43 protein-coding genes and 2 tRNA genes are annotated in these 49,585 nt (G+C 44.1%); 10 read left to right on the top strand and 35 right to left on the bottom strand.

All coding sequences use genetic code 11. The features are described from left to right. Nucleotides 1–126: 126 nt before the first annotated feature. Together VP98_RS15985 and VP98_RS15980 are read left to right on the top strand one after the other, a co-directional pair. On the top strand, nt 127–717 hold the full coding sequence (locus VP98_RS15985; RefSeq protein ID WP_046176408.1) for a TetR/AcrR family transcriptional regulator: 591 nt from the start codon (nt 127–129) through the stop codon (nt 715–717). 24 nt (nt 718–741) lie between these two features. Continuing rightward, nucleotides 742–1,878: an FAD-dependent monooxygenase gene (locus VP98_RS15980; protein ID WP_046176407.1), complete on the top strand. Its 1,137-nt coding sequence runs from the start codon at nt 742–744 to the stop codon at nt 1,876–1,878. 326 nt (nt 1,879–2,204) lie between these two features. Here VP98_RS15980 and VP98_RS15975 read toward each other — a convergent pair whose 3' ends face one another. Next, nucleotides 2,205–3,041 carry an alpha/beta hydrolase gene (locus VP98_RS15975; protein WP_046176406.1) on the bottom strand — a complete coding sequence of 279 codons (837 nt, stop codon included), beginning with the start codon at nt 3,039–3,041 and terminating at the stop codon, nt 2,205–2,207. Between the two features lie 234 nt (nt 3,042–3,275). Then, a complete protein-coding gene (rlmH, locus tag VP98_RS15970) occupies nt 3,276–3,755 on the bottom strand; it encodes a 23S rRNA (pseudouridine(1915)-N(3))-methyltransferase RlmH (protein ID WP_046176405.1) in 480 nt (159 codons plus the stop codon). Between the two features lie 251 nt (nt 3,756–4,006). Between rlmH and VP98_RS15965 the strand changes: the two genes are divergently transcribed. Continuing rightward, nucleotides 4,007–6,289 (top strand): glycerophosphodiester phosphodiesterase family protein, encoded by a 2,283-nt coding sequence (locus tag VP98_RS15965; protein WP_046176404.1) that lies wholly within the window; start codon nt 4,007–4,009, stop codon nt 6,287–6,289. Between the two features lie 93 nt (nt 6,290–6,382). Here VP98_RS15965 and VP98_RS18655 read toward each other — a convergent pair whose 3' ends face one another. The 33 genes from VP98_RS18655 to rpmH form a co-directional block, all read right to left on the bottom strand. After that, complete coding sequence (locus tag VP98_RS18655) at nt 6,383–6,541, bottom strand: CxxH/CxxC protein (RefSeq protein ID WP_082087960.1); 159 nt, start codon at nt 6,539–6,541, stop codon at nt 6,383–6,385. Next, the gene (locus tag VP98_RS15960) at nt 6,541–7,740 is read right to left on the bottom strand and encodes a S1C family serine protease (RefSeq protein WP_046176403.1); all 1,200 of its coding nucleotides are present in this window, start codon (nt 7,738–7,740) and stop codon (nt 6,541–6,543) included. The genes VP98_RS18655 and VP98_RS15960 overlap by 1 nt, the downstream gene beginning before the upstream one ends. A 172-nt stretch (nt 7,741–7,912) precedes the next feature. Further along, nucleotides 7,913–8,707 carry an MBL fold metallo-hydrolase gene (locus VP98_RS15955; RefSeq protein ID WP_046176402.1) on the bottom strand — a complete coding sequence of 265 codons (795 nt, stop codon included), beginning with the start codon at nt 8,705–8,707 and terminating at the stop codon, nt 7,913–7,915. 22 nt (nt 8,708–8,729) lie between these two features. After that, nucleotides 8,730–9,536 (bottom strand): two-component system regulatory protein YycI, encoded by an 807-nt coding sequence (locus tag VP98_RS15950; RefSeq protein WP_046176401.1) that lies wholly within the window; start codon nt 9,534–9,536, stop codon nt 8,730–8,732. Then, complete coding sequence (locus VP98_RS15945) at nt 9,523–10,851, bottom strand: YycH family regulatory protein (RefSeq protein WP_046176400.1); 1,329 nt, start codon at nt 10,849–10,851, stop codon at nt 9,523–9,525. Before VP98_RS15945 ends, VP98_RS15950 begins: the two co-directional genes overlap by 14 nt. Beyond that, complete coding sequence (gene walK, locus VP98_RS15940; protein WP_046176399.1) at nt 10,848–12,677, bottom strand: cell wall metabolism sensor histidine kinase WalK; 1,830 nt, start codon at nt 12,675–12,677, stop codon at nt 10,848–10,850. The genes VP98_RS15945 and walK overlap by 4 nt, the downstream gene beginning before the upstream one ends. A 5-nt stretch (nt 12,678–12,682) precedes the next feature. Further along, entirely contained in the window at nt 12,683–13,393 is a 711-nt protein-coding gene (gene yycF / locus VP98_RS15935) for a response regulator YycF (RefSeq protein ID WP_046176413.1), read from the bottom strand. 186 nt (nt 13,394–13,579) lie between these two features. Further along, a tRNA-Phe gene (locus VP98_RS15930) sits at nt 13,580–13,652 on the bottom strand. A 242-nt stretch (nt 13,653–13,894) separates the two neighbouring features. Beyond that, a tRNA-Asp gene (locus VP98_RS15925) sits at nt 13,895–13,971 on the bottom strand. 281 nt (nt 13,972–14,252) lie between these two features. Further along, the gene (locus VP98_RS15920) at nt 14,253–15,539 is read right to left on the bottom strand and encodes an adenylosuccinate synthase (RefSeq protein WP_046176398.1); all 1,287 of its coding nucleotides are present in this window, start codon (nt 15,537–15,539) and stop codon (nt 14,253–14,255) included. A 359-nt stretch (nt 15,540–15,898) separates the two neighbouring features. Beyond that, on the bottom strand, nt 15,899–17,263 hold the full coding sequence (dnaB, locus tag VP98_RS15915) for a replicative DNA helicase (RefSeq protein ID WP_046176397.1): 1,365 nt from the start codon (nt 17,261–17,263) through the stop codon (nt 15,899–15,901). Between the two features lie 59 nt (nt 17,264–17,322). Next, nucleotides 17,323–17,772, bottom strand: coding sequence for a 50S ribosomal protein L9 (gene rplI / locus VP98_RS15910; RefSeq protein WP_046176396.1), 450 nt, complete (start codon nt 17,770–17,772; stop codon nt 17,323–17,325). Then, complete coding sequence (locus tag VP98_RS15905; RefSeq protein ID WP_046176395.1) at nt 17,769–19,742, bottom strand: DHH family phosphoesterase; 1,974 nt, start codon at nt 19,740–19,742, stop codon at nt 17,769–17,771. Before VP98_RS15905 ends, rplI begins: the two co-directional genes overlap by 4 nt. Before the next feature lie 68 nt (nt 19,743–19,810). Continuing rightward, nucleotides 19,811–20,740: a YybS family protein gene (locus VP98_RS15900; protein WP_197076612.1), complete on the bottom strand. Its 930-nt coding sequence runs from the start codon at nt 20,738–20,740 to the stop codon at nt 19,811–19,813. Between the two features lie 183 nt (nt 20,741–20,923). Further along, nucleotides 20,924–22,900: a methyl-accepting chemotaxis protein gene (locus VP98_RS15895; RefSeq protein ID WP_046176394.1), complete on the bottom strand. Its 1,977-nt coding sequence runs from the start codon at nt 22,898–22,900 to the stop codon at nt 20,924–20,926. Nucleotides 22,901–23,017: 117 nt separating this feature from the next. Continuing rightward, nucleotides 23,018–25,012 (bottom strand): methyl-accepting chemotaxis protein, encoded by a 1,995-nt coding sequence (locus VP98_RS15890; protein ID WP_231584203.1) that lies wholly within the window; start codon nt 25,010–25,012, stop codon nt 23,018–23,020. Between the two features lie 171 nt (nt 25,013–25,183). After that, nucleotides 25,184–25,420, bottom strand: coding sequence for a 30S ribosomal protein S18 (gene rpsR, locus VP98_RS15885; RefSeq protein ID WP_046176393.1), 237 nt, complete (start codon nt 25,418–25,420; stop codon nt 25,184–25,186). A gap of 20 nt (nt 25,421–25,440) precedes the next feature. Then, on the bottom strand, nt 25,441–25,971 hold the full coding sequence (ssb, locus tag VP98_RS15880) for a single-stranded DNA-binding protein (protein WP_046176392.1): 531 nt from the start codon (nt 25,969–25,971) through the stop codon (nt 25,441–25,443). Between the two features lie 76 nt (nt 25,972–26,047). Then, nucleotides 26,048–26,338, bottom strand: coding sequence for a 30S ribosomal protein S6 (rpsF, locus tag VP98_RS15875; protein ID WP_046176391.1), 291 nt, complete (start codon nt 26,336–26,338; stop codon nt 26,048–26,050). Between the two features lie 213 nt (nt 26,339–26,551). Next, entirely contained in the window at nt 26,552–27,298 is a 747-nt protein-coding gene (locus VP98_RS15870) for an ABC transporter permease (RefSeq protein ID WP_082087959.1), read from the bottom strand. 57 nt (nt 27,299–27,355) lie between these two features. Then, a complete protein-coding gene (ychF, locus tag VP98_RS15865) occupies nt 27,356–28,456 on the bottom strand; it encodes a redox-regulated ATPase YchF (RefSeq protein ID WP_046176390.1) in 1,101 nt (366 codons plus the stop codon). Between the two features lie 171 nt (nt 28,457–28,627). Continuing rightward, on the bottom strand, nt 28,628–28,825 hold the full coding sequence (locus VP98_RS15860) for a DUF951 domain-containing protein (RefSeq protein WP_046176409.1): 198 nt from the start codon (nt 28,823–28,825) through the stop codon (nt 28,628–28,630). Further along, nucleotides 28,825–29,754 (bottom strand): mechanosensitive ion channel family protein, encoded by a 930-nt coding sequence (locus tag VP98_RS15855; protein WP_046176389.1) that lies wholly within the window; start codon nt 29,752–29,754, stop codon nt 28,825–28,827. Before VP98_RS15855 ends, VP98_RS15860 begins: the two co-directional genes overlap by 1 nt. Before the next feature lie 142 nt (nt 29,755–29,896). Continuing rightward, the gene (locus VP98_RS15850; protein WP_046176388.1) at nt 29,897–30,592 is read right to left on the bottom strand and encodes a DUF554 domain-containing protein; all 696 of its coding nucleotides are present in this window, start codon (nt 30,590–30,592) and stop codon (nt 29,897–29,899) included. Between the two features lie 3 nt (nt 30,593–30,595). Beyond that, nucleotides 30,596–31,444: a ParB/RepB/Spo0J family partition protein gene (locus VP98_RS15845; RefSeq protein ID WP_046176387.1), complete on the bottom strand. Its 849-nt coding sequence runs from the start codon at nt 31,442–31,444 to the stop codon at nt 30,596–30,598. Further along, nucleotides 31,437–32,198, bottom strand: a complete 762-nt coding sequence (locus tag VP98_RS15840; RefSeq protein WP_046176386.1) for a ParA family protein — start codon at nt 32,196–32,198, stop codon at nt 31,437–31,439. The genes VP98_RS15845 and VP98_RS15840 overlap by 8 nt, the downstream gene beginning before the upstream one ends. Nucleotides 32,199–32,319: 121 nt before the next feature. Further along, nucleotides 32,320–33,153 carry a nucleoid occlusion protein gene (noc, locus tag VP98_RS15835; RefSeq protein WP_046176385.1) on the bottom strand — a complete coding sequence of 278 codons (834 nt, stop codon included), beginning with the start codon at nt 33,151–33,153 and terminating at the stop codon, nt 32,320–32,322. A 67-nt stretch (nt 33,154–33,220) separates the two neighbouring features. Continuing rightward, nucleotides 33,221–33,937 carry a 16S rRNA (guanine(527)-N(7))-methyltransferase RsmG gene (gene rsmG, locus VP98_RS15830; RefSeq protein ID WP_046176384.1) on the bottom strand — a complete coding sequence of 239 codons (717 nt, stop codon included), beginning with the start codon at nt 33,935–33,937 and terminating at the stop codon, nt 33,221–33,223. 15 nt (nt 33,938–33,952) lie between these two features. Further along, nucleotides 33,953–35,845 (bottom strand): tRNA uridine-5-carboxymethylaminomethyl(34) synthesis enzyme MnmG, encoded by a 1,893-nt coding sequence (gene mnmG / locus VP98_RS15825; RefSeq protein WP_046176383.1) that lies wholly within the window; start codon nt 35,843–35,845, stop codon nt 33,953–33,955. Nucleotides 35,846–35,869: 24 nt separating this feature from the next. After that, the gene (gene mnmE / locus VP98_RS15820; RefSeq protein ID WP_046176382.1) at nt 35,870–37,255 is read right to left on the bottom strand and encodes a tRNA uridine-5-carboxymethylaminomethyl(34) synthesis GTPase MnmE; all 1,386 of its coding nucleotides are present in this window, start codon (nt 37,253–37,255) and stop codon (nt 35,870–35,872) included. A 220-nt stretch (nt 37,256–37,475) separates the two neighbouring features. Beyond that, nucleotides 37,476–38,225 (bottom strand): YidC family membrane integrase SpoIIIJ, encoded by a 750-nt coding sequence (gene spoIIIJ, locus VP98_RS15815; protein ID WP_046176381.1) that lies wholly within the window; start codon nt 38,223–38,225, stop codon nt 37,476–37,478. A gap of 31 nt (nt 38,226–38,256) precedes the next feature. Beyond that, entirely contained in the window at nt 38,257–38,619 is a 363-nt protein-coding gene (gene rnpA, locus VP98_RS15810) for a ribonuclease P protein component (protein WP_046176380.1), read from the bottom strand. Between the two features lie 209 nt (nt 38,620–38,828). Next, a complete protein-coding gene (gene rpmH, locus VP98_RS18650; RefSeq protein WP_046180646.1) occupies nt 38,829–38,963 on the bottom strand; it encodes a 50S ribosomal protein L34 in 135 nt (44 codons plus the stop codon). A gap of 595 nt (nt 38,964–39,558) precedes the next feature. On the opposite strand from rpmH, the gene dnaA reads away from it, so the two are divergent. From dnaA to VP98_RS15770, 7 genes are all read left to right on the top strand, one after another. Beyond that, nucleotides 39,559–40,914: a chromosomal replication initiator protein DnaA gene (dnaA, locus tag VP98_RS15800; protein ID WP_046176378.1), complete on the top strand. Its 1,356-nt coding sequence runs from the start codon at nt 39,559–39,561 to the stop codon at nt 40,912–40,914. A gap of 192 nt (nt 40,915–41,106) precedes the next feature. Then, complete coding sequence (gene dnaN / locus VP98_RS15795) at nt 41,107–42,243, top strand: DNA polymerase III subunit beta (protein WP_046176377.1); 1,137 nt, start codon at nt 41,107–41,109, stop codon at nt 42,241–42,243. A 94-nt stretch (nt 42,244–42,337) separates the two neighbouring features. Next, nucleotides 42,338–42,574 carry a S4 domain-containing protein YaaA gene (gene yaaA / locus VP98_RS15790; RefSeq protein WP_046176376.1) on the top strand — a complete coding sequence of 79 codons (237 nt, stop codon included), beginning with the start codon at nt 42,338–42,340 and terminating at the stop codon, nt 42,572–42,574. Nucleotides 42,575–42,597: 23 nt separating this feature from the next. Further along, nucleotides 42,598–43,716, top strand: a complete 1,119-nt coding sequence (gene recF, locus VP98_RS15785; RefSeq protein ID WP_046176375.1) for a DNA replication/repair protein RecF — start codon at nt 42,598–42,600, stop codon at nt 43,714–43,716. 35 nt (nt 43,717–43,751) lie between these two features. Continuing rightward, nucleotides 43,752–45,671, top strand: coding sequence for a DNA topoisomerase (ATP-hydrolyzing) subunit B (gene gyrB / locus VP98_RS15780; protein WP_046176374.1), 1,920 nt, complete (start codon nt 43,752–43,754; stop codon nt 45,669–45,671). 58 nt (nt 45,672–45,729) lie between these two features. Then, the gene (gene gyrA, locus VP98_RS15775; RefSeq protein ID WP_046176373.1) at nt 45,730–48,201 is read left to right on the top strand and encodes a DNA gyrase subunit A; all 2,472 of its coding nucleotides are present in this window, start codon (nt 45,730–45,732) and stop codon (nt 48,199–48,201) included. 100 nt (nt 48,202–48,301) lie between these two features. Further along, the gene (locus VP98_RS15770) at nt 48,302–49,366 is read left to right on the top strand and encodes an HD-GYP domain-containing protein (protein ID WP_046176372.1); all 1,065 of its coding nucleotides are present in this window, start codon (nt 48,302–48,304) and stop codon (nt 49,364–49,366) included. Nucleotides 49,367–49,585 lie beyond the last annotated feature (219 nt).

Genomic DNA, 49,585 nt, shown 5'->3' with positions numbered 1-49,585 from the left:
TTATTTCCTGCCCGCATTCTATATACGCCAGCTCGCTTTGGTGCTCATTTGACAAGCAGAAAAAACAGTATTATTATGACTGTAGTCATTAAATGACTATGGTCATAATGAGAAGGGAGTAAGATCATGCTAAGAGAATCGCGTAAAAAGGAATTAAAGGAACGAATTTTTTTACAGGCACTCCAGCTTTTTCAGGAAAAGGGGTTTGAACAGGTTACGGTTCAGGAGATTACAGCCAGGTGCGGCATTGCGAAGGGAACCTTTTTTAATTATTTTGCTAAGAAAGAAGACATCTTGCTTTATCTTGGAGAATCCCAGATCGATTTATTGCAGCAGAGCATAGAAAAGCATCGGGATGTCGACCATCCTAAAGAACAAATTATGTGTGTGTTAGATGATCTGCTTATTCACTTTTCATCACATAGCGAACTCATGAAACTGGCTTCAATGGAAATTATTAAGTCGGTTTCCCTCGCCGGAAAAGAATCAAAAAGCGTTCAACAATTGCATCTGCAGCTGGCATCCATGATCGACAGTGCAAAACAAAACGGTAAACTGCATAGCCGCTGGGAAACGGATGTCATCGCCACAGCAATTGTCGGCGTCTATTTCCATACGGTTCTGTCATGGACACTGCTGGAAGCCCAATATACAACCATAAGCGAATCCTTTAGGAAACAATTTGATGTCGTATGGGAAGGTATTGATCGTAACTAGGAAACTAGGAGGTGGAGATAATTTATGTCACAGACAATCCTGATCGTAGGTGGCGGAATCGCAGGTCTATGCTCTGCGATTACCTTGCAGCAAATAGGGATGAAGGTAAAAGTATACGAAAGAAATACCGCGCCAGCTGCTGCTGGCGCGGGTATCATTATCGCTCCGAATGCTTTGCAGGCGCTGAAGCCATACGGCATTTCCAGCGAGATCATTCGCCAGGGTAATCCAAGCGATGGCTTCCATATACTATCGGATCGAGGCCGACCTATCAATCAACTTGCAGTTCCTTCCGGCTACGGCAGCTTACATTCCATCCATCGCAAGGACCTGCATCATATTCTTTTATCTGCTCTCCCTCCCGGCACGGTAGAATGGGGGAAACAATTTTTGCGACTTGAGCAAAAGGATAATCACGTGCGGGTTGCGTTCAGTGACGGCAGTCAAGCGGCGGGCAGCCTGGTCGTCGCGGCGGACGGCATCCACTCCAGCATTCGCAAACAGATTTTTCAAAAAGATACGTATCGCTATGCCGGCTATACCTGCTGGCGCGGTGTTGTTTCTGTTGACGGTCTTCCACGCTTATCTCATCGTTTTATCGAGACATGGGGAACAAAAGGCCGTTTCGGCATTGTCCCGCTGCCAAAAAACAAAGTGTATTGGTATGCACTTATCAATGCCCGCCAAAGTGATCCCCGTATTGCGAATTATTCTACAAAGGATCTGCACCGCCTGTTCCAGAACTATCATGACCCCATACCAGATCTTTTGTTGAAAACGACATCCCATGACATGATCCATCGCGATATCGTGGATATTGCACCTATGAAATGCTTCTACTCGGATCGAGTTGTTTTTATCGGCGATGCTGCTCATGCTATTACCCCCAATATGGGACAGGGAGCCTGCCAGGCGATTGAGGATGCGCGTATTTTGGCCGAATGCCTTCGCATACAGAGCAATTATCAGGAAGCATTCGCAGATTACGATGCCAGACGCAGAGAGAGAATCGGACAAATATCAAATCAATCCTGGAAGATTGGAAAAATGGCACAATCAGAAAGCTTCCTATTCACTAGTATCAGAAATCAACTAATGAAGCATGCCCCTGAAAGGATCTATCGCAGCCAGGCACAGCGCTTGTACAAGTTTCAGCTCTAAGGGTAAAGCCGTCAATACTATTTAGCCGCAAACCCTAGAAATAACTTTCTTCCAACAGTCCCGTCTGCCTCTTAGAGCAAAAGCAACACGAATAACTACTGCTTCGTGTTGCTCTCTTCATAACAATTCGGTTTACTTTTTCCGCAAAAAAATTTGCGACATTTATGGGACAGTTCTTCGTCGTGTATCTAAATGAATTTTTTTATTGATTACTTCTTTTAGCCTTTTGTTTCTATCCTTTGAATGAATTGTTTCTAAAATTCCATCTACTATTATACTGATTAAAATTTGCAATACATTTGAACCAAATAAAGTGAAGGACTATATCATGGCTGAATCAGCCAACGATGAGCCTCAGCAAATAGCGGTCCCCACGTGGATTCGTGATGCGTTCCGCCTGGAATGACGTCGAATCGAATTCTGCTATCCTTTACCCCTGCTGCGTTCAGCGTCTGGATGACCAGCGCGATATGCTCGTGGGCAGTCCGGTTGAACTCTGGATTATCGGTCTCCTGTTCTCCGATGCTCAGATAGAGGCGAAGTGTAGGAGAAATGACCGACTGCTGAATTAATCGGATGATTGCGCCGTTGTCCTGCCACATAACGAAAGAAATGCCGCCCACCCGGTTGAACTGAGCAGGATACCGAATGGCGGTGTAGAGCGATATATACGCACCGAACGAGCTTCCAACAATCATTGTATGCTTCGGTCCGGGAAGAGTCCGATAGTGGCTGTCGATATATGGCTTGAGCGTCTTCGCGAGGAACTCAGCATAAGCGTCGCCTTTGCCTCCGAAGCCATATTCCGCGTTAATTATGAAATTATACTCATCGTTGCGCTGATCGCCACCATTATCTACAGCGACCACGATAGCCTCGAGCGCAGGTTCATCAATTGTTATTTGCTCCAGCGTCTCATCGACACCCCACTCGCTTCCCCAAGATGTCGCTTGATTAAACACATTCTGCCCATCATGCATATATATAACGGGATAACTGCGAGCGCCTTCGTTATAACTTCTTGGCAAGTAAATCCATACTCTCCGCTCCGTCTTCAGTTGCGGAATTGGAAATGCTTCGATTACCTTGACGTTACCAGTAATGGTATGCTTCGTATCGTCGGTCAGAATTTCTCTCCACGACAAAGCAGTGCTTTTCATCATACATGACTCCCCAGGTAATATTTACTATTAACTTAAAATTCGGCTAGACAGCTATCAATATATATTACCTTATTATATAATTGCTTGTTGTATCATTAAACAAAAACTGACACAATTATTAGGAACATAAAATAGCAGTAAATTCCTCAGTTAATGTCGAATATAGTATTTTCACTGCAAAGTTCCAGCCTATATTAGGACTGGCACTTTTCTGTTCATTACGATAAACCTCATTTACTTATGATACGGTTCACCGCGGTTAATCCGGAAACTCCTGTACACCTGCTCTACTAAAATCAGCCGCATAAGCTGATGGGGAAATGTCATCGGCGAAAATGAAAGCTGTTCGTCCGCTCTCTTCAGTACGGTTTCACTCAAGCCGAGTGAACCGCCGATTACGAAGGCAACCTTGCTTTTCCCGTAGGTGGCAAGCTTGTCAAGACCGGCTGCTAGCTGCTCGGATGTCTTCATTTTCCCATTGATCGCAAGGGCAATCACATGAGCATCCTGGCCAATTTTAGACAAAATTCGTTCTCCTTCTTTTTCTTTTACCTGATTCATTTCTGCTTCGCTTAGAAGTTCAGGCGCTTTTTCATCAGGCACTTCGATAATATCAATTTTTGCATAAGCAGATAAGCGTTTCACATACTCGTCAATGCCCTGCTTTAAATATTTTTCTTTTAGTTTTCCTACTGTTATAATCGAGATATTCACAGTCAGCTCCACCTTACAAACAATTTACAAACATATTATCCACAGAAGTTATCCACATATCAACAACCATTTTATTTATATTTTACCATAGTATCCATTCATAAATATCGTTCTTTTGTTCGTGGCTTTTTTATTTTCAAGGTAAAAAGAACGAATTTTCGATATTTTTCGCCAACTTATTATTCTCTTTATATTCTATTAATAATTTCCTGCCAGAATAGACGGCGAAGTCTATTAAAGGAGGAATAGAAATGAAAATGAAAAAAGCAGTACCCTTATTTTTAGCGGCCGGCGTATTTTTTGCCCCGGCAGAAGGGGTTCCCCTTCACACTCTTGCAGCGGAGGCCGTTTTATCTGAAACATTTGATGCAGCCGTGCTGCCGGCCGGCTGGGAAGTTATCCAGGGCCAGGCAGCTGTTCAAAATGGTTCCCTCGTTTTATCCTCTCCTTCCACATCACAGCCAGCTCGTGTACTTGCGCCCGAATCTGTTTCAGGCGGCGATTATGTGATCGAAGCAGATATGACGTTTGTTTCTGCGGTTGAAGATACGCGCTGGGCCTCTGTTATGTACCGGGTTCAGGGCACTGACTATCCCTACTATCAAATGGCAGTCCGGCGCGGTGCCAGCGCATTAAATGGAGTGGAATTTGCGCTTCGCAATGCCAGCAACCAATGGTCCGTGCTCAATAAAGCGCCATACAGCGAGACATTTGCCTACAATAAAACCTATCAATTAAAAATCATCTCAAAAGGAAATCGCGTGCAGCAGTACATAAACGGCCAGCTTGTGATTGATACTGACCAGGCGTCCGCTCTTCAGAAAGGCCGTATCGGCTTTCAAGCAGCCGGTGCCACTGTTAAATTTGACAATATTGTTGTGTCAGATCAAACAGAAGATCTTCCTTCCTTATCCGACACAGGCGCTTTTTTAGGTGATCAGCCTGAAACAAATTTATTAAATGCGCCGACGATTATTTCGGAAATTCCCCGGCTTGAACAGCAGGAGGGCGCTTCTTCTATGATGCTCCAGCCTGCTGCTGACTTATCAGTAGAAGGAACGCCTTTACGCACGTATTTAACTGAAATGGCCGGTAAAACAATTCCTTTAATTAAGCTTGATGATAAAGAAACAGCCCGGAAAACCGCTCAGCTGCTTCGTGAGCTGTCTGTTCAGGATGTACACATTGTTTCTGCTCAGGCATCCATTTTAAAAACAGTAAAAGAAATGGTTCCTTCTGTGCGCGGTGCGCTTGTTTATAAGCAATCCTCACTTAACAAGCATGATATAAACCAATTTATTCAAGCGGTTCATGCGTCAGGCGCTAAAACCGCCGTACTTCCGCAAAAACTATTGACGGCGGAGATGGTCCACACTTTCCATACCCGGGCTGTTTCTGTCTGGGGTAGTATGGCCGGTGACTCGGAGCTTGATGCGCATCAATTGATTCACGCAGGGGTTGACGGTATTATTACGGAAAACACTGAATCAGCTGCCGCGGCGTTCAGCCGCTATCCAGAAGGGACGCTTGTTCAACGGCCTGTGGTCGCTGCTCACCGCGGTATTCCATCTCTTGCCCCTGAAAACACAATGGCCGGCTACCAGATGGCATATGAACTCGGAGCAGATTTAATTGAAACAGATGTCCAGAAAACAAAGGACGGCGAGATTGTTATTATGCATGACTACACTGTTGACCGAACCACCAATGGAACGGGCAGTGTAAAAGATTTAACACTGGATTATATTCAGTCTCTTGATGCCGGCTCTTATTTTGGAGAAGAATTTGCTGGTGAAAAAGTGCCGACATTCCGGGAGTTTTTGCAGAATTTTAAAGGCAAAGACGTTATTTTGCTGGTAGAATTAAAAGCCGATGGCATCGCAGAAGACACGATTCGTATTATTGAAGAAGAAGGAATGCTCGATCAGGTAGTCCTGCAAAGCTTTCATTTAAACAGCGTAGCCCAATCTGTCGCTTCTGCTCCGGGTATACCCTCCGGTTATTTATATTCAGCAGCTGTACCTGGCACGGAAACAGCAAGATTAACTGACGCGCGCGGTATGTTAAATTATGCCTCCCGCTTAAATGCAACGCTTAATTCCAGCTACAGCAGCTTGTCTCCTGAGTTTACATCGTATCTTCGCCAGCGTGGTATGATCAGCTTTCACTGGACATTCCGCAATGAAGAGGACTTTGGAAATCAGCTTCAAAACGGCTTAATCGGACCAATTACCGATTATACACAGTGGCTGACCGAGGCGCCAATCCGGATTGAAACTCCGATCAAAAAACGAAATTTAAAAATTGGCCAGTCTGCCTCCATTCAAGCAAAAGCATTTTTAAATTATCGAACTGAGAAAAAAGAAAATATTGAAACCACTCTTTTTTCATCCAGTGATATGATTAAAATTGACGGGAACACCATTAAAGCAGAAAAACCCGGCACCTCTTATGTATTTGCCCGGCATACCTTTGAGATGCTCGGCCAGGAGTGGAATCTTGTCTCTGAACCGATAGAAATAATTGTTAAATAATAAAAAATTCCCGTTATCAACATGTTGATAACGGGAATTTTCTGAATTTATCCACATACCCACAGATTCCATCCACATTTTCTAAACGAAATATTACTTTCCTATCGTATAAACAGCCAGATTTTCACAAAAATCACACGAGACTGTTTCCGCCGCTTTTTCCATTAAAGGAGCTGTTTCATATTCGTCAACAGCAATATCGAGTGCCAGCTCTACATGCTCAAGGCAGCAGGCCATTTGCTGCTTTTCCATTATAAATCACTCTCCGCTACTAGCTTCATATCGGTTTCCTGCTGTTTTCCATCGCGATAATACGTCACCTTCACGGTATCACCTGATTTTTTATTGCCGTACATATATTTGCGAAGAGCAATAACATCCTGAACAGCTTCACCGTCCAAAGCCGTAATAACATCATATTCCCGCAGGCCGGCTTTTGCGGCTGGCGAATTTGTGAGTACTTGCTCGATAATAACGCCTTCTTTAATATCTTTCGGCAGCTTTAATGTTTGCTGCTGATGATAGGATGGCAGCTCATTCAGGTTTTGAAGAGTAACACCCATTGCCGGCCGTTTCACTTCACCGAATTTTTCTAAATCCTGAATGATCGGCAGGGCTGTATCAATTGGAATAGACAAACCAATTCCTTCAACTGCATTCTGGGCAATTTTCATTGAATTGATGCCAACAACCTGGCCGGCGATATTTACAAGCGCTCCGCCGCTGTTTCCCGGGTTGATTGCTGCGTCCGTCTGCAGCACTTCCGCCTGCCAATCGTTAACCATATCTCCGTTTAAATCAACCGGAATGGCACGCTCCAGGCCGGATATAACCCCCTGGGTAACAGAGCCCGAGAATTCAAGCCCGAGCGGGTTCCCAATGGCGATGACCGGCTCACCGATTTTAAGGGCCTCAGAATCGCCGAATTCGGCTACCTTCCCCACATTGGCTCCGCTGATCGTCAATACAGCCAGATCCGTCCATACATCACCGCCTAAGAGTTCCGCCGGCTCTTTTGTGCCATCAGCAAGTGTCACCTCAAGCTGCTGGGCTCCTTCAATAACATGATAATTGGTTACGATAAAAGCTGTGTCTCCGTCTTTCTTATAAATAACGCCGCTCCCAGTGCCGGCTTCCTGCGTAGTTGATCCTGCTCCAAAAAAGTCCATCGTTTCTTGAATATTGGTAATCCCAACCACTGCTTCCTGTGCTTTATCAACCGCCTGGGTCACATCGGTTGTGACATCAAGCGACACCTGTTCTGAAGTGCCCTCTGATTTATTTTCAGAAACCGATACACCTTCATTTTCATTTTGATAGTCTACAATCGCTGGAAGAGTAGCGACAACAAGAGCCGCTCCAATCACAACGCCGGCAAGCCCTGACAAAAAGTAGCCGCTTTTTCCGCCGCGCTTGTTTCTTCCTGTACGCCCTTCATCATAATAGCCCAATACGATTCATCCTTTCTGCCAGCTTATTGTTTCACTGTTTTTAGCGTCTATTCTAAAAAAATTATACGCTTTTGCTGAAAAAAGAAGCAAATTATACGCCGCCTGCCAAACTTTTCATTAGATGCTTTTCTCTTTTCAGCAAAAAACGTTCCGGGAAGCCCGGAACGTTTTATCAAATTACCGCCAGCGGTGTTGGCACCTTTGGATCGGTATCGTATAAATGAAATTGATGGCCCACACCCGCGTCTTTTTGCTCGAGTGTTTGCGTTACGCTCATTTTTGCGAGTTCTTTCATGTTGTTATCCGCACTTAAATGCGCCAGGTAAATACGTTTAGTCCGCGATCCAATTACATCACTCATCGCAAGGGCTGCATCTTCATTTGATACGTGCCCCACGTCACTTAAAATGCGCTGCTTAATACTCCACGGATAGCGTCCCATCCGCAGCATGCCGATATCGTGATTGCTTTCAAATACATATGCATCTGCGTCAGAGATGAGCCCTTTCATGCGGTCACTTACATAGCCGGTATCCGTAATAAGCACAAGCTTTTTATCTCCCTGATGAAAAATATAAAACATCGGCTCTGCCGCATCATGCGATACACCAAACGACTGGATATCGACCGAACCAAATGTTTTCACCGTTTCTGTCTCAAACGTAAATTTCTGGCTGTCATCAATCGTGCCCGTTAAACGGTCCATCGCCCGCCACGTTTTTTCATTCGCATAAATCGGCAGCTTATATTTTCTCGCCAGTACGCCAATCCCTTTAATATGATCGCTGTGCTCGTGTGTTACAAAAATACCGGATAAATCGGCAATTTTCCGTCCAATGGATGCAAACAGCTCTTCCATTTTCTTGCCGGAAAGACCCGCATCCACAAGAAAGGAATGGCCATCTGACTCTACGAAAATCGCATTGCCGGTGCTTCCGCTGGCCAGTACACTAAATTGCATTGTCATACCGTTCACTCCAGTTATATTACTACGATTCTTTTTCATTTTGATAAATAGATCCATCGAATGCATTTACATATACTTCTTCAGTAATATCGCCACTTTCAAGCTGAAAATACCAGGTGGGCGATAAAACCTGCAGCGACTGGCTTTCTGTTAAATCTTCTACCGTATAATAGCCAAGCTCCGCATCATTGATCTTATCACCCGGCTGAATAAGCCCGTTTGTATAAAGCGCATCAATCGCGTTAAGCGCCGGCAGGATGGCTTCCTCGTTACGGTTGTCCTCTGTACTTTCAAGCACCTTTTGAGAATAGCCGATAATGTTTTCTTCTTCATCAAGTGTCAGGGTCAGCATGCCGTACGCATTTTTAAACAGCTTTTCCCCTTCAATTTTTTGGTAGTACGTAACAGTGGCCGTTTCATCATCGTTACGGCTTTTGCCCCAGTAAGAATAATTGCCGCCTTGAAAAACGTTATTTTTCACGAAAGAATTTAATTTTTCACGCTTTGCTCCTTCTGTATCATAAGGCTTGTCCAGCGTGCTAACGATTTTTTGGCCTTCCTCTCTAATATCCCATTGCTGTTTTGTTAAAAAAAGCAGGTCCTTTTCTGAAAAAATTTTCGGTTTTGCGACAATACGAGACATTTCCCCGGAATCAGCCGGCAGTTTTTCATAGGTTACGCCGTCTTCCTTCAATTTATCTTCAATGGATGCCGTTTTAATAACTTCAAAGCGGGAGGCACTGTATTTATTAAAAAACATGACCGCCAAAAAGATATCCAAAACGAGGAACACAGCAATAAAAATGGTTTTTGTTTTACTCCAATCCATCTGCCTGCCCCCCTTCGTCGACGGCCAGCTTCTGCCATATACCGTTATACTGATAATACCAGTACGGCTTCAGTGTTAAAATTTTACGGGACTTCGGCTCCAGTGTCATTTCGTAGCCGACTCTCATCTCAGTCAGCAGAACCGGGTCAATCGTTTCCATGCCAAGAACTTGATTTAACGCCTCCTGGCCGCTTTGCAGTTCAACAGTAGTTTCTTCAGGCAGCGGCTGATTCAGGTTTATGATAAAAGAAGAGCGGTCATAGGAATAAATGCGGTCCTTTGCCCAGGTTTGTGAAAGCTCCGTCATTCCTGTAGAACTAAAAACAGGAAAGCTGCCCAGAAATAAACGATAGCTAATACTCGCTGATCCTGGTTCTGCTTTAAACAGCCGGTAATTGTCTACCCAGCCATTATGTTCATTTACAAAATTAATGCTTTTTTCAATAAGCTGGTCAAGCGGCGTGGCCTGGGCAGTTTCCGCCAGATTTACATACTTAATCATGCCTGTATCACTTCTGACCCGCATAAAGCTTGAACCATCTGTATACTGGTCATTTCCTGCATTTGAGCCTCTTTTTACATAACTTGGATCCTTAAAGAGAGCCTGCTTAAACGTTTCTGCGCTTATTTTTTCGGGATAATAATAATTTCGAACCGGTAAAACAGGCGGTTCCTCCTCTACATATAAAAGAGTTCCGTTTGGAACCTGATAAGCAATGTATGGTTCCAGACTCTCAGACTTTTCCATATAGCGGCTTTTAAACTCGCCCAGAGACCTTGCCTCAATCTGGCTTTTAAAAACAAGCCTTTCCTGCACGGAAATAAAATAAACAAACGCTTTGTTTTCCTGATCTGCTTCTGTAATAACAATACGATTAAACACCGCATTTGGCACAACCGTGTCATTGAACGAAAACATCGTTTTTATTGTATTAAAGGGGACAAAAGAAGAAAAAAACAGTTCCACATGGGATTCTCCAGACAAAAGCCTGGAAAATTCCGTCTCGTCCAAAGAAGTGGATACATTTTGCGGCTCAAAAAATGTCCAATGGGACATTTCTTTCATCACCCAGTCCAGCTCCTGTTCAGAAACAGTCCCATAATGCTCGCTGACTTGATGTGAAATAATCTTCGACGGCTTTAACAGCTCAGAAATTTTGCGCTGCTCGCCAATCTTTGCTTCTGTTACAATTTCTTCTGCACCATCCGCAATTGTTTCATATGACGGCTGGTAATTCCAGATTCCCCACGTAAAAGCCAGACTGATCAGCACAAGAAGTGCAAGTGCTCCGGATTTAATTTTTTCGTAATTCATTCCCAATCATCCTCTTCGGAAAGATCCGCGGGCAGTGTAAAGAAAACCGTTGTTCCTTTTCCTTCAACACTCGTTGCCCAGATGTGGCCGCCGTGCGCGGTAATAAGTTCTTTGGCAATAGCAAGCCCAAGTCCTGTTCCGCCCATTTTTCTAGAACGTGCCCGATCGACCCGGTAAAAGCGTTCAAAAATTCGCTCCAGGCTTTTTTTAGGAATTCCCATGCCCTGGTCGCTGATGCTGATTTGAATTGTGTTTCCATGCTCTTCAACCTTAAAAGAAACAAGCCCGCCATCAGGTGAATATTTAAGGGCATTGGAAATGATATTATCGATAACCTGTGTAAGCTTGTCCTGATCAATTGTCACATAAATTGGATAACGGGGCAGCTTGCGGCGGAAAGTTATATCACGTGATTTTGTCATTTCAAACCGGTCAATGATTTTATTAAAAAACTCAATAAAATCGGTATCTTTTTTCGTTAAGTTGTATTCCTGGCTGTCAAATTTTGATAACTGAAGCAAGTCATTGACAAGCCGGATCATCCGCTCTGTTTCTGTTTGTGTTACATTCAGAAAGTTCGGCGCGATATCGGGATCCTGCCAGGCGCCGTCGGCAAGCGCTTCTAAATAGCTTCTCATCGTTGTTAATGGTGTCCGAAGTTCGTGAGACACATTCGTGACAAACTCGCGGCGTTCCATTTCAATTTTTTCCTGCTCGGTTATATCGTGAAGCACCGTAATCAAACCGTTTACAAAGCCCGTTTCTTTTTGAATAACAGAAAAATTGGCCCGCAGGACATACGGACGGTCATGTGTGCTGTAGTCTAAAATAACGGAATCCTGCTCATTTAGCAGGTCATCAAATGAATAATCCTCTTCTAAATTCAGCAGCGAGATAATAGGCTGGGAAATGACTGTTTCACGTGAAACGCTTAACATTTTAGAGGCCGGCTCGTTAATTAAAATAACGCGTCCGCGGCGGTCGGTTGCGATAACGCCGTCTGTCATATAAGAAAGAACCGAGGACAGCTTCCGACGCTCTCCTTCCGTGGTTGCCTGTGCCTCCTGAAGCCGCTTTGTTAAGTTGTTGAACGTGACCGCCAGCTCCCCGATCTCATCCTGGCCGTACACTTTTACCTTGCGGGAAAAATTCCCTTTCCCCAAAGCAACCGCCTGCCGGCGCATATCGGTAATAGGCCGGGTAATTGTCCTTGCGAGTGCAATACCGAGAACAGCCGTCAGGGCCAGTGCCAAAATAGCTGCTGAAAACAAAATTTCATTTATATCGTCCAGCTGGGTGAATACTGTTTCAATATCTCCTATCAAGTAAATAGCGCCTTTAACTTCACTGTTGGAGAAAATGGGTTTCGTTAAAACCCAGACGCGTTTTCCGGTCTTTTCATCCACGTACATTTCGTCTTTCGTTTGTCCGGCTGATAAAGCCCTCTTAACAGATATTTCTGTCATCCGCTGGCCGACCATACCGCGGTTATTCGGCTCTGAGGTTCCGATAATCCGATTTTGCTCGTTAATGACGCGCACTTCGATAATATCCTCTGCTGAAGCCGTAGATTCTTCTAAAATACGCTGGATATCCTGCTCAAGTGTTTTGGATTGTTCATCACGCTTTTTCTGCATTTCTTCGCTCAGGTTGTACTCAAGCAGGTTCATGCGCTGCTGTAAAGACGTTTGAAAGTTTGAGGTGAATTTTTCCTCAAGGGAATTAACAAAATATACGCTGATAATCTGCATTGCAAACAAAATCAGCAATACATAAATCAGTACAAATTTCATTTGAATGGAACGAAAAAAGCCTACTCGTTTCATTTATATTACTCCTGTTCAGGATTGCGCAGGTAGTAGCCGACACCTCTTCGCGTTACAATCCATGACGGATGACTCGGGTTGTCTTCAATTTTTTCACGGAGACGGCGCACCGTTACGTCAACTGTCCGGACATCTCCATAATAATCATAGCCCCAGACCGTCTGAAGCAAATGCTCACGTGTCATGACCTGGCCAATATGCTTTGCCAAATAATGAAGAAGTTCAAACTCACGGTGAGTCAGCTCGATTGTTTCACCGCGCTTCGATACGATGTATGCATCCGGGTGAATGGTCAGCGCACCGATTGTAATTTCGTTTGTTTCTGCGTCTTCTTCTTCTTGAACCGGTACTGCCTGATGGCGGCGCAAATTCGCTTTTACACGGGCAATCAGCTCCCGCGTGGAAAAAGGTTTTGTCACATAATCATCTGCCCCGAGTTCAAGCCCCAACACTTTATCAATTTCAGAGTCTTTTGCAGTCAGCATAATAATGGGCATTTCGTATTTTTTCCGCACTTCGCGGCATACTTCCATTCCATCACGGCCCGGAAGCATAATGTCCAGCAGCACAAGATCCGGCTGCATTTCTTCCACCATTTCAACCGCCTGGTCGCCATCATATGCACATTGCACATCATAGCCTTCTTTTTTTAAGTTGAACTGCAGAATATCTGCAATCGGCCTTTCATCATCCACAACCAATATTTTTTTTTGCATCATTTATGTCCCTCACTTTTAATTTCGCTGAGTAAAAGGCAGCTTCAAATATTATATTTTATCATACTTCTGTTTCTTTCGCTTTTCTTAACTTTACCACGATAAATGAATAGAAGCATCCTGCAATTCACAGGAAGAAATAACAAAAAGCACCACGGGAGCGAAATCACCGCGATGCTTTTTCGATGGCTCAGGACGGAATCGAACCGCCGACACAAGGATTTTCAGTCCTTTGCTCTACCAACTGAGCTACTGAGCCGGAATTATGTATAATTTTATTAAACTGAGAAACAGTTATTCTTATTCCGATCCACTTAGCTGCACCTAAAGAAGTCAGGAAAGAATAATTCAGCATACCGGCCAGCCAGGCTGCCGAAGCTTGCAAACTAGTATTCTTCAAAAAATACAACGGCCGTTATCCTTGAAGGACAGTTCATAGGTTCAAACGGCCGCCATAAAGACATAACATAACATAACATAACGATAAGGTTAAAGTAAAAATGGCGGTCCGGACGGGACTCGAACCCGCGACCTCCTGCGTGACAGGCAGGCATTCTAACCAGCTGAACTACCGGACCATTTATATTACATTGTTTCCTAGCAACGTTGTTAATAGTATCACATGCATTGAAAGGTGACAATACATTTTCACTACATTTGTCGAAAAAAAAAACGAACGACTTATTAAATATTTGACAATCAGGCGTCTATTCCCAAACATTTGAGAGAATTCCTACAATATTATACATATTTTTCACTTTATATGGATTTTAATCCAGGTTTTTATACATATCATTAATCGTTTCCTAAAAAGTCAAAAAGGCTGCCTTCCTCAAGGCAGCCTTTCTTAATACCCCTGTCAGCTCCACACACTGCGGACCACATTCGTCTGGTTACGATCTGGTCCAACAGAGAACACAGACAATGGAATGCCTGTAAGCTGGGATACACGCTCAATATAATGGCGGGCATTTGCCGGAAGCTCGCTTAAGTCTTTCACTCCCGTAATGTCCTCTGTCCAGCCTGGAAGCTCTTCATAAACAGGCTCGCATTCTGCCAGTGTACGAAGATTAGCCGGATATTCTGTAATCAACTCACCTTTGTACCGGTATGCTGTACAAATTTTCAATGTTTCAATTCCAGTCAGCACATCAATCGAGTTTAATGACAAGTCCGTCAGTCCGCTTACCCGGCGCGCATGGCGTACAACTACACTGTCAAACCAGCCGACACGGCGTGGACGGCCTGTAGTAGTGCCGTATTCACGGCCGACTTCACGGATTTGATCTCCGATTTCGTTCTTCAATTCTGTTGGGAAAGGTCCATCTCCTACGCGTGTTGTGTAGGCTTTGGATACACCGACAACATGGGTAATTTTCGATGGGCCGACACCGGATCCGATGGTAACGCCGCCTGCCACCGGATTTGATGAGGTAACAAATGGATAAGTTCCCTGGTCGATATCCAGCATTACACCCTGAGCTCCTTCAAACAAAACACGGCGTCCTTCATCAAGCGCGTCGTTCAAAACAACCGACGTATCGCAGACAAGATCTTTAATCTGCTGACCATACTCATAATATTCGTCTAGAATATCTTCTACTTTGAAGCCTTCCGTTTCATAAAAACGCTCCAGCAGACGATTTTTCTCGGCGATATTATGGGCTAGTTTTTCTTCAAATGTTTCACGGTCAAGCAAATCAGCCATCCGGATTCCCATCCGTGCCGCTTTGTCCATATAAGCAGGGCCAATTCCTTTTTTCGTTGTGCCGATTTTATTGGCGCCCTTGCGCTCTTCTTCCACTTCATCAATTTTCAAGTGATACGGCAAAATAACATGCGCACGGTTTGAAATTCGAAGATTGTCCGTTGACACCCCGTGTCCATGCAAATACTCCAGCTCTTTTACAAGCGCTTTCGGATCAACGACCATGCCATTTCCAATTACACAAATCTTATCCGGATAAAAAATACCGGATGGAATTAAATGAAGTTTGTATGTAACACCATTAAATTTAATTGTATGTCCCGCATTGTTACCACCCTGGTAACGTGCCACGACTTCCGCATTCTCAGAAAGAAAATCTGTTACTTTTCCTTTTCCTTCATCGCCCCACTGTGTTCCGACTACTACTACTGATGACATTTTTTGCACCTCCGAAGGTTCATGAAAAACGTTTTGTCAAACACGTTCATTTTACCAGTAAAAAACTTGGTTCGTCAAACAGAAAAGACGAACATTTTTAAATTTGTTATTTTTTTTATTCGTTTTTATGACAAAGATCAAGATAAACGCTGTCATTTAATAAAAAAAAGCCAGCGATTGGCTGGCTTGAGAGTATAGACAAAGTTAGAACTCAGGCTGATTGAAAGCGCCTGTCTTTCAAGAAACGCGGCCGGCCGGGAAGCGGAGTGACCTTTTGGGGTCATGAGCATTCACAGCCGGCAAGTGACGCCGAAAGCGTGCGTTTGTCAACAGCCTGAAGCCAGCGGATTGGCTGGCTTTTATGCTCCGGGCGGCGCGCCCATTTCATCCATGCGCCGCTCTACATTTACGAATTTATTGTATTCTTTAACGAAAGCAAGCTCGACTGTTCCGGTTGGGCCGTTCCGCTGCTTCGCAATAATAATCTCGATCATATTTTTGTTTTCTGATTCTTTGTCATAATAATCATCCCGGTACAGGAAAGCGACAATATCCGCATCCTGCTCAATAGAGCCTGATTCCCGAATATCGGACATCATCGGGCGTTTATCCTGGCGCTGCTCAACCCCACGGGAAAGCTGGGAAAGAGCGATTACGGGCACCTCAAGCTCCCGGGCGAGTGCTTTCAAAGAACGGGAAATTTCCGATACTTCCTGCTGCCGGTTTTCGCCTGAACGTCCATTTCCTTGAATGAGCTGCAAATAATCAATTAAAATCATGCCGAGACCCTGCTCCTGCTTAAGCCGGCGGCATTTCGAACGAATTTCTCCAATCCGGACTCCGGGCGTATCATCAATGTAAATCCCGGAGTTGGACAGGCTGCCCATTGCCATTGTGAGCTTCCGCCAATCTTCATCTGTTAACGCACCAGTCCGCAGGCTTTGCGCATTGATATTCCCTTCCGCACAAAGCATCCGCATAACAAGCTGCTCCGCTCCCATTTCAAGACTGAAAATAGCCACCGTTTCATCTGTATTAGTCGCCACGTTTTGTGCAATATTAAGCGCAAAGGCTGTTTTTCCGACAGAGGGACGCGCAGCTACAATAATCAAGTCGTTCCGCTGAAAACCGGCTGTCATGCGGTCGAGTTCAGCGAATCCGGTTGGAATACCTGTAACGTCTCCTTTTCGATTATGAAGAAGTTCAATATTGTCATATGTGCGCACGAGTACGTCTTTAATATTATGAAAAGCACCGGCGTTTTTCCGCTGTGCCACTTCCATAATGCTTTTTTCTGCTTCACTGAGAAGCCCTTCTACTTCATTTTCCCGTTCATATCCGTCTGTTGCAATTGTCGTTGCTGTTCGAATCAAACGGCGCAGAAGCGACTTTTCCTCAACGATACGGGCGTAATACTCAATGTTGGCAGCTGTTGGCACAGCTGCTGCCAGTTCACTTAAATAAGAGATGCCGCCCACATCTTCAATCAGTTTTTGCGCGGCCAGGTCTTCTGTAACCGTAACTACGTCGACCGCTTTTCCATGATCGCCTAATTTCAGCATGGTTGAGTAAATCTGCTGGTGGGCATTCCGGTAAAAGTCTTCCGGGATTAATATTTCAGAAGCGACTGTTAACGCGGACGGTTCTAAAAAGATCGCCCCCAGTACAGCCTGTTCAGCTTCAATATTTTGCGGCGGCACACGGTCCGTTAATACATCGCTCATCGTTACCCTCCTCGCGAAAAAAATGTGATCAGAAGAATCCGATCACATGATTTTCCCATTTATTTTTCTTCTGTTACATGTACCTTGAGTGTAGCCATTACTTCATTATGCAGCTTGACTGGTACGTTTGTATAGCCAAGACCGCGAATTCCATCCGGAAGATCCATTTTCCGCTTATCAAGCTTGATATTATGTGTTTTCTTTAACTCATCTGCCACCTGCTTGGCAGTCACTGAACCGAAAAGGCGGCCGCCTTCGCCTGTTTTGGCATGCAATTCAACTGTCAGCGCCTCAATTGTTTCCTTCAGTTTTTTTGCTTCTTCCAGCTCTTCTGCTGCAAGAGCCGCCTGCTTTTTCTTCTGGGCGTCCAGAGCGTTTTGATTACCGGAAGTTGCTTCAACCGCATAACCGTTTTTAATTAAAAAGTTGTGTGCATAACCATCTGCCACATTTTTTATTTCGCCCTTTTTCCCCTTGCCTTTTACATCTTTTAAAAAAATTACCTTCATTCCTCTGTTCCTCCTTCAGTCATTTCATCCAGAATCCGGCATAGTTCCATTTCTGCATCTTCTACCGATACATCACGAAGCTGTGTCGCCGCGTTTGTTAAATGGCCTCCGCCGTTCATTTGTTCCATGATAATTTGAACGTTTGCTTCGCCCAGCGAGCGGGCGCTGATGCCGACTGTATCCTCTGAACGACGGGCAATGACAAATGATGCCTTAACCCCGTTCATTGTTAAAATGGTATCCGCCGCCTGGGCAATCAAGACAGAATCATAAATATAATTGTCGTCACCTTTTGCAATGGCCAGGCCTTCTTTATAAAAGTACACCGTTTCAATAAGCTGGCCCCGCTGAATATAGGTGCCGATATCTTCTTTTAAAAACTTTTGAACAAGAATCGTGTCTGCTCCATGAGTACGCAGGTACGCAGCCGCGTCAAATGTCCGCGCACCTGTCCGAAGTGAAAAGCTTTTTGTATCTACGATAATACCAGCAAGCAGCGCTGTTGACTCAAGCATTGTTATTTTCTTTATTTTCGGCTGGTATTCTAAAAGCTCTGTCACAAGTTCAGCCGTAGAAGAGGCGTAGGGCTCCATATACACCAGCAATGGATTTTTAATAAATTCTTCTCCACGGCGGTGATGGTCAATCACTACAACCCGCTCTGCTTTAGATAAAAGCCTGTTTTCAATGACAAGAGATGGCTTATGGGTGTCCACAACAACAAGCAGGGTCCGGCTGGTTGCAATTTCAAGTGCTTCTTCAGGCGTAATAATCCTTGAATAAAGAGAAGGATTCTGCTCTTTCAGCTCATTAAGGAGACGCTTAACGGCGGTATCAATCTGTGAAAAGTCAATAACAATATATCCTTCACGGTCATTTAATTCGGCAACATGGCGAATTCCCATAGAAGCGCCGACCGCATCCATATCAGGATACTTGTGTCCCATCACAATGACTTTGTCGCTGTCGGTTACAATATCACGCAGCGCATGGGAAATAACACGCGCACGCACGCGGGTACGTTTTTCGGTGGGGTTCGTTTTCCCTCCATAAAACTTTACTTTCCCTTCTCCCTGCTTGATCGCCGCCTGATCACCGCCTCGGCCAAGAGCAAGATCCAGGCTGGACTGGGCCAGATCACCTAATTCCGGCAGTGACACTGTTCCCTGCCCGATACCAATACTCAGCGTAAGCGGCGCATAATGCTTCGCTGTTTGTTCACGGACTTCATCTAATATGGAAAATTTATTTTCCTCGAGCTTATGCAAAATCCGCTCATTCATTACCGCAAAAAAGCGTTCAGATGAAATGCGCTTTAAATACATGCCATTTTCCTTCGCCCAGTTATTGAGTATAGACGTAACCAGGCTGTTTAAGTTACTCCATGTCTGGTCGTCCATTCCCTGGGTTAAATCGTCATGGTTATCAAGAAAAATAATGCCAAGCGCTGTCTTTTCTTCCTCAAACTGCTGAGCTGTGCGCTCCTGCTCTGTAACGTCAAAAAAGTACAGAAGCCGTTCATCCGGCTTTGAAAGAACCCGGAACGTTTTGCTGTTTAATTCAATCACTGCTTTTTTTTCACTTTTAATTAAAGGCAGCAGCGGTTCCGCCACTTCATACAGTGATTCATTCACAAGCGTTTCTTCTTCAAAATAAGAGGTTAAAAAAGGATTCGCCCATTCGATCATATACTCTTTATTATAAAGCAAAATGCCGATCGGCAGTTCCTGAAGTGTTTCATCCCCAACTTTCTGCAGCCGGTAAGACAGCGTAGTAACATATTTTTGCACATCTTCATGCAGCTTTCTTTCTGCCAAATATAAAAAGAGGAGCAGAAAAATCGTCAATATCATTAACCCGGCGCCGGCAAGGCGATTGTAGACAAACAGCCAGGCTGACGAGGCAGCAAGCACAAGCGCAACGACGATTATTGGTATTTGAATTAACCGCCTGTTGTAATACGAAAGCATTCGCTCCAGCTCCTCACTCTGTAGCTCCATTCGTCAATTCCATCAATGAAGCTGATTTTAAAAGCGCTTTAAGGCTTTTTTTGCATCCGCTGTCTCAAGTCAAAGCCTAAATCAATTATACCTAATAATCGGATAAGATAAAGAAGCGGAACAAAGAGAATTGATAAAACAGCTAAAATAACCGGAACTGCTTTAGGCCATTTTTTACTGTAAGCAAAATCAAAAACGAAGGACAGTCCATGTATGTATAAGCAAGCCTGCAAAATAAACATAGCATTTACATAAACATCGTACCATGCTGTCCCCGTTTCCGGCCTTGCGAAAAGGGCACCGGCCATAAACAAAAGGTAATACCATAAAATAGACCGCGGCAGCCGGACAGTCCGGAATGGCTGAAGCGGCTTTACTTCTATTCTAAGGCGCTTTAAAATTGGATAATTGACCAGCATAAGCAACAGTACAGCCACGAAAGCTGCCAGCACAAAAACCGTCGGCAGCAGCGCACCGACATATTGGATGACTGAATCAATTTCATCTTCGGAATAAGGCAGTTCCTGTCCAAGCATCGAGCTTGTTTCCAGCATCGATTGCTTGAATGTCCGGCCAAACTCACTTAAAAACGAAATATCAAACAGCAGAACAGCACCGACATACTGTATGACAATATTCATTAAAAATACAAGGCTGCCAGCCATGTAAACGATCCAGCCTTCTGATTGCCTGCGGATCATATTCCCCATCACAACGCCTGTAGTCCCATACATAACAGCAATCGGGACAGATACTACTCCGCCAGCAATAAATGACACAGCGACCGCACCAGCAAGCAGACCAAGAGCTGGCCCCGCCGGATACTTTGCACTATAAATTAAAAAAGGGAGCAGCAAAAATAGGGCGCCAGCAATTGAAACAATTGGTACATACACAGATACCATGAGCAGTACCGTAAAAATGGCCAGCATCATGGCGCCTTCCGTTATGGCATTTGTTCTTCTCACTCCAACACTCCGTTCATTTGCCATTAAAACAGCAGTCTCTTTCTTTATTCTACATACCTTTAGTCCCTCCTTCAACTTTAAAACAAAAGAAGCCCGAACACAAGATCGGACTCCCTTGAAGCGCTTTTGAAAAAGCTCCGTTTTACATTCAGCGCTTTAGCACTATGGCTTTCTCCAGGCCTCTTAAATATGAAATTGACGAATTGCTTGAATTAATTCCTCATTTAAAGAAGCAAGCTGCTCTGAAGCTGCCGCTACCCCTTCAATAGATGAAAGCTGGATTTTCGTACGGGCATGCGCTTCTTCGCAGGAAGCCGCGGAAATCCTTGCTTCTTCGGCGATAAAATCCGCTGTTTGGACAACAGCATTTTTTTCCTGATTCGCTGTGTGAATACTGTCCACCATTTGAGAAATTGCTTTTCCCATTTTCATCATAACGTTCTCTTGATTTGCAAATACTTTTTCTGTTTCTCGAACTGCTTCTGCCTGTATTGTAATATGCTTCCCTGCTTCACCGGCTGTTTCTATTGCATGATTGGAACCGAGCTGAATAGCAGCAATTTTTTTATGTATTTCCCCGGCTGCTTTATTCGACTGTTCGGCAAGCTTTCTTACTTCCTGTGCAACAACCGCAAATCCTTTGCCATGAGCGCCGGCGCGTGCCGCTTCAATCGACGCATTCAAAGCCAGCAGGTTTGTCTGCGCTGAGATATCTTCAATTACATGAACAATGCTTTCGATACGGGCCATTTCCTCAGCAAGGACGCTAATAGCTTTCATAGCTGCTTTCATTTGGCCTGCTGAGGCATTCATTGAGTCGGCTACGCTGGAAACATGCTTTGTTCCCTGATCTGCTGCCAGGGAAGCCTCGTGGGCTAAATGGGCCATTGAGTCTGCTTCGTCTGAGATCGCACTAATTAATGTGCCCAGCTCTTTTGACCTTTCCGCTGCCGTTTTTGAACTGAACGCCGAGCGTTCGGTGCCTTCTGTCAGCTCATCCAGTGCTGAAGCGGCCAATGTACCGGATTCGTTAATTTCCTGGACTGCAAGATTTAAATGCTGAATGGATTCCCGCACATTTCTCGCAGCATCGTCCGTTACTTTAACAATGCTGCGTGTTTTCACAATCATGTCATTAAAATTACGTCCCAGCTCCGCCACTTCGTCTTTCCCTGAAATTTGCACCTGGGTCTGGAGGTTGCCGCCGGCTACTTGCTTAACCGTTGCTTTCAGCTTTTGAATAGGCTTTGTAATGGTTGACGTTACCATAAAAACAACTGCCATAACAATGATAAGGACAGATAAAGCGGTAATGGCAAGAACTTTTTTCATATCATTTGATACGCCGAATACATTTTGTTTTTCATAAACTGCACCGATTTTCCAGCCGGTTTTTGCGGCCGTGTCATAGACGGTTAAAAGAGTATCGTTCTCGATAATGCCGTTTTTCTCTCCCGACAGCACTGCTCCCATAATAGGATCTTTTGATATATCCCTTCCTTTTTGGGATGGGTGAATAATGGCTTTTCCTTCGTTTGACAGGACGATCGGATATCCGTCGTAACCAATATTCAGCGCATTCATTCGATTGGTCATGCTTGTTAAATTGATGTCGGTGCCAATTACCCCTAATACCTCCTGGCCGCTTTTTACTGCCTTTGAGACAGTAATGACATAATCGCCTGTTTCACTTTCATACGGCTCACTCCATACCGGCTGGCCGCTTTCTGCCGCCTGCTGGTAAGAAAGCTCTTCTACCGGATTAAAATCCTCCGGAAGAGCTGTTGCCGGCGATCTTTTGAATGTACCGCCTGCGGAGACGTAATAGACACTAAGCGTATCCTTGTAAATATCCATATAGCGATTAAATACAGCCTGGAGCTGCTGGTCTGCTTTCCCCTCAGGAGCTGTTGTCCGGACGGAATTTGCATATTCAATAACCTGGTTTGATTCGGATAAAAGCAATATACTCTCTTCGTATTTCTGCAAAAAAGCAGAGGCCGAATTATTCAGCTCCTTTACAAAGCCCGCTGTTTGGGCAGCTGTGTCTTTCTCAAGACGCTGCTCGGTCTTATTCCCTGTGAAAATAATGATAAAAGCAAATGCACAAACAAGAACAATTGCAATAGGCAGCATAAATTTCATTCGAATTGATTTCATTATCCTACACCTTTCTCCCCATTTACACCTCCTATTATAGTTTTATAGACCCACAGTATTATGAATTGAATGTAAAGATTATATTAAAAAAGAGATGCGCCCGGGCATCTCTTTTTCTTATGATAATTTAAATTGATCGACTACTTCTTTTAACTCGATGCTTAACTCCATCAGCTGTTCCGAAGATTTCGTCACTGTCCGCACAGCTTTTAACTGTTCCTCGGCTGACGCGCTCACTTCTTCACTGGCGGCGGCTGACTGCTGGCTTGTAGAAGCGATGCCTGTCATTGTATGAATAACCGCGTCTTTTGTAAGGGCAACTTCTTTGATTTCGCTGTTAATAGTGGTAATAGATTGTTCCATTGTATCTACAAGAGCCGATAGTTTATGGAAAATCCGGCTTGTCTCTGTGACAGCTGTAATTTGTTCATCAAAATTGCTGCGTGTTTTTTTCATTTGCTCAACCGCTGTTTTGGATCCTGTTTGGATGTCTGCAATTGTTTGTCTGACTTGATCGGCAGCCTGGCTCGATTGCTCTGCCAACTTTCGCACTTCCTCCGCAACAACCGCAAAACCCTTGCCATGCTCGCCGGCACGCGCCGCCTCGATAGAAGCATTTAATGCCAGTAAATTCGTTTGAGCGGAAATATCCGTAATGGCTAGAATCACGACTTCAATAGAAGCCATTTTAGATTCCAATTCTTCAACAACTGTCTGCATGCCCAAAATATACATTTTTGTTTCATCACTTGACTGGCTCAATTCTTCAATCTGGCTGAGCCCGCTTTGATTAGCCTCCTTTGCCTCCAAAGCGGCATCTGCCATTCCATCTGCCTGTTCGGTTATAATATCGATTTGGTTCCCAAGGCTTGTTGACCGTTCTGCAGCTTCTGAAGAATCTTCTGCAGAGCGTGAAGCCCCCAGCGCAATTTCATTAACTGCAAGAGTCATTTGCTCACTGGATGCGTTTGTTTCCTCTGATACCGCGCTTAAATTTTCTGCTGACACTTTAACATCCTGAACGGATTGATTGACCTTTTGCAAAATGGTCTGCATATTTTCGGTCATCTTATTAAATGCCGTCCCCAGGTGGCCGACTTCATCGTTTGTAGTAACCGGCACCTGCACCGTTAAGTCTCCTTCTGCTAATTGAAAAGCAGATCGTTCCAGGCTGCGGAGCGGCTTTACAATCTTTGATACAATAAAAAGCGTTATGGTACTAACCAATACGAGCAGTACAATGCCTGTCCAGAGAAGAGAGCGGCCGATGGATTCGGATAAATCCAGTAGATCTGCTTTGTCATAAACAGCGGCTGCCGTCCAATTCAAACCCGGAACATTATCGAATACAATAATACGGTCTTCTCCATCCAGGCGATAATGCTTCGTGCCTTCCGGAGAAGACCCAGCCATAATTTCTTTAATCACATCTATTTTTGCCAGGTCTTCTCCCTGACGTTCGGGATGAACAATGGCCATGCCTGCAGAAGAAAACAAAATAGGATACCCTTTATGGCCTACATCTGTTTGTGTTACTCTTTCGGTTAAAACGGTCAAATCGATATCCGCTCCAATAATACCGAGGAGCCGGTCATTTGAATCATATACCGCTCTCGAAACCGTTACGACAGAAGCACCTGTCGCTGTATCTTCGTATGGCTCGCTCCAAATAGCAGCTTTTTTATTTTCCGCCTGCACATACCAGTCCCGTTCACGCGGGTCAAAACCATCTGGAAGCTCTGTCTCTGGAAAAATACGTGTTACACCGTTTTCAGCACCATAATAAATATTTGTTACTTCTTTATGTGTTTCCAAATAGCCTGTAAAAAGCTTTTTCAGCAGCTGCTCGTTCACTTTGCCGCCAGCCAGCTCGGCTGCTCCGTAAGACTGAACTGTTTCATTAAGAACTAAAAAATCGACGCTTTTTTCATATTGCTCTAAAAATGATCGGACGGTCCCCGATAAACTTTCAACAGTTCCTTCGCTTTGCGAAATAACGCTTTTTTCCACACCCCTGCCCGTTTGCCAGCTGATAAATCCAATAATAAATGCAAAAGCCAAAATCAGCGATCCTACAATCGGAATAAGCAACTTTACTTTAATAGAATTCATTTTTTTCAATCTTCTACCACCTTTTCTAGATAAAAAAACCTATGCTTATTGTACCGTTAGAGAAAAAAATATCCACTGTTTGGATGGTTTTTTTATTTACATAATTCATATTGTATTTTGGCAAAAAAAAAGCACAATGCTGGTTACCAGCATTGTGCTTTGTATTCGTTCTTATCTTTCTTCTCCAACGAATGGAAGAAGTGCTACCTGACGCGCGCGTTTGATTGCAATTGTCAAACGGCGTTGGTATTTGGCGCTTGTTCCTGTAACGCGGCGCGGAAGGATTTTTCCACGTTCAGATACGAACTTTTTAAGCAAATCTACATCTTTATAATCGATATGTGTAATACCGTTAGATGTGAAATAGCAAACCTTTTTACGCTTACGTCCACCTCTGCGTCCTGCCATGAGTTTCCCCTCCTTTTTACTTAGAATGGAAGATCATCGTCTGAAATATCGATCGGCTGACCGTTGTCTGCAAACGGATCATCATTCATTTTTGAATAACCGCTATTGTTATTGCTGCGCTGTTGATTCTGTTGCTGCTGGCCAAATGGAAAATCCTGATTTTGCTGTCCGCCATAACCGCCGCCCTGCTGTTGAGGAGCGCTGCCATACTGGCCGCCGCCTCCGCCACCGGATTTAGGTTCAAGGAATTGGACGCTGTCCGCCTGGACTTCTGTCACGTAAACGCGCTTTCCGTCCTGGCCTTCATAATTGCGTGTTTGAATTCGCCCTTCCACGCCGGCAAGGCTTCCTTTTTTCAAGAAGTTTGCCACGTTTTCAGCCGGACGCCGCCAGATCACACAATTAATAAAGTCTGCCTCCCGGTCACCCTGCTGGTTTGTATACGTACGGTTTACCGCAAGCGTAAACGTTGCAACAGCTGCGCCGGATGGCGTATAGCGCAATTCAGGATCTTTCGTTAAACGGCCTACTAAAACCACTCGGTTTATCATCAGAATCAACTCCTTTTCTTTTAAAATGTTTCATCCCGAAACACGATGAAAAAGATGTGTATTTATGGCGTTATGATTACTTTTCTTCTTTAACAACGATATGACGGATAATGTCATCGCTGATTTTCGCAAGACGGTCAAATTCATTTACTGCAGCTGCATCTGCAGCGTTAGCATGAATTAGCTGGTAGTAGCCTTCGCGGAAATCATTGATTTCGTACGCTAAACGGCGTTTACCCCATTCTTTTGACTCGATGATTTCTGCACCGTTTGAAGTAAGGATGTTGTCAAAACGCTCAACTAGCGCTTTTTTCGCATCATCTTCAATATTCGGGCGGATAATGTACATGAATTCGTACTTTCTCATCTTCGTTCACCTCCTCGTGGACTATGCGGCTGCCAAGTTCCTGTCTGCAGGTTTGACAGCAAGGAGCAAATTTTCATTACTCACAAGTTGAAATTATACCATGTTTTTTTCAACAGCGCAATATTTTTCTGGAATTACTTAAAAGAAGGGAGACTTACAGCAGTGTGGGTGAACACTTCTTAAGTATAGAACATTCGTTTGCAACAAGCAACTTTAAAACATTTTTTGCCTGTAAAAACAGGGATATGTTAAAAATGAAACGATCATGGCAGTGATGGCTGTGTTGCCAAATGTCGTCAGAGCGATGACCAGCTGGTATTTTACCGCGGTGACAGGCGGCGCTCCGGCGATAATCGCACCTGTCATCATCCCCGGCAGCTGAACTAAACCGATCGTTTTCATTCCTTCCATACTTGGAATAAGGGCCGCTTTGACCGTTGCTTCAATCAGTTCCTGGGACGCCTGGCGCGGTGTTGCGCCAAGCGCCAGCTTTCCCATAATCAGCTCTTTCGTTAAATCAAATTCTCTCTTGAGCCTGTCGAACACAAGACTAACCGCCACCATGGAGCTGCCGATAATCATTCCGCTCATCGGCAGGATGTACTGTGCTTTAAATTCTACAATGTCAAAAGTCACCCATATTACAATAGATATAAGCTCTGCAGTTAAAAGGGCAGCGAGCGCAATCCAAAACGAATAACGAAATTCACTGCCGCGTTTAGCGGATGTCCGGGCAGCAACTATAATCATGACAAAAATAATAGCCAGAAAAAGAGCCGATGTTTCAATTGAAAACACAAAGGTAATAATGTAGCCAATGATCGTTAGCTGAATAAAAGCCCGGAGCGAAGCAATGATCATTTCTTTTGAAATACCAAGTTTTTGTTTATATGAAAGCCAGAACGGAATCGTCATAAACAAAAATGAAGCCATCAGGGCAGCGTAACTAATATCTTTCAAAACAGCACCTCCATACAACAAAACTCCACCGGATACCGGTGGAGTGGGTTAACATAATTAAACGTTAAAACGGAAGTGAACCACATCTCCGTCTTGCATAATGTATTCTTTTCCTTCAAGGCGGACTTTTCCGGCTTCTTTGGCTGCATTCATTGATCCGTATCCAACCAAATCATCATAAGAAACCGTTTCGGCGCGGATAAAGCCGCGTTCAAAATCACTGTGAATAATGCCAGCACACTGCGGCGCTTTCATTCCTTTTCGGAACGTCCAGGCACGCACCTCCTGAACACCCGCCGTAAAGTACGTAGCAAGTCCTAAAAGAGAGTAAGCGGCTGTGATTAATTGGTCAAGGCCGGACTGCTCGATGCCAAGCTCTTCAAGGAACATTGCTTTTTCATCATCTTCAAGCTCAGCAATCTCTTCTTCTACTTTGGCGCTGATAACAATCACTTCTGATCCTTCTCCAGCAGCGTATTCACGCACTTTTTGCACATGTTCATTAGTTGATGAGTCTGCAATTTCTTCCTCGCTTACATTGGCTACATATAGCATAGGCTTCGCCGTCAGCAAGTGCAGCTGTTTAACAATTTTTTGCTGCTCTTCGGTAAATTCAATGGAGCGCGCCGGCTTATCAGCTTCAAGTGCTTCTTTAACAAGCACAAGCACGTCATGCTCCGCCACCGCATCCTTATCTTTTTGCTTCGCAAGCTTTGCCACGCGAGTCAAACGCTTATCAACCGATTCCAGGTCGGCCAAAATAAGCTCCAGATTAATAACTTCGATATCATCAATCGGGTCTACCTTGCCGGAAACGTGGGTAATGTTTTCATCATCAAAGCAGCGGACAACCTGGCAGATAGCATCCACTTCACGAATATGGGATAAAAATTTGTTTCCAAGTCCTTCTCCCTTGCTCGCTCCTTTTACAATGCCTGCGATATCCGTAAATTCAAACGCAGTTGGAATTGTTTTTTTCGGTGTAACCATTTCTGTTAATTTCGCCAGGCGCACATCCGGTACTTCTACAATACCGACGTTCGGATCGATTGTACAAAACGGATAGTTGGCCGATTCGGCTCCTGCTTTTGTAATTGCGTTAAATAAAGTCGATTTCCCAACGTTCGGAAGACCAACAATTCCTGCTGTTAATGCCATATTATTTGTTCACTCCTTGTTTTCTGTAAAACGGACATTTTATTCTAAACCTTTCCTCATTATATGGACTGTACGTAAAAAAGGCAACGTAAGAAAGGCGGCTTAACCCGGACACTTGAGAAGCAGCATATAAAATCATTTGTTCAATCTATATAGATACAAAAAAGCGGCTCATTCGCCGCTTTCTGTCAGTACCTTTTTTACTTTTTTGGAAAACTCCCGGCGCGGCAGCATGACGCTGTGCCCGCAGCCCTGACATTTGATTCTTATATCCATGCCAAGACGAATAATTTTCCAGCGGTTTGTGCCGCATGGATGGGCTTTTTTCATTTCAACAACATCGTTTAATTCAAATTGCTTTTCTTCCATCATGCCGTCCCTCCGCTTTTTGCTCGTTTTGATTCTGCCTGTGCCTCTTGGTCGCTGCGTGAATACATCACCATCCGCGGATACGGAATTTCAATTCCATTTGCATCCAGGCATTCTTTAATATCTTTACGCATCATCCGGGCCACGTACCAGTGATTCATTGGTGTGGTTTCCGCTGTAATTCGAAGGGTTACATCAGATGGCGCCAAAGTTTGAATACCAAGCAGCTTTGGGGTGTCAACAATTTCCGGATATTTGTCTTTGAGCGTCTCCAGCAATCCATTAATCACTTTTTCTGCTTCTTCAATGTTTTCTTCATACGCAATTCCCACGTCTACCACGGCTACACTGTTGTGAAGAGAAAAGTTTGTTACCTCAATAATACTGCCGTTTGGGATAATATGAATCTCGCCCGTCCATACCTTCAGCTTTGTCGTACGCAGGCCAATCTCTTCAACTGTTCCTTCAAACTGACCGATGCGGACAAAGTCGCCTACCGAGAACTGATCCTCAAAAATAATAAAAAAACCGGTAATAACGTCTTTCACCAGGCTCTGGGCGCCAAAACCAATTGCGAGGCCAAGAACACCAGCACCGGCAATCAATCCTTTTACATCAAAGGTCAAAACACCAAGTATATTAACAAGAGCGATAAAATAAACCACATAAGCAAGAACGTTTTCGATCAATTTTAATAGAGTATTTTCACGCCGTTCAGAAAAATGGATTGGTGCTTTTGAGCGGATTGAAAAGAAATTCCGTATGGCAATCTTTCCGACCTTGACAATAAGCCACGCCGCTATAATAGTCAGGGTAATTTTAAGGGCCCCTTCTCCAAAAGCAAGCCATGTTTCTTCATTGGTGAATTTTGCCCATAGCGATTCGAGGGCACGCTGGTACGTTGATAAAGTTTGTTCCTGTTCCTTCAAAAAAAGCCCTCCTTTTACTAGTAAAACAAGTCGTTATCATTTTAACAGGAGGAAGCGTTTTTTTACAGAGAAGTGATTGAAAAGCAAGTTTTCCGCAGACACTTCAAAAAGACTGACGACTTCGTCGACAGTCTCAAATGGTTCATGGCCAGATGGTTACAAAAATGGCGGTGAACATGATAGCAGGGAGCAGATTTGCAACCCTTATATTTGTCATATTAAGCAAATTGAGACCGATGGCAAAGATCATGATACCGCCGGCTGATGTCATTTCAGTTATGAATGCATCCATCCATTCCTGCGAAACAAATCGATTGATCTGTGTGGCAAATAAAGCAATCAATCCCTGATAAAGAAAAACAGGAATAGCAGAAAATATCACGCCAATCCCTAGCGTTGTTGTTAAAATCAAGGCGGTGACTCCATCAATCAGCGACTTGGTAAAAAGCACTTCATGATTACCCCGGATGCCGCTGTCAAGCGCTCCAATAATGCCCATTGCCCCAATAACAAAAATAAGTGTCGCGGTAACAAAGCCCTGTGATATGCTGCTTTTTCCCTCTGATCCAACTTTTCTTTCCAGCCACTGGCCAAGCTCATTAAGCCGGTCATCAATTCTTAGCAGCTCGCCGGTGAGCGCACCGGCGACCAGACTAATAATAACGATCAAAAAGTTTTCACTTTTTAGTCCCATCTGCAGTCCAAGAACTATAACAGCAAGGCCAATCGCATGCATTACTGTTCCTTTTATTCCTTCAGGGATGCGTGCCAGCAGCATGCCAAGCAGTGCACCCGCTGTAATTGCAATTCCATTGACAAGTGAACCTGTTATAAACATTTTCTACCCTCTATCATCAAGCATTTCTAAAATACGGTTTAAATCGTCTGCTGACATATACTCAATTTCAATTTTGCCTTTTTCACCGCTTTTGAACTGGCGGATTTGAACCGTTGTGCCGAACCGCTCCCGAAGCGCCTCTTCCCGGTCTAAAATAAAAATATCTTTTTTTGCAGGCTTCGTTTCACGTGAAACATTTTCTTTCGATTCACGGATCCAGTTTTCAAGCTGGCGGACTGTCCATCCTTCTGCAGCTGTTTTTTGAGCTGCTTCAATCTGCTTTTTCTTTGGCTTTACTCCCAGCAGAGCTCGGGCATGTCCCATTGAAAGCTTGTCGTCCCCGATCATCCCCTGGATTTCTTCCGGCAATTCAAGCAGACGCACATAATTAGAAATGTGAGGACGGCTTTTGCCGATGCGGGAAGCGAGCTCGGCCTGGGTAACATGTAACTTTTCGATAATCAGCTGATAGGCAGCTGCTTCTTCCATCACTGTTAAATCTTCACGCTGAAGGTTTTCAAGCAAAGCCAGCTCCATCATCTGCGCTTCCGTCAAATCTTTGATGATCGCCGGCACTTCCTTCATCCCTGCTGCCTTGGCAGCGCGGTAACGGCGCTCTCCTGCCACAATCTCGTAGCCTTTAATGCTTTTCCGAAGAACGATCGGCTGCAAAATACCATGTGACTGAATCGATTGCTTCAGTTCCTCAATTGCCTCTTCATTAAATATCTTTCTTGGCTGGTGGGGATTAGGACGAATATCTTTCACTGAAATATCCTGCACAGTGCTGTTCTTATCCGGCCCCAAATCTGTAAAAAGTGCATCCAGTCCTCTGCCAAGCCCTTTAGCCATGCGCTGCCACCTCTTTCGCGAAATCAAGATACACTTCTGCACCGCGTGAGCGTCCATCATACAATAAAACCGGTTTGCCGTGGCTCGGCGCTTCACTTAGCCGTACATTACGCGGAATCACCGATTTATATACTTTATCATGAAAATACTTTTTCACTTCCGCTGCTACTTGAATGCTTAAATTGGTCCGCGCATCAAACATCGTTAACAAAACACCTTCTATGTAAAGGTCTTTATTTAAATGTTTTTGTACAAGGCGGACCGTGTTTAGCAACTGATTTAATCCTTCCAGCGCATAATATTCACATTGAACTGGAATTAAAACAGAATCCGCTGCCGTTAATGCGTTAATTGTCAATAAACCAAGCGAAGGCGGACAGTCAATAATCACATAATCAAAGCTTTCGCGGAGCGGCTCAAGAGCTCTTTTCAGACGTAATTCCCGGGAAATAGCCGATACAAGCTCGATTTCAGCCCCGGCCAGAGCAATAGTAGCGGGTGCGGCATACATCCCTTCTACTGACGTCTGTTTAATAACATCCGTCAGTTCTACATCATCTACAATTACATCATAGATGCACTGCTCAACGCTTTTTTTTTCGATTCCTGCCCCGCTTGTTGCATTTCCCTGGGGATCTATATCAAGAAGAAGTACTTTTTTGCCCAATGAAGCGAGTGACGCCCCAAGGTTTACTGATGTTGTTGTTTTTCCTACGCCGCCTTTTTGATTGGCGACTGCCATTACTTTTCCCACAAGAAGCCACCTGCTTTCATCCATCGGTGTTATCTGTTTTCTATTTTATCAAAATTGAAGCATTTTGGCTTTTAATGCCGTAAAAAAAAGCCGCTTTTCTGTAAAAACGGCGTTTTAAGAACTATTTTGGTTTTTTCGGAATTTGAATGGTAATCCGATAAAACTCTTCGTTGTCCTCTTCTGACTGTTCCACATTGATCCCGCTTTGCTCTACAAGGGCAAGTGACTGGCGGATCGTATTTAATGCGATGCGTATATCACGGCTGACCGCTTTTGTACGGGGCTTTGGCGGCTCTTTTTCCAGCATTTTGACTACCCGGTCTTCTGTTTGCTTTACATTAAGCTGTTTATCGATCACTGTTTGAAGAAGCTCGCATTGCAGCTCGGGCTTTTTCAGCGGCAACAGCGCTCTTGCGTGCCGCTCGGTTATCGCTCTTTCCGCAACTGCCTGCTGTACTTCTTCAGGCAGCTTTAGTAATCGAAGCTTATTCGCAACAAATGACTGGCTTTTCCCTACCATCTCGGCAAGTGTCTGCTGTGTTGTTTTATTTAAATCCAGCAGCTTTTTGTAGGCGACCGCTTCTTCAATGGGAGACAGTTCCTCACGCTGAACATTTTCAATAATCGCCGCCGAGGCGGTTTGTTCATCTGTAAACGAACGAATAATAGCAGGAACTGTTTCATGGCCAAGACTTTTTGCGGCCCGAAAGCGCCGTTCTCCTGCGATAATTTCGTATTTTTCCTCTTCTATTTGCCGAACAACAATCGGCTGAATCATACCGTGAATTGCAATGGTTGATGCCAATTCTGCAATTTTTTCTTCTTGAAACATACGACGCGGCTGGAATTGATTCGGTTCAATCGATTCTACCGCCAGCTCTTTTACTTCATCTACCGGAAGCATCATAGCGGTTTCACTTTTTCCGCCAAACAAACGGGAAAAAGGACGCTTCATGTTCACACCACCTTTTCATTCTCCATTCTGATAGTATTCGCCATGAGGCGCCCTGTTCCTGCTCAAACTATTCGATTGGCATTTTATTCGGTGTACCTGCTTTGCGCGGGTACTTTTTCGGTGTTTCTTTTTCTTTTCGAATTACGATAATAGTACGCTCACTGTTTTCAATGGGCAGGCGAAACGAAAAAACTTCTTCTGCTTTGCCGCCCAGTGTTTGAATCGCTTTTGCGGCTGCTTCCATTTCATCAGCAGCACTGGCTGCTTTCATCGCGACAAAGGTGCCGCCCGTTTTGGCAAACGGCAGGCACAGCTCGGACAAAACCGACATACGGGCAACAGCCCGGGCTGTGACAAGGTCATACTGCCCCCGATGCTCTGCTTTTTGTCCCATTTCTTCTGCTCTTCCATGAACAAATTGTACGTTGTCCAGTTTTAGTTCAGCAGCCAGGTGATTTAAAAAAGTAATTCGTTTATTTAATGAATCAATAATCGTCACCTGCAAATGAGGAAACGCAATTTTTAATGGAATGCTTGGAAAACCGGCACCCGCTCCAACGTCGCAAATGCGGAGCGGCTTTGTTAAATCCGTGTACATGGCTGCTGTAAGCGAATCATAGAAGTGTTTCATGTAAACCTCTTCTTGATCTGTGATCGCCGTCAAATTCATTTTTTCATTCCACTCAACAAGCAGCTCATAGTAGCGGTTAAATTGAGAAAGCTGCTGTTCGGATAAATCAATTCCCTTTGAAGCCAGTTCGGATTGAAATTGGTCGATTTTCATACGTTCGTTCCTTTCTTATTCGCTGGCGGTACGTGCAACGCGGCCCTGTTCAATGTAAACAAGCAAAATAGAAATATCAGCCGGATTTACACCTGAAATGCGTGATGCCTGTGCAATAGAAAGCGGCCGGACTTCTTTTAAGTTTGTCCGTGCTTCATTGGCAATTCCGCTTACTGCATCATAATCAATATCAGCCGGGATTTTTTTGTTTTCCATCTTCTTCATGCGTTCTACTTGCTGAAGCGACTTTTCAATATAGCCCTCATATTTAATTTGGATTTCTACTTGCTCTTCTACTTCTTCATCGAGAGGCACGGCGGATGGAATTAATTGCTTAATAGCAGTATATGTCATTTCCGGGCGCCGCAAAAGATCAGCTCCGCGGATGCCATCTTTTAATTCACTTCCGCCTGCTTCGCGAATAACCGTCTGTGTTTTTTCATCCGGCTTGATAATCGTTGCTTTTAACCGGTCGATTTCTGCAGCGATTGCTTCTTTTTTCTCCGTAAATGCAGCATAGCGCTCTTCAGAAATCGTTCCAATTTTACGGCCGATTTCTGTCAGGCGAAGATCCGCGTTATCGTGGCGCAGCAGCAGACGGTACTCCGCACGGGATGTTAGCAAGCGGTATGGTTCACTTGTTCCTTTTGTGACAAGATCATCGATCATAACCCCAATGTAGGCGTCAGACCGGCTCAGCACGACTTCTTCTTTGCCAAGCACGCTGCATGCCGCATTGATGCCGGCCATTAACCCCTGTCCGGCTGCTTCTTCATAACCGGACGTACCGTTAATCTGCCCGGCCGTGTATAAGTTTTTCACTCTTTTTGTTTCCAGTGTCGGCCATAGCTGTGTCGGCACAACTGCATCATATTCAATCGCATAGCCCGCACGCATCAGCTGAGCTTTTTCAAGACCCGGGATCGTCCGAAGCATCCGGTACTGTACATCTTCCGGAAGGCTTGTTGAAAAGCCCTGTACATAAACTTCTTCTGTGTTGCGCCCTTCCGGTTCAAGGAAAATCTGGTGGCGCGGCTTGTCGTTAAAACGAACAACCTTGTCTTCGATTGATGGGCAATAACGCGGTCCGCGGCCTTTAATAACACCCGAGTACATAGGTGAACGGTGCAGATTTTCACCAATAATGCTGTGTGTTTCTTCGTTTGTATACGTAAGCCAGCATGGCAGCTGATCCGTAATATACTCCTTTGTTTCATAGCTGAACGCACGCGGAACATCGTCGCCAGGCTGAATTTCCGTTTTTGAATAATCAATGGTCTTGCTGTTGACCCGCGGCGGCGTGCCTGTTTTAAAGCGGACAAGCTCAAAGCCAAGCTCCTCTAGATGCTCGGACAGCTTGACAGAAGGCTGCTGATTGTTCGGGCCGCTGGAATATTTCAAATCACCGATAATAATTTCACCGCGCATAAACGTTCCGCTTGTAATAATAACCGCTTTTGAGCGATAAACAGCTCCTGTTTGCGTAATAATTCCCCGGCACTCGCCCTCTTCTATAATTAAACGCTCAGCCATTCCCTGAATAAGCGTCAAATTTGGCTCGTTTTCAATTGTTTTTTTCATTTCCTGCTGATACAGTACTTTATCCGCCTGCGCACGCAATGCCCGCACAGCTGGCCCTTTTCCTGTGTTCAGCATTCTCATTTGAATATGGGTTTTATCAATATTTTTAGCCATTTCGCCGCCAAGAGCATCAATTTCACGGACGACAATTCCTTTCGCCGGACCGCCGACGGACGGGTTGCATGGCATATAAGCGATCATATCAAGGTTAATGGTAATCATTAATGTTTTGGCACCAGTCCGTGCAGAAGCAAGACCGGCTTCTACTCCAGCATGGCCTGCCCCAATGACAATCACTTCATATTCGCCTGCTTCATAGTAATTCATGCTGTTTTTCTTCCTTTCTGTTCCTTATTTTCCGAGGCAAAATTGTGAAAACAGCTGATCAATTAAGCTTTCGTGGACGCTTTCACCGATAATTTCACCGAGCAGCTCCCACGTTCTTGTTAAATCAATTTGAACGATATCAATCGGCACGCCTGCTTCTACACCGCTAATCGCGTCCGAAATAGAACGGTTAGCCTGGTTTAACAGGGCGATATGCCGTGAATTAGATACATACGTCATATCCTGGGCACCAACTGCACCCGAGAAAAAGAGGCCTGCTATGGCTTCTTCCAATTCATTAATTCCCTGCTCTTCAAGAAGTGATGTTGTTACAAGACGGCTTTCGCCGGCTAGCTGCTTTACACGATCCATGTTTATTTTCGGCATAAGATCCGTTTTATTTACAATAACAATGACATCCATGCCGCTTGCTGCTTCAAAAAGTTTTTCATCTTCCGGTGTCAGGTCGTCGGAATAGTTTAACACAAGTAAGATTAAATCGGCTTCTTTTAAGACTTTTCTTGACCGTTCCACACCGATCCGCTCAACAATATCTTCTGTTTCACGGATACCGGCCGTGTCCACAAGACGGAGCGGCACTCCCCGCACGTTTACATACTCTTCAATAACGTCCCGTGTTGTACCTGGAATATCGGTTACAATGGCTTTGTTTTCCTGCACCAGGGCATTAAGAAGTGAAGATTTCCCGACATTTGGGCGTCCAATAATAACCGTGGACAATCCTTCGCGCAAAATCTTCCCCTGTTCAGCTGTTCGAAGCAGTCCTTCAATTTCTGATTGAACAAACTGTGACTTTTCTAAAAGTACGCGATGTGTCATTTCTTCCACATCGTCATATTCGGGATAATCAATATTTACTTCCACATGGGCCAGTGTTTCTAAAATTTCCTGGCGCAGCCGCTGGATAAGCTTTGATAAACGTCCTTCTACTTGATTAAGAGCAACGTTCATTGCTTTATCTGTTTTCGCTCGAATTAAATCCATGACCGCTTCTGCCTGTGACAAATCGATGCGTCCGTTTAAAAAAGCCCGCTTTGTGAATTCTCCTGGTTCAGCAAGACGAGCCCCTTCATTCAATACAAGCTGCAATACACGGTTAACAGCCGTTATGCCTCCGTGGCAGTTAATTTCAACGACATCTTCACGTGTAAACGTTCTTGGGCCTTTCATCAACGACACCATCACTTCTTCCGCAACCCGGCCTGTGGATGGTTCGATTAAATGACCATAATGAATTGTATGGCTTGGCACTGTGGACAATTTTTTTTGTCCTGGTGCTTGAAATACTTTATCCGCAATCGCGATCGCTTGATCACCGCTCAGCCGGACGATCGCAATCGCTCCCTCTCCAGGCGGTGTTGAAATAGCGGCAATTGTATCAAATTCCAATTTGTTCACCTCTTTCATATTGATGCTGGTATATGTTATTGCCTATTGGCTTTCATGTCATTCCCTAAATAAATAGAATACCACAGCATGTGTTTGAATAAAAGGAAGAGAATCATCCACATGTTGATAACTTTCCGTCTATACCTCTGTTCCTTTTGGGGCATTTTCCCTTTTTCTACATATAAAAAAGAGACACTGCTAAAAAGCAGTGTCTCTTTTTTTATGAACTTGCAGAATTCTTTTTTGCCGGCATTCCATTAATGACCAGTGTCTGGATAATCATGAAAATACTTCCGACAACCCAGTAAAGGGCAAGAGCGGATGGAAGCGTGATTCCGAAAACAATAATCATGATCGGCATCAGCCAGAGCATCATCTGCATTTGCGGATTTTGATTGGCCGTTCCCGCCATCATTAGCTTTTGCTGGAAGAATGTAAACACACCGGCCAGAACAGATAAAATAATATCCGGTGAACCGAGGTCAAACCATAAAAAAGTATGGTTTCTGATTTCTGCTGTGCGCATAATTGCCTGGTACAATCCAATAATGATCGGCATTTGAACTAAGATTGGAAAACAGCCGGCAAGCGGATTTACTCCATGCTTTTGGAACAGCGCCATGGTTTCCTGCTGGAGCTTTTGCTGTGTCTGCGCATCCTTTGACTTATACTTTTCTTGAATCTTTTTGATTTCCGGCTGTATCTCCTGCATCGCTTTGGCGCTTTTCGTCTGCTTAATCATAAGCGGCAAAATAACAATCCGGATAATGATAGTAACGGCGATGATTCCAGGTCCATAGCCGCCTACCAGGTCAGATGTAGCTGTAATAAACTGCGACAGCGGATAAATAACGTATTCATTCCAGAATCCTTCACTTTCCGCTGTAATATCCTGATTTACTTCCGTACATCCTGCAAGCAAGACGGAAAAAAGAGCTATGATCAGGAATGAAAGCGTTCTTTTGTTCAAGCGGTTGCGCCCCCTGTCATTGGCTTAGTTCTTATTTAAGTGGATCCGTTTTTTCTCCCTGAAGCGCCCGCGCCAGTTTCATTACATGTATAAGGCTCCCTTTTACGTCGGCATAAGACATATCAGCAGCAGGCTTTCGGGCAATGATAATAAAATCATAACCGGCTTTAATATCTGCCTTTAGCTCCGTAAAGCTTTGTCTTATGTACCGCTTAATGCGGTTACGTACGACTGCATTTCCCAGCTTTTTGCTGACGGACAGGCCAAGCCGAAACGGAACATTTTGTTCTTTTTTATACATATATACAACAAACTGGCGATTCGCGAACGACTTACCTTTACTAAAGACCGTTTGAAAATCGTCGTTTTTTTTAATGCGGAATGATTTTTTCATATATGGCACCTGCCGGATATTTTTATGGATTAAAAGCTAATCTCGGCCGACTTTTTTACGGCTTCGAGGATCAAAGACTAATCTCACGGCTTTTTGCCAGAATATCTTTTCGCTCTATTTCCTATAATCTCAAAGATCCACGGAGCGCTTTATACTGCTGCTCCGTTGAAATCTTTTAGAAAAAAAGACCACTGAAATGGTCAGTGGTCTTATGCAGATAGTACTTTTCTGCCTTTAGCACGGCGGCTTGCTAGAACACGGCGTCCGTTTTTAGAACTCATGCGTGCACGGAACCCATGAACTTTACTTCTTTTGCGTTTATTAGGCTGATACGTTCTTTTCATTATTAAAACACCTCCCTGAGGTTTTAAAATCATATTTTCAAACAGTCTTTGTTAATTATAAGGACGTGCATGTATCCTGTCAACCAAATTTTAATCCGGCCAAAAAGCAAAATTATTTCACTGTCTTTTTGATGGAGAATTTTTGTTGTACAGAACTCCCCTTTTATTGACTTCTTTTTCGCTGTGGACGGCAATCGACAGCATTTTACTATTATCCACAGCTTCTTCGTCATTCTTTTCACAAGTCCTCACCCTGTGGACAATCTTTTTAACAAGGGATTAGAGACTGTGGATAATCACCCCAAGCCATTGCAACCTCTCACTTTTTCTGATATTATTATTTTGTTTTCACTCTGGATAACCTAAATTCGACATATTATATATCCACAACTGTGGATAATGTGTGGAAAAATAACAAACAGGGTGTTTTTATTTTTATCCACAGGCTGTAGATTTTGTCGAAAAACTAGTTTTATCCTATTATATATTTATTCACAAACATTGTCATGCATAATTATGAATTCACATCGAAATCCAGTTGCTTGAGGTTGTACAAATATTAAACAAACGTACAGACAGAAGTAAGGAGGGGCCAATGGAAAACATCGATGATTTATGGAATAAGGTGCTGGAGCGCATCCAGGCACGAATCAGCAAGCCGAGTTATGAAACATGGGTAAAATCAACAAAAGCTCATTCTCTTCATGGCAGCGCTATTGTTGTTGCAGCACCTAACTTTTTTAACCGTGATTGGCTTGAAGGGCACTACACGCACTTAACATCTGAAATTATTGGTGAATTAACAGGGGAAAAGCTGGACGTTTATTTTATTTCACCAGATGTCCATGATATGGAGTCGTATGTACCGCCAACACACCGTTCCGAGCAGCAGACACCCGTTCCCAAACAAAGCGGGGAAGCAACAATCCAAAGCATGCTGAATCCAAAATACACGTTTGATACATTCGTTATCGGATCCGGCAACCGATTCGCCCATGCCGCATCGCTTGCCGTCGCGGAAGCACCAGCAAAAGCCTATAACCCATTATTCATCTATGGGGGCGTTGGATTAGGAAAAACCCACCTGATGCACGCCATTGGCCATTACGTAATCGAACACAATCCGGGTGCAAAGGTAGTCTATTTGTCATCCGAAAAGTTTACAAATGAATTCATTAATTCGATTCGCGATAACAAAGCGGTGGAATTTCGAAACAAATATCGAAATGTAGATGTGCTGCTTATTGATGATATTCAGTTTTTGGCAGGGAAGGAGCAGACGCAGGAGGAGTTTTTCCATACATTCAATACTCTTCATGAAGAAAGCAAGCAAATTATTATCTCAAGTGACCGGCCGCCTAAAGAAATCCCGACACTTGAGGACCGGCTGCGCTCCCGCTTTGAATGGGGCTTAATCACCGACATTACGCCGCCTGATCTTGAAACCCGGATTGCGATCCTGCGCAAAAAAGCACGGGCAGAAAACCTGGATGTGCCAAATGAAGTAATGCTGTATATTGCGAACCAAATCGATACAAATATTCGAGAGCTTGAAGGAGCTTTGATTCGGGTCGTTGCTTACTCATCTTTAATTAACAAAGAAGTGAATGCGACAGTTGCAGCAGACGCCTTAAAGGATATTATTCCAGGAGCCCGCCCAAAAGTTATCACCATTCCAGATATCCAGCGGGTTGTCGGGGAACAGTACGGAATTCGATTAGAAGATTTTACAGCCAAGAAGCGGACAAAATCGGTTGCGTTTCCCAGACAGGTGGCTATGTACTTATCACGTGAACTCACTGATTTTTCACTCCCTAAAATCGGCGAGGAGTTTGGCGGACGTGATCATACAACGGTCATTCATGCGCATGAAAAAATCTCAAAGCTTATGGAGACGGATCCTGTGACCGCTCAAAAAGTAAAAGAGATTATCACCATTTTAAAAGCTTAATAAGCTGTTAATAAAAAAGGGCGTCCATCAACAGTCTGTCCACATGTGGATAGGCTGTTATTATTTCGTTTATACCCACTTATCCACAAATCAACAAGGCCTACTACTACGACTATTATTTTTTTAATATAAAATAATAAAAAGAGTTGTTTCATAGAAAAATTATTTAAAAATAATTTTGGAGGGGTTCCCATGAAATTTTCGATTCAAAAAGACCGGCTTGCTGCCGGCGTGCAGGATGTACTAAAAGCAGTAAGCTCCAGAACGACTATTCCTATTTTGACGGGAATCAAAATTCACGCTTCTGATGAAGGGATTACATTGACGGGGAGTGACTCTGACATTTCAATTGAATCGTTTATTCCAATTGAAGAAGAGGGTGTCTCTATCGCTGCAATCGAGGAAACAGGAGGTGTTGTTTTAAATGCCCGGTTCTTCAATGAAATTGTCCGCAAACTGCCTGCTTCAACGATCGAGCTTGAAACATCGCCGGCATTCCAGACTATTATTCGTTCAGGACACGCGGAGTTTAATTTGAATGGCCAGGATGCAGATGAGTATCCGCACCTGCCTCAAATTGACGATGAAAACCTGTTTAAACTGCCCGCAGATCTTGTTAAAACACTTATCCGCCAAACAGTATTCGCGGTGTCTGCATCTGAAACACGCCCCATTTTAACGGGAGTAAATTGGAAAATTGAAAATGGCACGCTCATTTGCACCGCTACGGACAGCCATCGCCTCGCACTTCGCAAAACGGCAGCAGAGGGGCTCCCGGAAGGTGAATACAACGTTGTCATTCCAGGGAAAAGCCTAACAGAATTGAGTAAAATTTTGGATGATACAAATGATCCTGTTGAAATTGTTATGACGGAAAATCAAGTTCTGTTCCGTTCAAAAAACGTTTTGTTTTTCTCCCGGCTGCTTGATGGAAACTATCCCGACACAAGCCGGCTTATCCCAGAAGAATACAAAACAAAAATCGATTTAAACACAAAGGAATATTTACAGGCCATTGACCGTGCTTCACTTCTGGCACGGGAGGGGCGGAATAATGTGGTGAAAATGAGCAGCGCTGCTCATGGAACTGTTGAGATTTCATCGAATTCACCGGAAATCGGAAAAGTAACCGAACAAGTAAACAGCCTGTCATCTGAAGGGGAGGAACTAAAAATCTCGTTCAGTGCAAAATATATGATGGATGCCCTCAAAGCGATCGAAGGAACGGAAATTGAAATTCAATTTACCGGTGCTATGCGCCCGTTTGTTATTCGGCCGCTTCATGATGATTCTACTTTGCAATTAATTTTGCCAGTGCGCACATACTAAATCTAACTCCGAAAAAGCGGGGCGTATTGGCTCCGCTTTTTTCGTATTTATGTTAAAATAAAGTATTAGGATATTTACGGAGGAACCCAAACTTATGACGACAAAAAACACAGAAAACGAGGAGTTTATCACCCTGGGCCAGTTTTTGAAGCTGGCTGGCATCATTCAGACCGGAGGCCAGGCGAAATGGTACTTAAGCGAGCATGAAGTATACGTCAACGGAGAACTTGATGCCAGGCGCGGTCGAAAGCTTTTTGAAGGGGATGAGGTAGAGATACCCGGAGACGGCGTGTATGAAGTGGGATTCGGAAATGAGGAAGACAGCGATTAACAGCCTTCGAAAGGTGTTTTCATATGCACATTAAACAACTGGCCTTGGAAAACTATCGGAATTATGAATCACTTCTCGTTGAATTTGATAATACTGTTAATGTTATCATCGGCGAAAATGCTCAAGGGAAAACAAATGTTATCGAGTCTATCTATGTTCTGGCAATGGCTAAATCGCACCGGACCTCAAATGACAAAGATTTAATTCGCTGGGAAGCGGAGTATGCTAAAATAAAAGGGCGAGTGCAAAAAAAGCATCAGTCACTGCCGATTGAGCTTCTCATTTCAAAAAAAGGCAAAAAAGCCCGGATCAATCATTTAGAACAAACGCGGCTCAGCCAATATATCGGTAATATGAATGTCGTCATGTTTGCCCCGGAAGACTTAACACTTGTAAAAGGCAGCCCGCAAGTAAGAAGACGGTTTATTGACATGGAAATTGGGCAGGTCTCACCTGTTTATTTACATGACTTAAGCCTTTACCATAAAGTGCTGCAGCAAAGAAACCATTATTTGAAGCAGCTACAAACAAAAAAAAGGTCAGACTTTACTATGCTTGATGTCCTGACAGAGCAGCTGATAGAATTGGCGGTCAAGGTGACAAGAAAGCGATTTGAATTTATCCGGCTTCTTCAGCAGTGGGCTGGTCCGCTGCATTCTGGTATTTCACGCGGCATTGAAACTCTTTCTATTTTGTATGAGCCAGCTGCCGGCATCAAGGAAGAGCAGAGTGCTGACCAAATGCGTTCCTCCCTGCTGGAGACATTTCATAAAGGCCGTTCAAGGGAAGTAGATCGAGGGGTGACATTAACCGGACCGCATCGTGATGATCTTCTTTTTTATGTAAATGGAAAAAATATTCAAACGTTTGGCTCGCAAGGCCAGCAGCGGACAACCGCTCTTGCCGTGAAGCTGGCTGAAATAGAGCTGATCCAATCGGAAATCGGTGAATATCCGATTTTGCTGCTCGATGATGTTTTATCGGAGTTAGATGATTACCGCCAATCACATTTACTAAATACAATTCACGGAAAAGTGCAGACATTTGTAACCACAACAAATACAGATGGCATCGAGCACAATACGTTAAATGCCGCATCGGCCTACAGCGTCACTGCCGGTGCGATTACACAAATAAAATAAGATTTTACCGAAAGAGAAGGTGACTGGATTTGACTATGGAACCGCAAAATGCGACACCTTCCTATGATGAAAATCAAATACAGGTGCTCGAAGGACTTGAAGCTGTCCGCAAGCGTCCAGGTATGTATATTGGTTCAACAAGTGCAAAAGGGTTGCACCACCTCGTCTGGGAAATTGTCGATAACAGTATCGATGAAGCATTAGCCGGTTATTGTGATGAAATTAATGTCATCATAGAAGAAGATAACAGCATTACCGTTAAGGATAATGGACGCGGCATTCCGGTCGGCATTCATGAAAAAATGGGCCGTCCGGCTGTTGAAGTTATTTTAACGGTTCTCCACGCCGGAGGGAAATTCGGCGGCGGGGGATATAAGGTATCCGGCGGCCTTCATGGTGTTGGCGCCTCGGTCGTTAACGCACTTTCAACACTTTTAGAAGTATATGTTCACCGCGAAGGAAAGATTCATTATCAGGCGTTTAAGCGGGGTGTTCCACAGGAGGACTTAAAAGTAGTTGGCGAAACAGATATTACAGGAACTCACATTCATTTCCGTCCTGATGGAGAAATTTTCACTGAAACGCTCGTGTATGACTATGATACGCTGGCACAGCGGCTTCGGGAGCTTGCTTTCTTAAACCGCGGCATTAAAATTACGCTTGAAGATAAACGTGAAGAGAACAAAAAGAATGAATACCATTACGAAGGCGGCATCAAATCGTACGTAGAACACTTGAACCGCACAAAAGAAGTGCTCCATGAAGAAGCTATTTTCATGGAAGGTGAGCGCGAAGGCATCCAGGTGGAAGTGGCTCTTCAATACAATGATGGCTACACAAGCAATATTTATTCATTCGCCAACAATATCAGCACGCATGAAGGTGGAACACACGAATCTGGTTTTAAAACAGCGCTGACACGTGTTATTAACGATTATGCACGTAAAAATGGCCTTGCCAAGGAAGCGGACGGCAACTTATCTGGAGAAGACGTGCGTGAAGGGCTGACAGCGATTATTTCAATAAAGCACCCTGATCCGCAGTTTGAAGGGCAAACGAAAACCAAGCTTGGCAATTCGGAAGCACGGACAGTTACCGATAATGTTTTTGCTGGCCGTTTTGAAACCTTTATGCTTGAAAACCCGAATACAGCAAGAAAGATTGTTGAAAAGGGAATGATGGCTGCGCGTGCAAGAATGGCTGCCAAGAAAGCTCGTGAACTGACGCGCCGGAAAAGCGCGCTGGAAGTATCAAGCCTGCCTGGAAAATTAGCAGACTGTTCATCTCGCGATCCTAAGATCAGCGAGCTGTATATTGTAGAAGGAGACTCGGCGGGCGGTTCAGCAAAACAGGGACGTGACCGTCACTTCCAGGCCATCCTGCCGCTGCGCGGGAAAATTTTAAATGTTGAAAAAGCGCGCCTTGATAAAATTCTTTCCAACAATGAAGTCCGAGCCATGATTACGGCTCTCGGCACGGGCATTAGCGAAGAGTTTGATTTATCAAAAGCACGTTATCATAAATTGGTTATCATGACAGATGCGGATGTAGACGGCGCTCATATTCGGACGCTTCTTTTAACCTTCTTTTTCCGCTATATGCGTCCTCTTATCGAGGCGGGCTATGTTTATATCGCTCAGCCGCCGCTTTACAAGGTGCAGCAGGGTAAAAACATCAGCTATGCTTATAATGACCATGAACTGGATGAAATCATGAAAAACATTCCGGCCAATGCAAAACCGGCTTTGCAGCGCTATAAAGGTCTTGGAGAAATGAATCCGTCCCAGCTCTGGGAAACAACGATGGATCCCTCTACACGCACACTGCTGCAAGTGACATTGAAGGATGCCATGGAAGCGGATGAAACATTTGAAATTTTAATGGGCGATAAAGTAGAGCCACGCCGCAAATTTATTCAGGACAACGCAAGTTACGTTAAAAATCTTGATATATAAGTTGAGAAAGCGTCCGTTGCTGCGGGCGCTCCGACTTTTTTAAAAGGGAGGATTTTTCATGGCTGATACGCCAAGCTCCAACGTAAAAGAGATTAATATAAGCCAGGAAATGCGGTCATCGTTCCTTGACTATGCAATGAGCGTTATCGTATCCAGGGCACTTCCGGATGTGCGGGATGGGCTGAAGCCTGTTCACCGCCGAATTTTATACGCAATGAATGACCTCGGCATGACAGCTGATAAAGCATATAAAAAATCGGCCCGTATCGTCGGGGATGTTATCGGTAAGTATCACCCTCACGGCGACTCAGCTGTATATGAGACAATGGTGCGGATGGCGCAGGACTTTAACTACCGTTATATGCTTGTGGATGGACATGGAAACTTTGGTTCAGTTGACGGTGATGCGGCAGCGGCTATGCGTTATACAGAAGCGCGTATGTCTAAAATCGCGATGGAAATTACTCGGGATTTAAACAAAGACACAATCGATTATAAAGACAACTATGATGGATCTGAACGGGAACCGGTTGTTTTGCCGGCTCGTTTCCCAAATCTGCTTGTAAACGGTGCGTCTGGTATTGCGGTCGGCATGGCAACCAACATTCCGCCTCACCAGCTTGGAGAAGTGATTGATGCAATCCTCGCAGTCAGCAAAAATCCGGATATCTCTATTCTTGAATTAATGGAGTATATCCCCGGTCCAGATTTTCCGACCGCCGGCATTTTAATGGGCCGCAGCGGAATTCGGCGCGCTTATGAAACAGGACGCGGTTCCGTCATTTTGCGTGCCCGTACCGAAATTGAAGAAAAAGCAAATGGCAAAGAAACGATTATTGTAACGGAAATTCCTTATCAGGTTAATAAGGCCAAACTCATTGAACGTATTGCTGAACTTGTCCGGGACAAAAAGATTGACGGTATTACGGACCTTCGTGATGAATCAGACAGAGAAGGAATGCGGATTGTAATGGAAATTCGCCGTGATGCTAATGCAAGTGTGGTGTTGAATAATTTATACAAATACACCGCCATGCAGACAAGCTTTGGTATTAATATGCTGGCGCTTGTAAACGGGCGTCCTAAAGTGCTTACCTTGAAGGAATGCTTAACACATTACTTGGCGCACCAGCAGGAAATTATCCGCCGGCGTACACAGTTCGATTTGAATAAAGCAGAAGCGCGCGCCCACATTTTAGAAGGCCTTCGCATTGCATTGGATCATATCGACCGGATTATTGCTTTGATCCGCGGCTCACAAACAACAGACATTGCACGTGAAGGACTGATGGAACAGTTTGGTTTGTCTGAAAAGCAGGCACAGGCTATTTTAGATATGCGCCTTCAGCGTCTTACAGGTCTTGAAAGAGATAAGATTGAAGAAGAATACCAAAATCTTATTGCCTTAATAAAAGAGCTAAGAGCCATTTTGGCGGATGAAGAAAAAATTCTGGAAATTATCCGTGAAGAACTGCTTGAAATTAAAAACCGATTTGATGACAAGCGCCGGACAGAGATTACAGATGGAGCACCAGGTGATTTACTGGATGAAGATTTAATTCCGGTTGAAAAAATTATTATTACGCTGACGCATAAAGGCTATATTAAGCGCCAGCCGATCTCGACCTACCGAAGCCAGCGCCGGGGCGGACGCGGCATCCAGGGAATGGGTACAAATGAAAATGATTTTGTAGAGCAGCTTCTTACAACTTCGACCCATGACACGATTCTCTTCTTTACAAACAAAGGGAAAGTATACCGCCTCAAAGGCTACCAGATTCCTGAATTCAGCCGGACGGCTAAAGGCATACCGCTCGTTAACCTGCTGGGCGTTGAACAAGATGAATGGGTCAATTCCATGCTGTTCGTTGAAAAGTTCACCGAGGATTCTTTCCTGTTCTTTGCAACCAAGCAGGGAATTGTCAAGCGGACACCGTTAATGGACTACGCCAATATCCGGACAAATGGCTTAATTGCTCTTAATATCCGCGAGGAAGATGAACTCATCTCCGTTCGGTTAACGGATGGCAGCAAGCATATCGTGATGGGAACACGTAACGGAATGCTTATCCGTTTCCCGGAAGATAACGTTCGCTCTATGGGGCGTACCTCAACAGGCGTAAAAGGCATTACTCTGTCAGATGGGGACTACGCGGTTGGAATGGAACTTGTTGAAGAAAATGATTACATCTTGATCGTTACAGAGAATGGTTACGGAAAACTAACTTCAGAAGCAGAGTACCGCATTCAAACACGGGGCGGCAAAGGCCTGAAGACTCTTAACATCACGGGCAAAAATGGACCTCTTATTGCAGTTAAAACTGTTACCGGGGAAGAAGACTTGATGCTGATTACAATGGGTGGTGTCATGATTCGGATGGACATTGCTTCGATTTCCATTACCGGCCGAAATACACAGGGCGTTAAACTGATTCGTCTGGGAGAAAATGAAACAGTGGCCACAGTAGCAAAAGTTGAAAAAGAAGATGAAGAAATATTAGAAGAAGGCGAAGAAGACATACAGGAGTAAAGACAAAGCACAGGTGATTCAATCATCCTGTGCTTTTTGTCTATCTATTTTAGTTTATTTTCTTTATAATTAGGTAAAAAGGCTTAATAAGAGGTGAAGTATGTATATAGCTGTTGAAAATATCAAACCTGGATATCGGGTAAAAGAAGATGTTGTAGGCCAAACATCCAGCCCCATTGTATCGGCGGGAACCATTTTAACTGAACAGCACATTCGATTTTTGCACGCTTTTTCCATAAAATCCATAGATGTAATGATTGACGAAGAAAATATAACTGCCCCGCTGCAGACGGCATCTGCTTCCGCCAGCGTACTGCCGGATTTCGATACAATGGAACGGCTTTACTTTAAAACACTGGAAAGGGTTAAGGAAGAATTTGTACGGTGGCAATCCGGGATGAATGTAGAAATTGCCCGAATGCGCACCATTATTCTTCCTATTCTGGAGTACACTCTGGAAAATCCAAAAGAGCTTCACAATATTTCGGCTTATTCTAAAAAGGATGACTATCTTTATCACCACACATTATCAGTTGGGTTGTTAAGCGGCATGATCGCCCAAAAACTGAATTACGACAAAGGGCTGATTGTTCAATCCGCACTTGCCGGATTATTAGCAGACTGCGGCATGTCGAAAATTAAAATGTCTTTGCTGACGAAAGGGACCGCCTTAACGGAAAGTGAGTACAAAGAAATTCAAAATCATCCTGTAACCAGCTATAAGATGGTTAAAGACTTAAATCTTCTTAAGCCGGAAGCAAAGCTGGCAATTTACCAGCATCATGAACGTCTGGATGGCTCTGGTTACCCGCAGGGAGCAAAAGGACAAACTGTTCATTTGATGTCACAGCTGGTCGGGCTGGCTGATACGTATCATGCGTTAACAACGGAACGGCTATTCCGCGGAAGGCAGTCTGTGTTTAAAGCGATAGAAACGATTCAGCAGGATTTGTTTGGGCAGTTTGATTTTTCCGTAGTAGAAGCGCTGATTTCTTTAACAGCGGAATTATCAGCCGGTACACGAGTAACTTTGTCGGATGGAATGGCCGGAAAGGTAATGTTTGTTCAGTCTGCCCACAAAACAAGACCGCTTGTCCAACTTACAAATGGAGAAGTTGTTGACCTGGTGAAAAGAAGAGACCTATACATCGAAAAAAGCGAGTAGAAAACAGCCAAATATAAAAAGGCTGTTTTTTTATCGAAAAAGCTTGTGTTTCTCTTTTTTACGTGGTATATTATTTAAGTCGCTGGATGACAGTGATTTTGAGATGTAAATTGAACATTGAAAACTGAACAAAATCAATAAAAACGTCAACGTTTTAATTTTTTACTTTCAATTAGAAGTACGCCCCGTACTTCTAATTGAAACAAATGAGCAAGTCAA

It is taken from the genome of Domibacillus indicus (assembly GCF_000970685.1).
Lineage (GTDB): Bacteria > Bacillota > Bacilli > Bacillales > Domibacillaceae > Domibacillus > Domibacillus indicus.
The sequence above is the reverse complement of the archived record's forward strand: the minus strand, read 5'-3'. Positions and strand labels throughout refer to the sequence as shown.

Coding starts and splice junctions, on each gene's coding strand:
- VP98_RS15985 (WP_046176408.1), top strand. CDS start 127: ATGCTAAGAGAATCGCGTAAAAAGGAATTAAAGGAACGAATTTTTTTA.
- VP98_RS15980 (WP_046176407.1), top strand. CDS start 742: ATGTCACAGACAATCCTGATCGTAGGTGGCGGAATCGCAGGTCTATGC.
- VP98_RS15975 (WP_046176406.1), bottom strand. CDS start 3,041: ATGATGAAAAGCACTGCTTTGTCGTGGAGAGAAATTCTGACCGACGAT.
- VP98_RS15965 (WP_046176404.1), top strand. CDS start 4,007: ATGAAAATGAAAAAAGCAGTACCCTTATTTTTAGCGGCCGGCGTATTT.
- VP98_RS18655 (WP_082087960.1), bottom strand. CDS start 6,541: ATGGAAAAGCAGCAAATGGCCTGCTGCCTTGAGCATGTAGAGCTGGCA.
- VP98_RS15955 (WP_046176402.1), bottom strand. CDS start 8,707: ATGACAATGCAATTTAGTGTACTGGCCAGCGGAAGCACCGGCAATGCG.
- VP98_RS15950 (WP_046176401.1), bottom strand. CDS start 9,536: ATGGATTGGAGTAAAACAAAAACCATTTTTATTGCTGTGTTCCTCGTT.
- VP98_RS15945 (WP_046176400.1), bottom strand. CDS start 10,851: ATGAATTACGAAAAAATTAAATCCGGAGCACTTGCACTTCTTGTGCTG.
- walK (WP_046176399.1), bottom strand. CDS start 12,677: ATGAAACGAGTAGGCTTTTTTCGTTCCATTCAAATGAAATTTGTACTG.
- yycF (WP_046176413.1), bottom strand. CDS start 13,393: ATGCAAAAAAAAATATTGGTTGTGGATGATGAAAGGCCGATTGCAGAT.
- VP98_RS15920 (WP_046176398.1), bottom strand. CDS start 15,539: ATGTCATCAGTAGTAGTAGTCGGAACACAGTGGGGCGATGAAGGAAAA.
- dnaB (WP_046176397.1), bottom strand. CDS start 17,263: ATGAGCGATGTATTAACGGACCGTGTGCCGCCGCAAAATATTGAAGCT.
- rplI (WP_046176396.1), bottom strand. CDS start 17,772: ATGAAGGTAATTTTTTTAAAAGATGTAAAAGGCAAGGGGAAAAAGGGC.
- VP98_RS15905 (WP_046176395.1), bottom strand. CDS start 19,742: ATGCTTTCGTATTACAACAGGCGGTTAATTCAAATACCAATAATCGTC.
- VP98_RS15895 (WP_046176394.1), bottom strand. CDS start 22,900: ATGAAATCAATTCGAATGAAATTTATGCTGCCTATTGCAATTGTTCTT.
- VP98_RS15890 (WP_231584203.1), bottom strand. CDS start 25,012: ATGAATTCTATTAAAGTAAAGTTGCTTATTCCGATTGTAGGATCGCTG.
- rpsR (WP_046176393.1), bottom strand. CDS start 25,420: ATGGCAGGACGCAGAGGTGGACGTAAGCGTAAAAAGGTTTGCTATTTC.
- ssb (WP_046176392.1), bottom strand. CDS start 25,971: ATGATAAACCGAGTGGTTTTAGTAGGCCGTTTAACGAAAGATCCTGAA.
- rpsF (WP_046176391.1), bottom strand. CDS start 26,338: ATGAGAAAGTACGAATTCATGTACATTATCCGCCCGAATATTGAAGAT.
- ychF (WP_046176390.1), bottom strand. CDS start 28,456: ATGGCATTAACAGCAGGAATTGTTGGTCTTCCGAACGTTGGGAAATCG.
- VP98_RS15860 (WP_046176409.1), bottom strand. CDS start 28,825: ATGGAAGAAAAGCAATTTGAATTAAACGATGTTGTTGAAATGAAAAAA.
- VP98_RS15850 (WP_046176388.1), bottom strand. CDS start 30,592: ATGTTTATAACAGGTTCACTTGTCAATGGAATTGCAATTACAGCGGGT.
- VP98_RS15845 (WP_046176387.1), bottom strand. CDS start 31,444: ATGGCTAAAGGGCTTGGCAGAGGACTGGATGCACTTTTTACAGATTTG.
- noc (WP_046176385.1), bottom strand. CDS start 33,153: ATGAAGCGTCCTTTTTCCCGTTTGTTTGGCGGAAAAAGTGAAACCGCT.
- rsmG (WP_046176384.1), bottom strand. CDS start 33,937: ATGAAAATCGACCAATTTCAATCCGAACTGGCTTCAAAGGGAATTGAT.
- mnmG (WP_046176383.1), bottom strand. CDS start 35,845: ATGAATTACTATGAAGCAGGCGAATATGAAGTGATTGTCATTGGGGCA.
- rnpA (WP_046176380.1), bottom strand. CDS start 38,619: ATGAAAAAATCATTCCGCATTAAAAAAAACGACGATTTTCAAACGGTC.
- rpmH (WP_046180646.1), bottom strand. CDS start 38,963: ATGAAAAGAACGTATCAGCCTAATAAACGCAAAAGAAGTAAAGTTCAT.
- dnaA (WP_046176378.1), top strand. CDS start 39,559: ATGGAAAACATCGATGATTTATGGAATAAGGTGCTGGAGCGCATCCAG.
- dnaN (WP_046176377.1), top strand. CDS start 41,107: ATGAAATTTTCGATTCAAAAAGACCGGCTTGCTGCCGGCGTGCAGGAT.
- yaaA (WP_046176376.1), top strand. CDS start 42,338: ATGACGACAAAAAACACAGAAAACGAGGAGTTTATCACCCTGGGCCAG.
- recF (WP_046176375.1), top strand. CDS start 42,598: ATGCACATTAAACAACTGGCCTTGGAAAACTATCGGAATTATGAATCA.
- gyrB (WP_046176374.1), top strand. CDS start 43,752: ATGGAACCGCAAAATGCGACACCTTCCTATGATGAAAATCAAATACAG.
- gyrA (WP_046176373.1), top strand. CDS start 45,730: ATGGCTGATACGCCAAGCTCCAACGTAAAAGAGATTAATATAAGCCAG.
- VP98_RS15770 (WP_046176372.1), top strand. CDS start 48,302: ATGTATATAGCTGTTGAAAATATCAAACCTGGATATCGGGTAAAAGAA.